A 57,248-nucleotide genomic window follows, 5' to 3' on the forward strand; every position below is an offset into this window, starting at 1 on the left:
CGCCAGCGCGCTGGACGACGTCCTGCACGGCGCCGGCAACCCCTCCCGCCGACCCGGGAACGGCACGGGTGGCGCATCGGACGGCGCCTCCGGCGAGGGGACCGGCGACGAGACCCCGGCGACGCCGGTCGCCGTCCCGATCGACGTGCCCCCGGGGTTGTGGGCGCTGCTCGCCGCCGGGGCGTCGCTGGGCACCACACCGGGCACCCAGCCGGAGACGGCCGCTGCCGCCGCCGCGCTCATCGGCGCGGTCACCGGCGCCACGGCGACCGGCGGGCAACCGGTCGCGGTCCCGCTGCCCGGCGCCGACCCGGCCGCCGGTGACCCGGACCTCCCGCTCCCCACCGCCGCCACTCCGGTGACCGGCCCGGCGTCCGCGTCCGTCCCCGGCACGCCGGCCGCGCTGCTGTCCGCCCTCGGGCTGGTCGCCCCGGCCGGCGCACAGGCCACGACCGCAGCTACCGGGACCACCGGGGCCGACCCCGCCGTACTCCCCGCCGACGTGTCCGTGGTCGTCGTCCCGGCGACCGCGGGCGACACCCCCGACGCCGGCACCGAGACCGGTCCGGGCAGCGGTGGCGCAGCCCCCGAGCCGGACGTGGTGGGTCTCGTCGGCGGCGCGACCGCCGCGCCGGTCGCGGCCCGCACCGACCCGCTCGGCGCCTCCGGCCCCACGGCGCCCGCGGCGGAGCCGCCGGTGGCCCAGCAGCTGGGCCGCCAGCTCGGGGTGCTCAGCAACGCGCCCGACGGCAGCTCGACGATGACCCTGGTGATCACCCCCGAGGAGCTCGGCCCGGTCTCCATCCAGGTCACGGTCGCCGACGGCACCCTCGACCTGACCCTGCAAGGCGGGTCGGACGCCGGCCGGCACGCACTCACCGACGCCCTGCCCGAACTGCGGCGGGAGCTGGAGGCGGCCGGCCTGACCCTGGGCCGCCTCGCCGTCGACGCCACCACCGCCGACCTCAGCAGCACACTGCGCTCGGCGCAGCAGCAGCTGCTCGACGCCCGCGCCGGCCAGCAGGGCCAGCTCTCCGGGCAGCAGACCTCCGGGCAGCAGGGCCAGCCGGGGCAGCCCGACGCCCGGCCCCGCGGCTGGGACTCCCCCGCCGACCAGCACGGGGGGGCAGCCGCCACCCCGACCACCGACCAGTCCACGTCCACCGGCGTGGACGTCCTCGCCTGAGACGGAGGAACGATGAGCAGCCCGGTCACCGGACCCACTGGTTCCGCCGGCGCCGTCACCACGGACGCCAGCCCCTCGGTCAACCGCGGCGACCAGATGGGGAAGGACGTCTTCCTCAAGCTCCTGGTCGCGCAGATGCGCTATCAGGACCCCAGCAACCCGACCAGCAGCAGCGAGTTCATGGCCCAGACGGCGACCTTCACCCAGGTGGAGAAGCTCGAGGAGATCGCCTCGCAGAACAAGGCCCTGGTCGGGCTGCAGCGCTCGCTCAGCGCCGGTGCACTGGTCGGCCACCAGGTGACCTACACCGACACCACCGGCGAGACGAAGACCGGGACGGTGAGCGCCGTCCGGATCGCCGGCAGCGGCACGGAGACCGAACCGCAGGCGGTCGTCGACGGCGTCACCGTCGCCCTCGGCCGGGTCACCGCGGTCACCCTGCCGACCACCTCCGCTCCGGCCACCGGCACCACCCAGCCGACCGCCTGACCACCCCCGACCCCAGGAGCTCTCCCGATGCTGCGTTCCATGTTCTCGGCCATCTCCGGCCTCAAGGCGCACCAGACCAAGCTGGACGTCGCCGGCAACAACATCGCCAACGTCAACACCGTCGGCTTCAAGGGCAGCCAGACCGTCTTCGAGGACACGCTGTCCCAGGTCCTGCGCAACGGCTCCGCCCCGCAGGGCGAGACCGCCGGCTCGAACCCGGCCGCGGTCGGCCTCGGCGTCAAGGTCGCCGGGATCACCACCAACTGGACGCAGGGCTCGGCGCAGAGCACCGGTCGCTCCAGCGACTTCATGATCACCGGCGACGGCTTCTTCATCACCCAGTCCGGGAACGAGAACCTCTACACCCGGGCCGGCTCCTTCGACACCGACGGCGTCGGCAACCTGGTCACCCCCGACGGCCTGGTGCTGCAGGGCTGGATGGCCCAGAACGGCGTCGTCGACCCCGACGGCCCGCTGGAGCCGCTGCGGATCCCGCAGGGGCAGGTGCTCCCCCCGGTGGCCACCACCGGGGCGAAGATCCAGGGCAACCTCTCCGCCACCGCCACGGTCGGCACCGAGGTGACCTCGCAGATCCGGATGTTCGACGACCTGGGCAACGCCCACGAGATGTCGGTGGTCCTGACCAACACCGGGACCAACACCTGGTCGGCGACCTTCAGCGAGGGCGGCCGGACGGTGACCCGCAACCTCACCTTCGGCGACGGCACCACTGGGCCCGTCGGCCAGCTCATCGCCGGGGGCCCGATCACCTTCGACCCGGACTCCGCCGACTTCGCCCCGCCGTACACCAGCTGGGCCCAGCCGGTGACGATCGACCTGACCGGGCTGACCCAGTTCGGCGGCGCCAGCACGGCGGCGGCCAAGACCAACGAGAACACCGGCTCCGCGCTGGGCGTGCTGGAGAGCTACTCGCTGAGCAACGACGGCACGATCGTGGGCCTGTACTCCAACGGGCTCCGGCAGAACATCGGCCAGCTCGCCCTGGCCTCCTTCGTCAACCCCGGTGGGCTGGAGAAGGCCGGCAACAGCTCGTTCCGCGCCGGGGACAACTCCGGCAATCCCGTCGTCGGCCGGGCCGGCACCGGCGGCCTCGGCCAGCTCTCGGCCGGCTCGCTGGAGATGTCCAACGTCGACCTCGCCGAGGAGTTCACCGGCCTGATCGTGGCGCAGCGTGGCTTCCAGGCCAACAGCCGGGTCATCACCACCTCCGACGAGATCCTCCAGGACCTGGTCCAGCTCAAGCGCTGATGAAGGCCCCCCTCCAGGGGCCGAGGGTCCCGGTCATCCCGACGGGTGACCGGGCCCTCTCAGCTCAAGCAGCCCCCCCGTCTCGCCGATGACTGCAGTGCGCCGCGACGACGCGCGCCCCGGCGGACCGCCACCCACGACCACTGGAGCACCACCGTGATCCGACTGACGCGCCTGAACGGTCAGCACTTCGTGCTCAGTGCCGATCTCATCCAGCGCGCCGAGGGCCACCCGGACACCGTGATCACCCTGGCCGACGACACGAAGTACGTCGTCACCGAGAGCGTCGACGAGGTGGTCCGGCAGATCCGCGACTGGCGGGCGAGCATCCAGGCGGTCGCCTTCCGCATGGACCGGGGCGAGTACCGCCTGACCACCACCGACCACCAGCAGGGCCCCGACGACTCCTCGGTCGTGCCCTTCCCGACCCGAGAAGAGCGCTGACCCATGGACCCCGCCACCCTGATCGGGTTCGTCATCTCCCTGATCGCCCTGGTCGTCTTCATGATCCTGGAGGGCGCGGACCCGACGTCGCTGATCTTCCTGCCGGCGATCGTCCTGGTCGTCATCGCCACCTTCGGCGCGGCGCTGGCCAGCCAGACGATGGACGACCTGAAGAAGATCCCCACCTGGTTCAAGATGGCCGTGCTGCCGGCCAAGGTGCCGCCGGCCACCGAGCAGATCCAGACCCTGGTCAGCCTCGCCGAGAAGGCCCGCAAGGAGGGCCTGCTCGCGCTGGAGGCCCAGGTCAAGGACATCGACGACCCGTTCCTCAAGCGCGGCCTGCAGATGAGCATCGACGGCACCGACCCCGAGGACCTGCGCGCCATCCTCGAAGGCGAGATCTCGGCCAAGAAGACCGAGGACAAGGTCGCCGCCAAGTTCATGAACAACATGGGCGGCTACGCACCGACCATCGGCATCCTGGGCTGCATCGTCGGCCTGATGAACGTGATGGGCAACCTCAGCAACCCCGAGCTGCTGGGCCCGATGGTCTCCGCGGCGTTCATCGCCACGCTCTGGGGCGTCATGGCCGCCAACTTCTGGTTCCTGCCGATGGGCGCCAAGATCCTGCGGGTCAGCGCACTGCAGGCCGCCCAGATGGAGCTGCTCGTCGAGGGGATCGCCGAGATCCAGGCGGGCACCAGCCCGCGCACCGTGCGCGCCAAGCTGACCTCCCTCGTGCCGCCCAGTGAGCAGGAGCGCGAGGCGGCATGAGCAAGAGCGGCGGGCACGGCGGCCACGGTGGTGGCCGCCGCAAGAAGCACGAGGAGCACGAGGAGCACGAGAACCACGAACGGTGGCTGGTGTCCGGCTTCGACATGATGACGCTGCTGTTCGTGCTGTTCGTGGTGCTCTACGCGATGAGCTCGATCGACCTGGCCAAGTTCACCGCCTTCGCCAACGGCGCCCGCGAGGGGGCCGGCGCGCCGGTCACCATCCTCAACGACGGGGCGGCCATCGACGCGCCGGTCGAGAACGACAGCCCGCTGAAGCCCGTCCAGGTGGCCGCGGAAGCAGCCATCGACGGCACCGAGCAGACCGAGGCGGAGAAGGCGGCCGCCGAGGCGGTGGCGAAGCAGCAGGCCCAGCAGACCGCCGCAGAGGCGCAGGCCGCCTACGACCAGCTCGCCGCCGCCCGCGCAGCGCTGCAGCAGGCGCTGGCCGCCGCCGGGATGTCCGGCGCCGCCGAGTTCGTCATCGACGAGCGGGGGCTGGTGGTGCACGTCGTCTCCGACCCGGTGCTGTTCGCCCCCGAGTCCGCGGTGCTCCAGCCGCAGGGGGTCGTCGTGCTCGACGCGATGGCCCCGACCCTCACTGCGCTGCCCAACGAGATCCGGGTGGAGGGGCACGCCAACTCGCTGCCCGTCACCCAGGGCGGGCCCTGGCCGTCGAACTGGGAGCTGTCCGCCATCCGGGCCACCACCGTGCTGCGGCACCTGATCGGCCAGGGCATGCCGGAGGACCGCATGGAGTCCGCCGGCCTGAGCGACACCCAGCCGCTGGTGCCCGACAGCGACCCGAGCTACGTCACGGTCAACCGGCGGGTGGACGTGATCCTGCTGTCCACCGGCTCCGCCAAGGCCAACGCCCTGCTGCCCGGGATCGAGGCGGCCGCCCAGGCCGCCGCCCGGACGCTCGGCAACTGAGCGGCACCCGCACCACCGGTTCCAGCCACACCGACCACAGCACCACCGAGAGGAGTCACCCATGGCCAAGAAGAAGAAGGCCGACGTCGAGGACGAGGAGTCCTCGGGCGGCGGCACGATGAAGCTGATGATCGTCGCGCTGGTCGCGGTGCTCGCGATCGGCGGTGGCGCGTACTTCTTCCTGTTCAGCGGCTCCGGCGAGGCCGAGGCAGAACCCGCTCCCGAGGCCGGCAGCGTGGTCCTCGCCATCGACCCGGTGGCGATCAACCTGGCCGGGGGCAGCTACCTCAAGCTCGGCTTCGCCCTGCAGTTCACCCTCGCCTACGACGAGAGCGCCGGCGGCGGGCACGGCGCCGGCGCGACGCCGGACGGGTCCAAGGCGATGGACATCGCCATCGCGCACTTCTCCGGCGCGGCCCTCAGCGACGTGCAGGTCAACCGCGAGGCGATGAAGGCCGCGCTGCAGGAGAAGATCGTCGAGGCGTACCACGGTGACGTCTACGAGATCAACTACACGGAGTACGTCACCCAGTAGCAGGACCCCCTTGTGCCTCCCAGCACGCACGAGCTCGCCGGGACCGGCACGGGGCCGTTCCAGCACCTCACGAGGGCGCTCCTCCCCCTCTGACCCCCTGGGGTCACACCCGTGCCAGCCGGTGCCGGAGCTTCCGGCGCCGGCTGGTCAGGGTCCGGCGGTCCCCCGCCGATGAGGACATGCGTGAGCCTGTCCGACACCGTGGCCGACGCGACGAGCGCGGCCCCCCGGAGCCCCGAGGGGCAGGGCCGCACGCGTCGTCGCGAGCCCCGCACCTACGACTTCCGGCGGCCGACGAAGCTCTCGCGCGAGCACGTCCGCATCCTGCAGATCACCCAGGAGTCCTTCGCCCGCCAGGCGACCACCACGCTGACCTCGCTGCTGCGCACCGGCGTCCGGGTCGAGCTGGTCGGGATCGAGCAGTTCTCCTACGACGACTACATCGCCACGCTGCCCACCTCGTACTTCGTGGCGACCTTCACCCTCGAGCCGCTGGCCGGCAAGGGCGTGCTCGCCTGGCCCCTCGACACCGCCATGGCGATGGTCGACCACATGCTCGGCGGCTCGGGCGGCGGCGAGCAGCCCGCCCGGCCGATGACCGGCATGGAGAGCGCGATCACCGGCCACCTGCTGGACCGGCTGCTCGACGAGCTCGGCGAGGCGTTCGCCCCGGTGGCCGCGCTGACCCCGGCGCTGGACGGCGTCGAGTACAACCCCCAGCTGGCCCAGGCCGCCTCCGGCTCGGAGACGGTCATGGTCGCCACCTACAGCATGCGCGTGGGCAGCCGGGAGCCCGACGTCACGCTGGTGCTGCCCTTCTCCTCCTTCGTCGGCCCGCTGAACAACGCCGCCTCCCCGCAGCTGTCGGAGTCCGCTCGGCACAAGCGGCAGCGGGCGTTCGAGGCGCTGACCGAGCGGCTCTTCGACGTCCCGGTCGACGTGAGCGTCCGGTTCAACCCGATCGAGGTGCCCTCCGGCGACCTGCTGTCCCTGGCGGTGGGCGACGTCCTGCTGCTGCGGCACGCGCAGGACAGCCCGCTGCAGGTCACCACCAACGACGTCACGTTCGCGCACGCCCTGCCCAGCAACCACCGGCGCCGCCTGGCCGCCGAGATCGTCCCCGACACCGCGACCGGCGGAAAGGACCCAGCATGACCACCGCCTTCGGCACCGACCGCTCGTCGGACTCCGAGACCATCGCTGCCGCGGTCGCGGCAGCGGCCCAGGCCGCTGCCGCCGCCCTCCCCGCCGAGCTGGACCTGCGCGCCGGGGCCCCGGTCAGCGACCCGGAGTCCGTCCCGCTGCCGGCCGAGCCCGGCATCGCGGTCACCGCCGCCCTGGGCGGTGAGGTCAGCGGCGACATCGTCCTGGTGCTCTCCGCCGAGATCGTCGCCGCGCTGACCAACTCCCCGGTCGGGCCGATGGACGTGCCCACGGCGCTCCGTCCGGCCCTGGAGGCCGCCGCCGCCGCGCTCGGCCGGGTGCGGGTCGCCGCCGAGCGCACGGAGGACGTCGTCGCGGCGCTGGACGGGCTGCGGGACAAGGGCGTCTTCCTCGCCGTCCCGCTGGCCGCCGGTGGCGAGGTCTCGGCCACCCTGGCGCTGCAGGTCACCCTGCCCCAGCCGCGCGAGCGGCGCGGCAGCCTGGACCTGCTGCGCAACGTGGCCATGGAGGTCACCGTCGAGATCGGCCGCACCCGGATGACCGTCTCTGAGCTGCTGTCGCTGCACCCGGGCGAGGTCATCGAGCTCGACCGCGCTGCCGGTGCCCCGGCCGACCTGCTGGTCAACGGCACCCTGATCGCCCGCGGCGAGATCGTCGTGGTCGACGAGGACTTCGGCCTGCGGATCAGCGAGATCGTGACCGAGGCCGGCGAGTACGGGCGGCCTCAATGACGTGGATGGTCATCCGGCTGGTGCTGTCGCTGGCCTTCGTCGCCGGGGTGCTGCTGTTCGCGGCCCGGATCGCCAAGAAGAAGGGCCTGGGCCAGGGCACCGGCGTCATCGAGGTGGTGAGCCGGCAGCGGATGGGCCGCGCCAGCAGCGTCTCGGTGCTGCGCGTCGCCGGCCGGGTGCTGGTGATCGGGTCGACCGAGGAGCAGGTGACCCTGCTCGCCGAGCTGGAGGACGAGGAGCTGCAGACCGCCCTCGCGGCCCAGCCCCGGTCCCAGGCGGTCACCGCCGACGGCGAGACCCGTGAGCTGCCCGCCGGGGTGCCCGCGCTGGCGCGCAGCAGCTCCGGCCCGCTGGCCGGCTCGGTGCTCGACCGCGGGACGTGGACGACGGTGGTGCAGGAGCTGCGCGACCGAACGGTGCGCCGGTCGTGAGCGCGCTCGCCGCGCCGGCCACCCGTGCCTGGGGCCGGCGGGCCGGCTGGGTCGCGCTGCTGAGCGTGCTGGCGGTGGTCGCGCTGGTGCTGCTGGCCGGCCCCGCGCTGGCGGCGCCGACCCCGCCCACCGAGCCGGTCGCCCCGGTCGCCCCGGTGGTCGACAACGGCGGGCTGGACATCAACATCGGGGGCAACAGCCCCAGCACCGCGGTCACCCTGCTGCTGGCGATCACCGCGCTGTCGATCGCGCCGTCGGCGCTGCTGCTGGTCACCTCGTTCACCAAGATCCTGGTGGTGCTGGCGCTGACCCGCAACGCCCTCGGGTTGCCCACCTCCCCGCCGAACCAGGTGCTCACCGGGATCGCGCTGTTCCTGACGATCTTCGTGATGGGCCCGGTGTTCAGCGACATCAACGACGTCGCGGTCCAGCCCTACCTGGACGGCGCGATCACCGCCTCGGCGGCCTACGACTCCGGCGTCGAGCCCTTGAAGGCCTTCCTGCTGGACAACACCCGCGACGACGAGCTCAAGCTGATGGTCGGGCTCTCCGGCGAGGAGCGGCCGGCCGACGCCGCATCGGTCAGCATGATGACCCTGGTCCCGGCGTTCGTGCTCTCCGAGCTCAAGAGCGCCTTCATCATCGGGCTGGTCGTGTTCATCCCGTTCCTGGTGCTCGACATGCTGGTCAGCGCCTCGCTGATGGCGATGGGCATGATGATGGTCCCGCCGACGGTGGTCTCCCTGCCGTTCAAGCTGCTGCTGTTCGTCATCGTCGACGGCTGGGCGCTGATCACCACGGCGCTCGTGGGGTCCTACACGTGAGCGCCCGCATGACCGGGGGCGAGCCGTGAGCGACGCCGACGTCACCGAGATCGCCACGCAGACCATGCTGATCGCGGCTAAGGTCGCCGCCCCGATCCTGCTGACCGCACTGCTGGTCGGCTTCATGATCTCGCTGTTCCAGGCGGCGACCCAGATCCAGGAACCGACGCTGTCGTTCGTGCCGAAGATGATCGCGGTGGCCATCGCGCTGCTGGTGACCGGCAACTGGGTGCTCGCGGAGCTGGTCTCCTTCACCGAGCACCTGTTCGAGTCGCTGCCGCGGTTGCTCGGCAGGAGCTGAGGCCGCGGTGGACCTCCAGGTCCCCTCGGCGACGCTGGCCGCGCTCCTGCTGGCCACCGTGCGCGCCGGTGGGTTCATCGTGCTGGCCCCGCCGTTCAACTCCAACGGCATCCCGCTGGCGGTCAAGGGCGCGCTCGCCGTGGCGCTGTCGCTGGTCGTGTTCCCGCAGCTCTCGGGCACCCTGCCGGAGATCACCGCCGGCTTCCTCGTCGTCTCGACGATCACCGAGGCGGTCATCGGGGCCGCGCTGGGCTTCGTCGTCCAGGTGCTGTTCACCGCCGTCCAGCTGGCCGGCGACCTCATCGACGTCACCGGGGGCTTCTCCCTGCAGCCGGCGTACGACCCGCTGTCGCTGACCACCAACGCGGCCATCGGCAAGCTGCACTACCTGCTGGCGATCACCCTGCTGTTCACCAGTGGTGGCCACCTGCTGCTGGTCCGCGGCTTCGTCACGTCGTACCAGGGGCTCCCGGTCGGCGGCTCCCTGCCCACCGACCAGCTGGGAGAGGCGCTGGTCACCGCGTTCTCGATGATGTTCCTGGCCGCGCTGCAGATCGCCGGGCCGATGGTGGCGGTGCTGCTGCTGGCCGACGTCGCGCTGGCGCTGCTGTCCCGCGCGGCCCCGGCGCTGAACATCTTCGCCATCGGTTTCCCGGTGAAGATCATGACCACCCTGGCCCTGCTGGGGCTCACCTTCCCGCTGCTCCCGCCCGCGCTCGACTCCCTGATGGAGACCGCGGTCCGGGCGATGACCTCGCTGCGGAGCGGCTAGTGGACGTCCGGGGAGGTGAGGACTGATGGCCAAGGACGGGCCCGGCGGTGAGAAGACAGAGAAGCCGACACCGCAGAAGCTCAAGCAGGCCCGCAAGGACGGCCAGATCCCGCGGACGCAGGAACTGGGCACGTGGCTGGGCGCCGCCGCGGCCAGCGTGCTGCTGCCGATGCTGGTGGGCCGTGCGTTCGACTCCGTGCAGGAGCTGTTCGTGCAGGTCGGCGCGGTGGCCAACAACCCGGAGCCGGCCGCGCTGTCGGAGCTGATGGGGCGCGCGCTGAGCGCGTTCCTCACCACCCTGCTGCCGATGGCGCTGGCCATGATGCTGATCGGCGCGCTGGCCTCCGCGTCCCAGGGCGGGGTCACCCTCGCCACCAAGGGGATGAAGCCGACGCTGAAGAAGCTCAACCCGTTCCCCGGGATGAAGCGGATGTTCGGCACGCACGGTCTGTGGGAGGCGGTCAAGGCCATCATCAAGACGGTCGCGCTCGCCACGGTCATCGTGGTCACCTCCGACGACGCCCAGCACCTGGTCTCCGCCTCCGGCGCCCTGCCGCTGTCGGAGATCACCCGGGTGTTCACCGACTCGGCCGTGCTGATGTTCCGCGTCGTCGGGTTCACCGGTCTGGCGATCGCGCTCGCGGACTACCTCGTCGTCCGCAAGCAGACGATGACCAAGCTCAAGATGAGCAAGTACGAGATCAAGCAGGAGCACAAGCAGTCCGAGGGCGACCCGCACATGAAGGCCCAGCGCCGGGCCACCCAGCTGTCGATGTCGCGCAACCGGATGATGTCGGAGATGGCCGACGCCGACGTGCTGCTGGTCAACCCCACGCACGTGGCGGTCGCGCTGAAGTACGACCCGATGAAGGGCGCCCCCCGGGTGGTCGCCAAGGGCGCCGGTGAGGTCGCCGCGCGGCTGCGTGCCCGGGCCGAGGAGTGCCGGGTGCCGATGGTGCAGGACGTGCCGCTGGCCCGCGCGCTGCACGGGTCGTGCGAGATCGGCCAGGAGGTGCCGCCCCAGCTGTTCACCGCCGTCGCCCGGGTGCTGGCCTTCGTCATGCACCTGTCCGCCCGCGGGGTGCGCGGCGGCGTGCACCGGCCGGGTTTCGAGGCGCCCTCGATCGAGGGGCTGCCCAAGGCCGGACGGCGCCGCTGATGAAGGACCCCGGCCAGGGGCCGTGCCTGGGGCCGGCGGCGCTGGTGTGACTGCCGGTGTGGCGCTCCACCGTGCGGTACCGGGCGTCCCCGGGACTGCCGAGAACGGCGGTGGAGGGGCGCTGCGGCGTCCCCGGTCACCGCCGGCACCGCACAGCACAGGAGAAGAGGTCTCGTGGGCAAGCTGACGAAGGCAGCCGTCCCCATCGGGGTCGTCTCCATCGTCCTGATGCTCGTGGTGCCGCTGCCGGCACCCGTGCTGGACCTGCTGCTCGCCCTGAACATCGTCGGGTCGCTGCTGATCCTGCTCGTCGCGATGAACATCAAGCGGCCGCTGGACTTCGCGATCTTCCCGTCCCTGGTGCTGATCGCGACGCTGATGCGCCTGGCGCTGAACGTCTCCTCGACCCGCCTGGTCCTCACCGACGGTTACGCCGGCAAGGTCATCGAGGCCTTCGGGCACTTCGTGATCGGCGGCTCGCTGATCGTCGGCCTGGTGATCTTCGTGATCCTGACGATCATCCAGTTCGTCGTCATCACCAACGGTGCCGGCCGCGTCGCCGAGGTCGGCGCCCGCTTCACCCTCGACGCGATGCCCGGCAAGCAGATGGCGATCGACGCCGACCTCAACGCCGGCCTGATCAACGAGAAGCAGGCCCGCAAGCGGCGCACCGAGGTCACCGCCGAGGCCGACTTCTACGGCTCGATGGACGGCGCCAGCAAGTTCGTCAAGGGCGACGCCATCGCGGCCATCATCGTCACGCTGATCAACCTCATCGGCGGCTTCGCGATCGGCGTGATGCAGCGCGGGATGGCGCCGGGCGAGGCGGTCACCACCTACTCGCTGCTGTCGGTCGGCGACGGCCTGGTCTCGCAGATCCCGGCGCTGCTGATCTCCACCGCCACCGGCCTGATCGTCACCCGCTCGGCCTCCCAGGGCGACATGGGCTCGGACCTGATCAGCCAGCTGAGCCGCAACAAGCAGCCGGTGCGGATCGCCGGCCTCGCCGCGCTGGCGCTGTGCCTGATCCCCGGCCTGCCCAAGCTGCCGTTCCTGCTGATCGGTGGCCTGGTCCTGTTCATCTCCACCCGGCTCACCGACCAGGTCGAGGAGGACGACGACGAGAGCACGCCCGGCGACGCCGCCGCGGCCGAGCCGCAGCCGGACTCCCCCGAGGCGATCGCCGACCGGATGCGGGTCGACCCGCTGGAGCTGGAGGTCGCCTTCGACCTGGTCGAGCTGGTCGACACCGCCCGCGGCGGGGACCTGCTGGACCGGGTGAAGGCCCTGCGGCGCAAGGTCGCCATGGAGACCGGGCTGGTCATCCCGCTGGTCCGCACCCGCGACAACCTGGACCTGCCGGCGTCGCAGTACGTCATCTGGCTCAACGGCGTCCCCGCGGCCAAGGGCAGCTCCCCCGCCGGCACGGTGCTCGCGATCGGCGACCACCTCGACGGGCTGCCCGGCAAGGCCACCCGCGAGCCGGTGTTCGGGCTGCCCGCCAAGTGGGTGCCCGCCGAGCTGCAGCGCCAGGCCGAGATGGCCGGGGCCACCGTCGTCGACCGCTCCTCGGTGATCACCACCCACCTGGCGGAGGTCGTCCGGCAGAACGCGTCGTCGCTGCTGGGCCGGGAGGACGTCAAGGTGCTGGTGGAGATGGTCCGCCGCACCCACCCGGCGGTCGTGGAGGAGCTCACCCCGACGCTGCTCAGCCTGGGCGAGGTGCAGCGCGTGCTGCAGGCCCTGCTGGACGAGGGCGTCTCCATCCGCGACCTGGTCCGCATCTTCGAAGCGCTCTCGTTGCGGGCCAAGATCTCCACCGACCTGGACGGCCTGGTCGAGGCGGTGCGCTCGGCGCTCGGGGCGGCGATCAGCCACCCCTACGTCACCCCCGACGAGCGGCTGCACGTGATCACCCTGGACCCGACCTTCGAGCAGCGACTGCTCGAGGCGGTCCGGCCGACCGAGGGCGGCCAGGTCCTGGCGCTGGACGGGCACACCGTCGACGCGCTGGTCCGCGGCTGCACCGACCTCCTCGAGGAGGCCGACCGGATGAACCTCTCCCCCGTCCTCGTGTGCTCGCCGCAGGTGCGCGCCGCGCTGTCCCGCCTGGTCCGCCAGGTCCTGCCCCGGCTGTCGGTCATCTCCTACAACGAGGTGTCCCGCACGGCCCAGATCGAGTCACTGGGAGTGGTGAGCGGTGCCGTCGCGATCCGTTGAGGCCGCCACGCGGGACGAGGCGATCGCCGCGGCACGCGAGGAGTTCGGGCCGGCCGCCCGCGTCGTCGGGGTCCGCCGGATCCGGTCCGGCGGGATGTTCGGCTTCTTCGCCTCCGAGCGCTACGTCGCCGAGGTCGAGCTGCCGCGCACCCCCGAGCCCGCCACGGCCACCCCGAAGGCCCCGCGCCGGGCCACCGCGGCCGCCGCCGCCCGCGCCGCCCAGCCGTCGCTGGCCGACCGGATGGACGAGCTCTCCGACCTGCTCGGCGACGGGCCCGCCGAGGAGCCGGCCGCCGGCCTGTACTCGCGCGTCGGTGCGGCCCGGGTCGAGGAGTCGCCCGCCGCCCCGTCCGCCGCCGCTGCCCCCGCCGCCCGGCCCGCCGCCGGGCTGTTCGGCACCAGCCTGCGCGAGCAGCCGGCCGAGCCGGCCCGCACCCCGGCATCGCCGTCTCGCGGCTCGTCGGCGGGCCAGCGCCGGCCGACCGAGGCCGCGCGCCCCGCGCAGCCGGCGGCCTCGGCCTCGACCGCCAAGCCCTTCACCCCCGCCCGGCACACCCTGATGCTGTCGCCCGACGAGCTCACCGCGCCCCCGGCGCAGGAGGCGGAGCCGGCGACCGGCGACGCCGCCCCGTCGCCGTTCGCCGCCGCCCTCACCCGGATGGTGTCCAGCGACGCACAGGTGCAGTCGGCGGTCGCCGACGTCGCCGAGGCCGAGGCCGCCGCCGCCGAAGCCGCGCGGCTGGAGTCCGCGGCGGCCGACGCCGCCCGCCGCGAGGCCGCTGACGCCGAGGCCGCCCGCATCGAGGCCGCCGCGGCCCAGGCCGTGGCCGCCGAGGCCGCCCGGCTGCAGGCCGCCCGGCTCGAGGCCGCCGCCGCCGAGGCCGCCCGCCTGGAGGCAGCCCGGATCACCGCCGAGGCCGAGGCCGCCGCCGCAGCCGAAGCCGCCCGGATCAAGGCCGAGGCGGAGGCCGAGGCAGCCGCCGAAGCGGCCCGCATCCGCGCCGAGGCCGAGGCCGAGGCCGCCGCCGAAGCCACCCGCATCCGCGCCGAGGCCGAGGCCGCAGCTGCCGAGGCAGCCGCCGAGGCAGCCCGGGTCCGCGAGGAGGCCGAGGCCGCCGCCGCAGCCGAGGCAGCCCGGCTGGAGGCCGCGCGCGTCGAGGCCGCCCAGCTGGAGGCGGCGCGGCTCGAGGCCGCCCGGGTGCAGGCCGAGGCGGAGGCCGCCGAGGCGAACGCCCGGGCCGCGGCCGAGGAGGCCCGCCAGGCCGCGGAGGCGGAGGCCGCCGCGGAAGCCGGGCGCCGGGCAGCTCCGCAGTCGATGGTCGACTCGGTGCGCAGCGCCGACGACGAGCTCGCCGACCTGCTCGAGCAGGTCCTCGCCGCCAACGGCTCCGGCCGCGGCCGGCACCGCTTCCCCGAGCCGGTCGCCGAGGTCCCCGCCGCCCCCGAGGCGCCGGCGACCACGGAGTTCGCGCTCCCCGGGCTGGCCGGTGCACGCCCCGCGGTGCCCCCGGTCCGCGACGTCCCGCAGCCGTGGGCCTACGCCCCCGCCGGGCTCGACGAGGACGTCGACGGCCCGGGTGCCGGGAACCTCGATGCCGACGAGTCCGCCACCGGCGCCTACGACACCGGCGCCTACCGGACCGACGACCGCGGCCAGTGGACCACCGCCACCACCGGCCCGCAGCGCGTCGTCGACGCCGTCCTCGTCGAGGAGGCGCCGCGGCGCCCCGTCGCGCGGGAGGCCGAGCCCCTCGCGGACCACCGCGTCGCCGCGCCCCTGGCGTCGGCCGCGCTGGCCCGCACCGCGAGCGACCCGGCTCCGCTGCCGCTGGACGCCACCACCGTCCTCCCCCCGCTGTCGCTGCTGCCCCCGCAGCACCACGGCGGTCCCGCCGGCGCGCCGCCGCTGCTGCGGTCCCGGCCCGCGGTGCCGCCGGCGCGCGGTGGCCGCCCGCCGGTGCCCCCGGTCCGCCCCGCCGGCAGCCGGCTGCCGCTGGTCACCCGGCCGGTGCGCATCGAGCTGCCCGCCGCGCCGACCCCGGCGGCCGACCCCGCGCCCGTCGCGGAGCCCGAGGGCCAGCTGGCCACCGTGACCCGGCTGGTGCCGGTGCGGTCGGCCGAGGTCGAGCCCTACGCGGTGAGCCTCGCCGAGGAGTTCGTCATCCGGCTGCTCACCCTCGGCGTGCCGCACACCCTGCTCGGCGCCGACTTCCTGGCCGACGTCGCCGCCCGCGGGGTCTACGCGGCCCTCACCCGGACCCTCGTGGAGAACCTGCCCCCGGCCCCCCGTTTCCCCGTCCAGCCGGGCGAGGTGCTGCTGGTCGTCGGCCCGGGCGCGGAGACCTTCGCGACGGCGCGCGCCCTGGCGCTCACGCTGCGGCTGGACCCCGAAACCGTGCAGTGGGCCAGCTCCGGTGCGCTCGCGCAGCTGGCCCCGGAGGCGAGCCGGATCAGCTCCCTGGAGACCGCGCTCGAGCGGCGCCGGGCCAGCGCCTCGGCCGGGACGGTCACGATCGTCGCCGTCGACGCACCGCTGCGCACCGCCGGCGGGCCGTGGCTGGAGCACATGCTGGCCGTCTGGTCGCCGACCGCGGTGTGGGCCGTGCTCGACTCGACCCGCAAGCCCGAGGACCTGGTGCCGTGGCTCGACGGGCTGCCCCGGGTCGACGCGGTGGTCGTGCAGGACACCGACTCCACCGCTGACCCGGCCGCCGTCCTCGGCCACCTGCAGGTGCCGGTGGCGCTGATCGACGGGGCCCGGGCCACCGCACACCGCTGGGCCTCGCTGCTGTGCGAGCGACTGGAGGAGCTGGAGGCGTGATCGGCCCGTTCCGCAAGGACGTGCTGGTGACCGGCTTCGTGCTGGCCATCCCCGTCCTCGCGCTCGGTCTCCGGGGCGACCTCAGCACCGACGAGGTGCTCACCCGCGTGCTGTGGTGCCTGGGCGCCGGGTGGGTGGCCGTCGGGCTGGTGCTCTGGGCCACCACCCCGGCCCGCCGTCCCCCGCGAACGCCGGCCGCGGCGCCGGTGCCCGAGCCCGAGCAGCCGACCACCTCCTGACCGGCCCGCCCGCGCGCGTCCCACGCTCTTCACCCGCGTTCCATGCGCCGCAGCACGGGGGTCGCGGGCGAAGAGCGTGGAACCCGGCGCCGAGGGGCCCCGCCGTCCACCCCTCGCGGCGTTGTCCACAACTGTCCCGGCGCTGCGGACCGGCGCCCCGAGGGGCGGCACCGTGGGCGTGTGGATCCCACGGCCGGCCCCCCGGGTCTCGTCCTGCGGCGGCAAGCGCTCGCCCGCGGCCTGGTCGACGACGAGATCCGCCGGCTCCGCCGGCGCGGCGAGTGGACGACGCTGCAGCGCGGCGCCTACCTGCCGGAACCGGGAGACCTCGATCGCCGGCAGCGGCATCTCCTGCGGGTGCGAGCCACCGTGGCCGGCCTGCGCACCCCAGCGGTGGTGAGTCACGCCTCGGCCGCGGTCGTGCACGGCCTCCCGCTGTGGGCCGTCCCGCTCGGTCACGTGCACGTCACCCGGCAGCCGCCCGCACGCGCCGTCCGGGAGAGCCGGCTGCACTCCCACGCCGCGCGCCTCGCGGCGGACGACGCAGTGGTGGTGGACGGACTTGCGGTCACCAGCGTGCCCCGCACGGTGGTCGACCTCGCGCGCTCCCTGCCCTTCGGGCCCGCGCTCGCCGTGGCCGACGCCGCACTGCACCGCGGCCTGACGACGCCCGCCGAGCTCGCCGACGTCGTGACGGCGGCGAGCGGCAACCGGGGCAGCCGAGGGGCCCGGCGGGTGGTGGCCGCCGCGGATCGGCGCAGCGAGAGCATCGGGGAGAGCCGCAGCCGGGCGGTGATGATCGAGGCCGGGCTGCCGGTGCCCGACCTCCAGGTGGAGGTTCGCCGTTCGGACGGCGGGTTCGTCGGCCGCAGCGACTTCGGCTGGCGGCAGCAGCGGCTGCTCGGGGAGTTCGACGGCCGCGTCAAGTACGGCCGACTGCTCCGTCCCGGGCAGTCACCCGGGGATGCCGTGTTCGAGGAGAAGCGGCGGGAGGACGCCCTCCGGGACGAGCGGTGGGGCGTCGTCCGCTGGGTGTGGGCCGAGCTGGACACCCGGCAGGTCGTCGTCGACCGGATCGACCGGGCACTCACCCGCCAGCTCCGATGACCTGCTTCCCACGCTCTTCGCGCTCTTCCCACGCGCCGGAGCACGTGGAGAGCGACCGAAGAGCGTGGGAAGTGCGGCGCCCGGCCCGGTACCGCAGGACCCGGGTCAGAGCGGGAGGTCCTCCAGCATCTCGGTGACCAGGGCGGCGATCGGCGAGCGCTCCGACCGGGTCAGGGTCACGTGCGCGAACAGCGGGTGCCCCTTGAGCGCCTCGATCACCGCGGTCACGCCGTCGTGCCGGCCGACCCGCAGGTTGTCCCGCTGCGCCACGTCATGGGTCAGCACGACGCGGGAGTTGGTGCCCAGCCGGGACAGCACGGTCAGCAGCACCCCGCGCTCCAGGGACTGCGCCTCGTCGACGATCACGAACGAGTCGTGCAGCGAGCGGCCGCGGATGTGCGTGAGCGGCAGCACCTCGATCAGGCCCCGGGCGAGGATCTCCTCGACGACGTCGCCGGAGACCAGGGCACCCAGGGTGTCGAAGACCGCCTGCGCCCAGGGCGCCATCTTCTCGCCCTCGCTGCCCGGCAGGTAGCCCAGCTCCTGCCCGCCCACGGCGTACAGCGGCCGGAAGATGACCACCTTCTTGTGCGCCCGCCGCTCCATGACCGAATCCAGGCCGGCGCACAGCGCCAGCGCCGACTTGCCGGTGCCGGCGCGCCCGCCCATGGACACGATCCCGATCTCGGGGTCGAGCAGCAGGTCGAGGGCGATCCGCTGCTCCGCCGAGCGACCGTGCAGGCCGAACGCCTCCCGGTCCCCGCGCACCAGACGCACGTGCTTGTCCGGGGTCACCCGGCCCAGCGCCGATCCGCGGGAGGACAGCAGCACCAGGCCGGTGTGCGTGGGCAGCTCGGCCGCGGCCGGCAGGAACACCGACCCGGCGTCGTAGAGCTCGGTGATCTCCGCGTCGTCCAGCGACAGCTCGGTCATCCCGGTCCACCCGGCGTCCACGATGCCCAGCCCGCGGTACTCCTCGGTGGGCAGCCCGACCGCAGCCGCCTTCACCCGCAGCGGCACGTCCTTGGTCACCAGGCAGACGTCGCGGCCCTCGGCCGCGAGGTTCAGCGCGACCACCATGATCCGGCTGTCGTTGCTGTCGTTGCGGAAGCCGGCCGGCAGCGCGGACGGATCGCTGTGGTTGAGCTCGACGTGCAGCGTGCCACCGGCCTCACCCACCGGGACGGGGGCGTCCAGCCGGCCGTGCTGGACGCGCAGGTCGTCCAGGCGGCGCAGCGTCTGCCGGGCGAACCAGCCCAGCTCCGGGTGGTCCCGCTTGTCCTCCAGCTCCCCGATGACCACCAGCGGGAGCACCACCTCGTGCTCCTCGAAGCGCAGCAGAGCGCCTGGGTCGGAGAGCAGGACGGAGGTGTCGAGGACGTACGTGCGACGGCGAGTGCTCACGAATCGACTCCCGTGGGGCGCCACCCTGCTGGCAGAGCGCACCCCGGCTCGAAGGTGACCGGGTCCCGGCGCAGGGGCCGGGATCCGGCCCCTCTGGTCGACGTTCGCTGTCGCACCAACCGGGCCTCCCGTGGACGGCGAGGCGGGCTCCCCGTCCACTGCGGACGCTAGGCCCTCGCACCGACGAACGCGCCGCCGTGACACGCGATGGGGTGAGTCGGAAGACGTTCGCCACCGGCTGTTCGCCTGCCCGAAACACCGCCCGGGTCAGCCCTCGCGGCGCGGGCGGACGGCGAGGGCGGCCCACAGCACCGGCACGAGCAGCACCGGCCACTGCAGCGAGAGGTCACCCAGCCACAGCAGCCCGGCCACCAGCAGCACGAACAGCCAGCCCGCCGTCCACAGCCCCAGCGTGCGCCGTTCCCGGGCGGCGTCCTCCCCCGCCGGCACGGTCAGGCGGCCGCGAGCTCGGTGGTGACCACCGCCGGCGTCAGGGGCTCGTCGAGCAGCCGGACGAAGCGGTCGGCCACCGGCTGGTCCACCGGCCGCGCCGCCAGCCACCGCGCCAGCAGGTCGTAGCCCTCGACGTAGGTGGTGATGTAGGCCCGCCACAGCGGATCGGTGAGGAAGCGCAGCTGCTGGACCGCCCGGTCGTGGCTGACCAGCGCCCACTGCTGCAGGTGGCGGATCACCTCGTCGGCGTCGGCGTTCCGGTCGTGCAGCAGGATCGCGGCGTCCTGCCGCACCCGGTTGAGCGGAGCCGCGGCGGCCGCGACCCGCTCCGCCAGCCCGCCGTCGAACCGCAGCCCCAGGTCGCCGAGCACCTCGGCGGACCAGGCCCCCCAGCCCTCGCCCACGGCGGCCTCCAGGCCCAGGTCGGCGAGCCCCTCGGCCATCAGGCACTCGGGGGTGTTCACCAGGAAGACGGTGTGCTCCGCGTGCTCGTCGCGCTCGACCAGGCCGCGTTCCTTGCGGCAGTGCTCGGTGTGGTGCCCGGGGTAGGACTCGTGGGCGACCAGGTGCGGCAGCTGGGCCATCCGGTGCGGCAGGTCGGCGTTGATCGCCACCCGCGACCGGTAGTCGCCCTCGTAGTAGTTGAAGCCCGACCACGGCTTGTCGGTGACCACCTCGTACCGGACCGTCTCCGCCTCGGGCAGGCCGTACCGGCCCCGCACCCGGTCCCGCAGGGCGGAGGAGAGCGCGTGGACGGCGGCCTCCAGCCGCTGCGGTGGGCACTCCTCCCGGCGGCGGTGTGCGGCGTAGCGCTCGGCGAGCGTGCCGCTGCCGGGCAGCAGCTCGCCCAGCGCCTCGTGCGCCGCGGCGTACTCGGCCGGGTCGCCGAGGGCGACGTCCACCTGGAAGTAGGCGCGCACCTCGACGAGGTAGCCGACCGGCTCCCCGCCCATCTTCCGGGCCGAGCACTCCAGCCCGGTGAGCTGGCCGCGGAGGAACTCGGCGCGGGCGGCGGGCAGCGCGGCGGAGTCCAGCTCGGCCAGCAGCGCCCGGGCCTGGTCGCGCAGGCCGGCCGGGGTGGGCGCCGGCTCGTCGGCGACCTGGGCGCGCAGCCGGGGGTCGCCGGTGTAGGCGTCGACGAAGCCGGGCTCCAGCCGGTCGAAGCGCAGCCCGAGTCGCACGTACTCCAGCGGGAGGTCGAGAGCGCCGGCGGTCATGCCCGGCAGTGTCTCAGCCGCTCCGGTCAGCTACCGAAGCGGCGGTGCCGGGCGGCGTAGGCGCGCAGCGCCCGCAGCAGGTCGACGCGGCGGAACTCCGGCCAGTAGACGTCGGTGAAGTGGAACTCCGAGTGGGCGGTCTGCCACAGCAGGAAGCCCGACAGCCGCTGCTCGCCGCTGGTCCGGATGACCAGGTCCGGGTCGGGCTGGCCGCGGGTGTACAGGTGCTCGGCGATGTGGTCGACGTCGAGGACCTCGACCAGCTCGTCCAGCGTCGTCCCGCGCGTGGCGTGCTCGGCCAGCAGCGACCGGACGGCGTCGGCGATCTCCCGCCGTCCGCCGTAGCCGACCGCCAGGTTGACCGACGCACCCGGCCGGTCGCGGGTGTCCTCCTCGGCCTGCTTCAGCACCGCCACGGTCTCCGCCGGCAGCAGCTCCAGCGCGCCGACCGCCCGCAGGTGCCAGCGGCGGTCCGGGCCGGCCAGGTCGCAGGCGACCCCCTCGATGATCCGCAGCAGCGGGGTCAGCTCCGGCTCGGGGCGCTGCAGGTTGTCGGTCGAGAGCAGGAAGAGGGTGACCACCTCGACGCCGGCCTCGTCGCACCAGCGCAGCAGGTCGGCGATCTTGTCCGCGCCGCGGCGATGGCCCTCGCTGACGTCCTCCAGCCCGATCGCCCGGGCCCACCGGCGGTTGCCGTCGATGATCACCCCGACGTGGCGGGGGGTGTCGGCACCGACCAGACCGCGCGCCAGCCGGCGCTCGTACAGGGCGGTGAGCACGTTCCGGACCCTCGCTCGCACCCCCACGGCGCTCACCCTAGGACCCGTCGGCCCCGACGGCTGGACGCGCGGCCGGACACCGGCAGGGAGGTTCCCGCCACCTGGAGGTGCCAGCGGACCTACGGCTTCGTAACCTCGCCTCATGAGCGCACCGCTGAACCGTCGTGAACCCGCCCGGGTGCAGACCGACGGCGCTGAGGTGGAAGGCCCGCTCGACCAGGCCCTGGACACCGTCGGCCGCGAGGGCGCGGAGGTCCAGGCGGTCGAGCAGGACGGCCGCTGGAGCGTCGCCGACTACGGCGACAAGGACTTCGACCACCCCGACACCCGGCCCCGGATGCGCGGCTGGCTGCACCTGTTCGCCTTCTTCGGGTCGATCGTCGCCGGCGCCGTGCTCATCCCGCTGGCGGCCGCCCAGGGCGCTCGCGCCGGCTGGTCGGTCGCGCTCTACTGCGTCACCATCCTCGGGCTGTTCGGGGTGAGCGCCACCTACCACCGCCGCCGCTGGTCCCCCCGCGGCTGGAAGCTGATGAAGCGCGCCGACCACTCGATGATCTTCGTGTTCATCGCCGGCACCTACACGCCCTTCGCGCTGCTGGCCGTCCCCGAGCCCACCGGCTGGTGGTTGCTGGCGACCGTGTGGTCCGGGGCCGCGCTCGGCGTGGCGCTGAAGGTGATCTGGCCGACCGCGCCCCGCTGGCTGGGGGTGCCGATCTACCTGGCGCTGGGCTGGGCCGCGGTGTTCGTGCTGGCCGACATCCTGCGGCTGGCCGGCGTCGCCGCACTGGTGCTGCTGGCCGCCGGGGGCCTGCTCTACAGCGCCGGCGCGATCGCCTACGCGAGCAAGCGCCCCAACCCCTGGCCGGGCACCTTCGGCTACCACGAGGTCTTCCACGCCATGACGATCGTGGCCGCCCTCTGCCACTACATCGCCATCTACTTCGTGATCTACAACAGCCCGTACACCTGAGCCGCTCAGGCTGAGCCACTCAGACGAACGGCGGTCGGGAGTCCAGCTTCAGGGAGAGCCTCCCGGCGGTGCGCCAGGCCCGGGCGACGACGTCGCGGTCGGCCTCGGTGACCAGGTTGCCCATCACCCGCAGCGCCACGGTCATCAGCACCCGCGAGCGCATCCCCACCGGCCCGGCCGCCGGGAGCAGCCGAGGCACGGTGAGCAGCCCCGCCAGCCGCCGGGCGATGGAGAACGCCTCGCCGTAGTGCCGGCGCAGCGTCGCCGGCCAGGCCTGCGACCAGTCGGCCTCGTCGAACAGCTCGACCACGCTGCGCCCGGTCTCCAGGCCGTAGTCGATGCCCTCGCCGTTGAGCGGGTTGACGCAGCCGGCGGCGTCGCCGACCAGCGCCCAGTTGCGCCCGGCCACCCCGGAGACGGCGCCCCCCATCGGCAGCAGCGCGCTCGCCGGCGCCCGGACGGCGCCCTCGATCTGCCACTCCTCGCGCCGCTGGTCGGTGTAGAGCTCCAGCAGGCTGCGCAGCCGGACGTCGGCCGGGCGCTTCCCGGTGGCCAGCGTGCCCACGCCGACGTTGACCTCACCGGCCGCCGCCCCCAGCGGGAACACCCAGCCGTAGCCGGACAGCAGCTCGCCCTCGGCGCCGCGCAGCTCCAGGTGGGAGGAGATCCACTCGTCGTCGCTGCGGCCCGAGCGCACGTAGCCCCGGGCGGCGACCCCGTAGGCGGTCTCCCGGTGCCACTCCCGGCCCAGCACCTTGCCCAGCGGGGAGCGCACCCCGTCGGCGACCACCAGCCGGCGGCAGGCCACCGTCGTCGTCGAGTCGTCGGGGCGGCGGAACACCACCGCGGCCACCCGGTCGCCGTCCCGCTCGACGTCCACCGCGCGGGCGCCCTCCAGCGGGGCCGCACCGGCGTCGACCGCCACCTCCCGGATCCGGGCGTCGAGCTCGGTGCGGGGCACCGCGCCGCCGTGGTCGGGCAGCGCCCCGCCGGGCCAGGGCAGCAGCAGCTCCTGGCCGAAGCCGGCGGCGCGCAACCCGCGGTTGCGGCCGCGGGCCCGCACCCAGTCGCCGAGCCCCAGGACGTCCAGCTCGGCCATCGCGCGCGGGGTCAGCCCGTCGCCGCAGGTCTTGTCGCGTGGGAAGACGGCGGCGTCGGCGAGGACGACCTCGGCGCCCGACCGCGCGGCCCAAGCGGCCGCCGCCGAGCCCGCCGGGCCGGCTCCGACCACGAGGACGTCGGTCTCGGTGGGCTCCGCGGTCGTCGGCACCCGCCCAGTGTCCCTGGTCGCCGCGGGCGCCCGGGGTCAGCCCGGGATCAGTCGCCGTCCCGCGGGGGCTCGATCGCCCGGGGGGCACGCCGCAGCGTGTCCAGCAGCTCCTCACCGGGGGCCCGCTCCGGCTGCTCGTCGACGAGCACGGCCGGGGTGTCGGGCACCTGGTCGGCCGGGTCGAAGCTGTTCGGCAACCGCTTCAGGTGGCGGGTCATCGACCGACCGATGAAGAGGATGGCGATCAGCAGGACGACGATCAGCAGCAGACCGAGCGGGCCGGACTTGCCGACGTCCTCCGGCAGCTGCTGCTGCTGGACGGCGAGGACGGTCAGCGCCCCGGTCACGCGGCACGCTCCGCGGTGCGCACGCCGGCGAAGAGGTCGTCCTCGGGCAGCGGGGAGTCGACCAGCGACCGGGCCAGCTCGTAGTCCTCGGTGGGCCAGGTCTCGGTCTGCACGTCGATCGGCACGGAGAACCAGCGCCCGGTCGGGTCGATCTGGGTGGCGTGCGCGATCAGTGCGGCGTCCCGGACCGGGAAGTACTCCGCGCAGGGCACCCGGGTGGTGACCCGGTGGGACATGTCCCGGCTCTCGTCCCAGGTCTCCAGCCACTCCGTGTACGGCGACTCCGCACCGGTGGCGAGCATCGCCTCGTGCAACGCCTTGTACCGGGGCAGCGTGAAGCTCATGTGGTAGTAGAGCTTGCTCGGCTGCCACGGCTCGCCCAGGTCCGGGTACCGGTCCGGGTCACCGGCCGCCTCGAAGGCGTGCACCGAGATCTCGTGGGTCTTGATGTGGTCGGGGTGGGGGTACCCGCCGCGCTCGTCGTAGGTGGTGATCACCTGCGGCTTGAACCGGCGGATCAGCGCCACCAGCGGGGCGGCGGCCTCCTCGATCGGCACCAGCGCGAAGCACCCCTCGGGCAGCGGCGGCAGCGGGTCACCCTCGGGCAGCCCCGAGTCGACGAAGCCGAGGAACTCCTGCTCGACGCCGAGGATCTCCCGCGCCCGGGCCATCTCCTCCATCCGGAGCTCGCTCATCCGCTCCCAGACCTCGGGACGGTCCATGGCGGGGTTGAGCACCGAGCCGCGCTCTCCCCCGGTGCAGGTGGCCACCATGACGCGGACACCCTCGGCGACGTACTTGGCCATGGTCGCGGCGCCCTTGCTCGACTCGTCGTCGGGATGGGCGTGCACCGCGAGCAGGCGCAGCTGATCCGGTTCGCTCACGCCGACCATCATCCCCCGAGGACGCCCGTCGTCACGCGCCCCCTCGACGTCTGGGACCGTGCGTGCGGTCACGTTCCGGTGTTACGTTGCTCGGATTGACCGCACGGTGACCCCCTGACCGGGGGTCGCATCATGAGCACCGGGAGTCATCCTTGTCCACCCCGACCGACGAGCAGGACCAGGGCGTCTGGCTGACGCAGGAGGCCCACGACCGGCTGCGCGCCGAGCTCGATGAGCTGGTGGCGAACCGTCCGGCCATGGCCAAGGAGATCAACGACCGCCGCGAAGAGGGCGACCTCAAGGAGAACGGCGGCTACCACGCGGCCCGCGAGGAGCAGGGCAAGCAGGAGGGCCGGATCCGCCAGCTCACCGACCTGCTGCGCAAGGCCCGGGTCGGCGAGCCGCCCCGGAAGGCGACCACGGCCGCCATCGGCACCGTGATCACCATCGCCTTCGACGGCGACGAGGACGACACCGAGAAGTTCCTGCTGGGCTCGCGCGAGATCGCCGGCACCACGGAGCTGACCGTCTACTCCCCCGAGTCGGCGCTCGGCGCGGCCATCGTGGGCGCCAAGCCGGGGGCCACGGTCACCTACACGGCACCCAACGGCAAGGACATCTCCGTGAAGGTCCTGGCCGTCGAGCCGTTCGTCCCCTGACCCAGCGGTGACCAGCACGGTGGACGGCGGGCGCGCACGGTCGCGGCGGGCGGAGAACACCTCGTTCGCCTGCGTGCACTGCTCGACCCCGGTGCCGGCCAACTCCGACGGGCACTACCGCAACCACTGCCCGTGGTGCCTGTGGTCGCTGCACGTCGACGACAAGCCCGGCGACCGGGCCAGCGAGTGCCGTGCGCCGATGCAGCCCGTCGGGCTGGTCGAGAAGTCCGGGAAGGGCTGGCAGGTGGTGCACCGCTGCACGCGGTGCGGCCACCGCCAGCCCAACCGGCTGGTGCGGGACGGCGCGGCCCCCGACGACCTGGACCTGGTGCTCGGGCTGCCCTGGCTCTGACATCGCGATCCTGCCGGGTCGCACCGCGGCCAGGTGCCGGTGCCGGCCCGGCTTTCCACGCTCTCCGCCTGCATCCCTCGCGCTGCGGCGCGAGGGATGCACCTGACGAGCGTGGGAAGGGCCCGGCCACGGCCCGGCCAGAGGAGCCGGGCGGGCGTCGCCCGCGCGGCTCCTCGAGTCCGCTCAGGCCGTGACCAGCCCGCGGCGGCGGAGCAGCGGGCCGGTGTCGGCGTCCCGGCCCCGGACGGCGCGGAAGGCGCCCAGCGGGTCGACGGAACCGCCGCGGGAGAGCAGCCGAGCCCGGAAGACGTCGCCGTTCTCCCGGCGCAGGCCGCCGTTCTCCTTGAACCACTCCACGGTGTCGGCGTCGAGCACCTCCGACCAGATGTAGGAGTAGTACCCGGCCGAGTAGCCGCCGGCGAAGACGTGCTGGAAGTACGTCGTCCGGTAGCGCGGTGGCACCAGCTCGTAGGCCACCCCGGCCTCGGCCAGGGCCCGGGCCTCGAACGCCTGCGGGTCGCTGACGTCGGTGTCCGGGGTGATCCGGTGCCAGGCCTGGTCGAGCAGGGTGGCGGCCAGGTACTCCAGCGTCGCGAACCCCTCGCCCCACAGCGCCGCGGCCTCCAGCGCGTCGACGACCTCCTGGCCCAGCGGCTCCCCGGTGTCGACGTGCCTGGCGTAGGAGGCCAGCACCTCGGGCCACAGCGCCCACATCTCGTTGACCTGGCTGGGGTACTCGACGAAGTCGCGCGGCACGCTGGTGCCGGAGAACCGCGGGTAGGTGACGTCGGAGAACAGGCCGTGCAGAGCGTGGCCGAACTCGTGGAAGAGGGTGTTCACCTCGTCCAGCGTGAGCAGGGTGGGCTCGCCGGCCGCGGGCTTGGTGACGTTGAGGTTGTTGAACACCACCGGGCTCGTGCCCAGCAGCCGCGCCTGGGTGACGAAGGCGCTCATCCAGGCGCCGCCGCGCTTGCCCTCCCGGGCGTAGAAGTCGCCCAGGTACAGGCCCACCGGCTGACCGTCGGCGCCGAAGACCTCCCACACCCGGGTGTCGGGGTGGTAGCCGACCAGGTCCGGCCGGGGGGAGAAGGTGTAGCCGTAGACCAGCTCGGCAGCCCGGAAGACCCCGTCGACGAGCACCCGGTCCAGCTCGAACCACGGCCGCAGCGCGGCGCTGTCGACGGCGTAGCGCTCGGCGCGGACCCGCTCGGCGTAGAACGCCCAGTCCCAGGCGGCGAGCTCGACGCCGTCGGTGGCAGCGAGCTCGGTGAGCACCGCGGCCTCGGCGTGCGCGTTGGCCACGGCGGGGGTGACGAGCTCACCGAGCAGGGCGTCGACCGCCGCGGAGGTGCGCGCGGTCTGGTCGGCGGCGACCAGGTCGGCGTGGGTGTCGAAGCCGAGCAGCCGGGCGCGCACCGCGCGGACGGTGGCGATCTCCGCGGCCACCGGGCCGTTGTCGTGCTCCCCGGACGACGCCCGGGTGACCGAGGCCTCGAACAGGCGGCGCCGCAGCTCGCGGTTGCGCAGCCGGGCGAGCGCGGGCTGCCCACTGGGCAGCACCAGGGTGAGCAGGTACGCCCCCTCGTGGCCGCGTTCGGCGGCGGCGCCGGCCGCCGCGGCGACCTGCGCCGGGGACAGCCCGTCGAGCTCGGCGGCGTCGGTGACCAGGACGGCGGCGGCCTCGGTGGCCAGCTGCAGGTTCTGATCGAAGCGGGTGTTCAGCTCGGCGAGCCGCTGGTTCAGCTCCCGCAGCTGGTCCCGGCCGGCGTCGTCCAGGGCAGCGCCGGAGAGGACGAAGTCGAGATGGTACCGCTCGACCAGCCGCAGCGCCTCCGGGTCGAGGCCCGCCTGGTGCCGCCCGGCGTGCACGGCGTCGACCCGGGCGAACAGCGCCGGGTCCAGCCGGAGGGCGTCGGCGTGCGCCGCGGCGAGCGGGGCGATCTCCCGCTCGACCTCGCGGACCCGCTCGGAGGAGACGGCCGAGGTCAGGTTGTGGAACACCCGTTCGGCGCGGGCGAGCAGCTGACCGGAGCGCTCCAGCGCCACGACCGTGTTGTCGAAGGTGGGCTCGGCCGGGTCGGCGACGATCGCCGCGACCTCCGCCCGCTGCTCGGCCATCCCGGCCAGCAGCGCCTCCCGCACCTGGTCGACGGTCAGGTCGGCGAACGGCGGCAACTGGTACGGCAGCGTGGACGGCGCCGCCAGCGGGTTCGACTCGGGCAGGGGTGCGGGGGCCGGCGAGGTGGCCGGGTCAACGGTGCTCATCGCCGACCATCCTCGTCCCCTCCCCCGGCCTCTCTGCAGGGGCCCGCCGCGAGCTTGCGCGCGGTGGGGCCCAGCCCCGTCCGGAGACTCCCCCTGAGCGTGCGACGGGTGAGTCTCCGGACGGGGTCCTCCTCCCCTCCTCAGCGGGTCGAGGTGCGCAGGTACTGGCGGACCGCCAGCGGGGCGAAGACCGCCAGCAGCACGACCATCCAGATCACGGTGTAGAGCACCGGGTTCTGCAGCGACCAGGCGTCGGTGGCCGGGAAGCCCGGGACGGAGTTGCCGAAGAGCTCCCGGGAGGCCTGCACCACCGCCGACACCGGGTTCCACTCGGCGATCGGGCGGAGCACCGAGGGGAACGCCACCAGCGGCACGAAGGTGATCGCCACGAACGTCAGCGGGAAGATCACGATGAAGCTGGCGTTGTTGACCACCTCCGGCGTCCGCACCGCCAACCCGACCACCGCCATCACCCAGCTGACCGCGAAGGCGAACAGCAGGAGCACCAGGAAGCCGGCGATCGCCTCCCCCACCGAGGTGTTGATCCGCCAGCCGACCACGAGCCCGGTCAGCGCCATCACCGCGATCGAGATGGCGTTCAGGCCCAGGTCGGCGACGGTGCGGCCGATGAGCACCGCCGAGCGGGACATCGGCAGCGAGCGGAACCGGTCGATCAGCCCCTTCTGCAGGTCCTCGGCGATGCTCGCGCCGGTGACCGTGGCACCGAACACCACCGTCTGGGCGAAGATCCCGGGCAGCAGGAACTCCGCGTAGCTGATCCCCGAGGGCAGGCTGCCCCCGATCGCGCCGCCGAAGACGTAGCGGAACAGCAGCACGAACATGATCGGCGAGAGCGTCGCGAAGACGATCAGGTCGGGCACCCGCTTGACCTTGATCAGGTTGCGCTTGGTGATCGTCCAGCTGTCGGACGCGGTCGCGGCCAGGGCGCTCATCGGGTTGCTCCTCCGCTGCGGGCCAGCGGGCGTTCGCCCTCGGCCTCGGTCGGGTCGTCGGGCTGGGGGCCGTCCTCGGTGGCGCGCCCGGTCAGGGTCAGGAAGACGTCGTCGAGGTCGGGGCGGCGCAACCCGATGTCGAGGACCTGGACGGCGCCGGCGTCGAGCCGGCGCAGCGCCTCGGCGAGGGTGCCGGTGCCGCCGGTGACCGGCACGGTCAGCCGGCGGGTCTGCTCGTCGCGGCGCAGCTCGCCGGCCGCCAGCGGGGCGAGGCAGTCGGCGGCGGTGCCGAGCTGCTCGGCCGAGGCGACGGTGAGCTCCAGCCGCTTCCCGCCCACCTGGGCCTTCAGCTCGTCGGCCGTGCCACGGGCGATGACCTGCCCGCGGTCGATGACCACCATCCGGTCGGCGAGCCGGTCGGCCTCCTCGAGGTACTGCGTGGTGAGCAGGATGGTCGTGCCCTCCCCGACCAGGTCGGCGATGAACTCCCACATGCCCAGCCGGCTGCGCGGGTCGAGCCCGGTGGTCGGCTCGTCGAGGAAGAGCACCCGCGGCCGGGCGATCAGCGACGCCGCGATGTCCAGCCGGCGGCGCATGCCCCCCGAGTAGGTCTTCGCCGGCCGGTTCGCCGCGTCGGTCAGGTCGAACCGCTCCAGCAGCTGACCGGCGCGGGACCGGGCCTCCCGCCCGCCGAGCCGGTAGAGCCGGCCCACCATCTCCAGGTTCTCCCGACCGGTGAGGTACTCGTCGACCGCGGCGTACTGACCGGTCAAGCCGATCGTGGCGCGGACCTGGTCGGCCTGGGTCACGACGTCGAGCCCGGCCACCTCCGCGCGGCCGCCGTCGGGGCGCAGCAGCGTGCTGAGCACCCGGACGACGGTGGTCTTGCCCGCTCCGTTGGGCCCGAGCAGCCCGAGGACGGTGCCCTCGGACACGGTGAGGTCGACCCCACCGAGCGCAGTGTGCTCGCCGAACCGCTTGACGAGCCCCTCGACCACGATGGCGTTGCTCATGCCCGGGACCGTAGGGCGCGGGTACGACAGATCCGAGCGGTTTTCGCGCCGGGCTCGGCAGCGTGCACGGTGGTCCCTCCAGACGACGACGGTCCGTGACGGACCGCCTCGGCGGTCCACCGGTCAGACCGGCGCGCTGCGCAGAACTCATCGGTGCCCGGCGGGCCCCGGTGCGGTCAGTCGGTGCGCGGGGCGTACCCGGCCGCGGTGAGCGCCGCGAGCACCTCCGTGGCGTGGTCGGGGCCCCGGGTCTCCAGGTGCACCGCGACCTCCACCTCGCCCAGGTCCAGCCGCGCCGTCGTCCGCTCGTGCTCGACCGCCAGCACGTTGGCCGCCAGCCCGGCCAGCTCGTGCAGCAGGGCGGCCAGCGAACCCGGCCGGTCGGGCACCTGCACCCGCAGCGAGAGGTAGCGGCCGGCGGCGGCCATGCCGTGCTGGACCACCTTCATCATCAGCACCGGGTCGATGTTGCCGCCGGAGACGACGGCGACCACCGGCGCCGGGAACGCCTGCGGGTCGGCCAGCACCGCGGCGACCGCGGCCACGCCCGCCGGCTCGACGACGAGCTTGGCCCGCTCCAGGCAGAACAGCAGCGCCCGGGACAGGTCACCCTCGGTGACCGTGCGCACCTCGTCGACCAGGCCGGCGACGTGCGCGAGGGTGAGGTCGCCGGGCGCGCCGACGGCGATCCCGTCGGCCATGGTGCTCATCGCGGTCAGCGGCACCGGCCGCCCGGCGGCGAGCGACGCGGGGAAGGCCGCGGCGCCGGCGGCCTGGACGGCGACGACGCGGACGTCGGGGCGCCGGGCCTTCACCGCGGCGGCGATGCCGGAGACCAGGCCGCCCCCGCCGGTGCACACCACGACGGTGGCCACCTCGGGGCACTGGTCGAGCAGCTCCAGCCCGACGGTGCCCTGCCCGGCGATCACGTCCGGGTGGTCGAAGGGGTGGATGAAGACCTTGCCGGTCTCCTCGGCGTGCACGAGCGCCGCGGCGATCGCCTCGGTGAGGGTGGCGCCGCCGAGGCGGGCGTCGGCCCCGTAGCCGCGGGTGGCGGCGACCTTGGGCAGCGGTGCGGACACCGGCATGAACACCGTGGCCGTCGTCCCGAGCTCGCGGGCGGCCAGCGCGACGCCCTGGGCGTGGTTGCCGGCGCTGGCGGCGACCACCCCGCGGGCCCGCTCGGCCTCGCTGAGCCGGGAGATCCGGGTGTAGGCGCCGCGCATCTTGAACGAGCCGGTGCGCTGCAGGTTCTCGCACTTGAGCCAGACCGGGCCGCCGACCCGCTCGGCCAGCGCACGGGAGTGCTCCAGCGGCGTGCGCCGGACGACGCCGTCGAGCAGCTGCGCGGCCGCCTCGACGTCGGCTCCGCTGACCAGGGGGACTGCACCGGGGACCGCCACGGCCACGATCTTCGCAGCCGAGGCCCTCCGGAACCGGCGAACACCCGGCTGTCACATCCCCGTCGTACCGTGGTCGAGGTGACGGACGCCGCACCGCTGGGGACCGCTCAGGTCCCGACTCCCCCCGCTCCCACGACGCTCGGCGAGCTCCGCGCTCGCGGGGCCACCGCCAAGCCGGTCAAGGCCGAGCTCCGCGACAACCTGCTGGCCCGGCTGAGCGCCGGGCAGCCCTCCCTCCCCGGCATCGTCGGGTTCGAGGACACCGTCGTCCCCGAGGTCGAGCGGGCGCTGATCGCCGGCCACGACCTGGTCCTGCTCGGCGAGCGCGGCCAGGGCAAGACCCGGTTGATCCGCACCCTGGTGGGCCTGCTCGACGAGTGGACGCCGGTGCTGGTCGGCAGCGAGCTCAACGAGCACCCGCTGGCCCCGATCAGCGTCTGGGCGCACCGGCAGATCGCCGAGCACGGCGACGCCACCCCGGTCGGCTGGCTGCACCGCAGCGAGCGGTTCGGCGAGAAGCTGGCCACCCCCGACACCAGCGTCGGCGACCTGATCGGTGACGTCGACCCGATCAAGGTGGCCGAGGGCCGCACCCTGGGCGACCCGGAGACGGTGCACTACGGGCTGGTGCCGCGCACCAACCGCGGCATCTTCAGCGTGAACGAGCTGCCCGACCTGGCCGAGCGCATCCAGGTGGCGCTGCTCAACGTGCTGGAGGAGCGCGACATCCAGATCCGCGGCTACCGGGTGCGGCTGCCGCTGGACCTGCTGCTGGTGGCCAGCGCCAACCCGGAGGACTACACCAACCGCGGCCGGATCATCACCCCGCTCAAGGACCGGTTCGGCGCGGAGGTCCGCACCCACTACCCGATCGAGCTGGCCGACGAGGTGCGGCTGCTGCACCAGGAGGCGCAGACCGGCTGGCTGACCGGCAACGGGCTGGACGCCCCGCTGGTGCCCGAGCACCTGGTGGAGATCGTCGCCCGGTTCACCCGGCTGGTCCGGGAGTCCAGCCACGTCGACCAGCGCTCCGGGGTGAGTGCGCGGTTCGCCATCGCCGGGCTGGAGACCGTGGCCGCCTCCGCCGTCCGCCGGGCCGCGGTGGCCGGGGAGACCCGGCCGGTGGCCCGGGTGGTCGACCTGCCCAGCATCGTCCCGGCCAGCCGGGGCAAGGTCGAGTTCGCCGACGCCGGCAGCGACCCCGACGACGAGCGCGACCTGGAGGTGCTCGAGCACCTGCTGCGGCAGGCCACCGCGCAGACGTTCCGCGCCCGCTGCGGCGGCCTGGACCTCACCGGGCTGCAGGAGCACTTCACCGGCGGGGACACCGTCGAGTCCGGTGACCTGGTGCCGGCGGCCGCCCTGCTGGGCCAGCTGGGCACCGTGCCGAACCTGGCGCAGCTGCTGGGCCGGCTCGGGGTGCCCGAGGGCGAGGAGTCGGCCGAACAGGCGGCGGCCGCGGTCGAGTTCGCCCTCGAGGGGCTCTACCTGACCCGCCGGCTGGCCAAGGACACCGACGGCGGCCGCACCGTCTACGGGGCCTGACCGTGACCGGGCGTCGGCCGAGGGGCTACCGGTACGGCCAGTGGCGGGGCGGGCCCGACCCGCTCGCGCCGCCCTACGACGTCGCCGCCGCCGTCGACGAGATCGGCGACCAGGTGCTCGCGGGCAGCGGCGTCCGGGAGGCGCTGCGCGACCTGCTGCGCCGGGGCGCCGACGGACGCCGGGGCCTGGACGCGCTGCGCCGTGACGTCCGCGACCGGCTGCGCCAGGCGCGGCAGGCCGGGCGGATGGACGGGACGCTGGAGCAGGTCCGCGAGCTGCTGGACCAGGCGGTCGAGGCCGAGCGGACGGCGCTGTTCCCCGACCCGGACGACGCCGCCCGGCTGGCCGAGGCCGAGCTGGACGCCCTCCCGCCGGACACCGCCGGTGCCGTCCGCGCGCTCAAGGACCACCAGTGGCGCTCCCCGGAGGCCGCCCAGGCCTACCGGCAGATCGAGGACCTGCTGCGCCAGGAGGTGCTGGACAGCTCGTTCCAGGGGATGAAGCAGGCGCTGCAGGCCATGCAGGAAGGCGACGGCGCCGCGATGCAGGCGGTCAAGGACATGGTCGCCGACCTGTCCGCGCTGGTCGACGCGCACAACCGGGGCGAGGACACCGACCAGCGGTTCACCGAGTTCATGGACCGGCACGGGCAGTTCTTCCCCGACGATCCCCAGTCGGTCGAGGAGCTGATCGACTCCCTCGCCCGCCGCGCCGCCGCCCAGGAGCGGATGATGGCCGGCCTCTCCCCCGAGCAGCGCGCCGAGCTGCAGGACCTGATGGGCCAGGCGATGGGCGACCTCGGGCTGCAGAGCGAGATGGCCCACCTCAACGACGCGCTGCGCCAGGCCCGCCCGGACCTGCCCTGGGGGCAGCGCGGCCCGGTGCCCGACGGCGAGCAGGGGCTGGGCATGGGCGACGCGACCACGGCGGTCGCCGAGCTGGCCGACCTGGAGTCGCTCTCCCAGCAGCTGTCCCAGGGGTACGCGGGCGCCTCGCTGGCCGACGTCGACGAGGAGCTGCTGGAGCAGGCGCTGGGCCGCTCGGCCGTCGACGACCTGCAGGCGCTGCGCCGGCTGGAGCGCGAGCTCGAGCGGCAGGGCTACCTCGACCGCAGCGAGGGGCGGCTGGAGCTCTCCCCCAAGGCGGTGCGCCGGCTCGGTGCCACCGCACTGCGCCGGGTGTTCGCGCAGCTCTCGGCGACCGGCCGCGGCGAGCACGACGTCGCCGACGCCGGGGCCGCCGGGGAGCTGACCGGGGCGTCGCGGGAGTGGCGGTTCGGTGACGAGCAGCCGCTGGACGTGGTCCGCACCGTGCGCAACGCGGTGCTGCGCAGCGCCGGCACGCCCCGGGGCGAGGGCGAGCGGCGGGTGCAGATCGCCGTGGAGGACTTCGAGGTGGTGGAGACCGAGCGGCGCACCGGCGCCGCGGTCGCGCTGCTGGTCGACCTCTCCTACTCGATGGCGCTGCGCGGCACCTGGGGCGCGGCGAAGTCGACCGCGATGGCGCTGCACTCGCTGGTGACCACGCAGTTCCCGCAGGACGCCATCGAGATCATCGGCTTCTCCTCCACCGCCCAGGTGCTCCGGCCGGAGACCCTCGCGGAGCTCAGCGTGGACACCCTGCAGGGCACGAACCTGCAGCACGGGCTGATGCTGGCCCGCCGCTTCCTGGCCCGGCACCGGGACGCCGAGCCGGTGGTCCTGGTGGTCACCGACGGCGAGCCGACCGCGCACCTGGAGGACGACGGGACGCCGTACTTCTGCTGGCCGCCGATGCCCGAGACGATCGCCCGCACCGTCGCCGAGGTGGAGCGGGTGGCCCGGTCGGGGGCGATGCTGAACGTGTTCGCCCTGGACCCCGAGCCGGGACTGGTGGAGTTCGTGCACGACATCACCGCCCGGGCCGGCGGCCGGGTGTTCTCCCCCGACACCGAGCGCCTCGGGGAGTACGTCGTCGCCGATTACCTGCGCGCCCGAAAGGGCCGCCGCGGCCGCTGAGGGTGTCCACCCCGGGGCGTGGGCTGGGTCACCCCGCGCCCGGACCGGCGTGCGGGTCGGGGAGACTGGTGGGGTGAGCACCGAGGCGGGCCGGGCGCCGGGGACCATCGGCACGATCACCATCGAGCAGGTCGACGCGGCGGCCACCTACCCGCTGCGCGCCCAGGAGCTCCGCCAGGGGCGCCCGGTGGAGATCGACGAGGACGACGCCCCGTACACGATCCACCTCGCCGCCCGGGTCGACGGCGGCGAGATCGTCGGCGTCGTCCGCTTCCACCCGCGTGACTGCCCGTGGCGCGAGGGCGAGGGCTCCTGGCAGCTGCGCGGCATGGCCACCGACCCGCGGGTGCGCGGGCTCGGCGCGGGCCGGGCGCTGGTCGCCGAGGGGCTGGTGCGGGTCGCCGCCCGCGGTGGCGACCTGGTCTGGTGCGACGCCCGCGCGGCCGCCGTCGGCTTCTACGAGCGGATCGGCTTCACCCCGGTCACCGAGGAGTACGACCTGCGGCCGGTGGGCCCGCACCGCGGCATGGTCATCGAGCTGCCGATCCGCTGACCCGCGGGGTCAGCGCACCGGGTGCGCCCCGCTGGAGCTGATCCCCGGGATCAGCCCGGCGCGGAAGGCGTCGACGAACAGCCGGTGGTCCTCCTGGGTCCGCCGTGCGTACCCGTGGGCGAACTCGACCAGGTCGGCGACGAACTCCTCCTGCCGCCTGCCGATCAGCGCGGTGATCGCCTCCTCGGTCTGGAACGGCACCAGGGTGTGGTCGCTGTCGGCGTCGCCGACGCAGTGCAGCTTCGCCGTCGCCCGGCCCAGCTGGTCGAGCACCGGGGCGATCTCCTCGGGCTCGGTCAGCTCCTCCCACTCGAGGTCGGTCTCGTACGGCGACAGCTCCGCGACGACGAAACCGACCCCGCCGATCTCGGTGTGCCCCAGGAACTGCGAGGCATTGGCCTGCAGCGCCCGCTGGCTGACCGCCGTGCGGTGGCCGTGGTGCTCGAAGTAGCTGCTCACCTCCGGGTCGCGGACCACCCGGCTGGGCGCGGCCACGTTGCCCTGCTTGACCGAGAGCACGACGTCGTTCTCCAGCGCCTCGTCGTAGCCCTCGAGCAGCACGTTGTAGGCGGGCAGCCCGGCGCTGCCGATCCCGAACCCGCCGGTGCCCACGAGGTCCTTCACCTCGTAGGCGACGTCCCGCCGGCGGCGCGGCGGGTGCACCGTCTGCCGCCAGCGCGCCAGGGCGGCCAGCACCTCGGCGCGCTCGTCGTCGCCGAGCCGGCGGTTGCGCGGCAGGTCGGCGAAGCGCCGCTCGTACCCGTCGACCACGGTCAGCCGGTCCAGCAGCCCGATCCGGGTGCGCGCCGTGGTCCGCAGGATGACCTCCCGCACGGCTCCCCGGGTGTTGTGCCGGGTCAGGGCGAACAGCCGGTCGGAGTCCGAGCGCGTGAAGGCCCCCACCTGGTCCAGCCAGCTGCCGAGGTAGCCGGCCAGCAGCTCCCCGATGACGTCGTCGGCCAGGGCCTTCCGCCAGGACAGCAGGGCGAAGCTGGCCGCGAACCGGCGCAGGTCCCAGGTGACGTGCCCGAGGTAGGCCTCGTCGAAGTCGTTCACGTCGAAGACGATTCGACCGGATCCGTCCATGTAGGTGCCGAAGTTCTCTGCGTGCAGGTCACCCTGGATCCACACGCGCGACGTCCGCTCGTCACACCAGCGGTCCTCCAGCGTCGCCATGTCCGCGTAGAACAGGCAGGCCGAACCGCGGTAGAAGGCGAAGGGATCGGCCGCCATCTTCCGGAACTTGGTCCGGAAGGCGTCGGCGTCGGCCGCCATGAGCGGGGCGAAGGCGTCGACCAGGACGTCGACGATCTGCTGCTGTCTGGTCTGGTCAGCTCGGGTGAGATCAGCGCGGGCGGCCACGGACCCACCGTAGGGGGTGGTTAGCCTGCTGATCAGTGCTCTGCTGCAGGACGCGACCGCGGGGCGGGACGAGAGGACGGGCCAGGTGACGCGAGCCAACCGCGCGCGACGACTGGCGACCGGTGCGGCGTACGGCGGCGGCGGCCTCGGGCTGGCCGGCGCCGGCCTGGTCACCCTGCTGCGCCAGGAGGCCCGCGCCGCCCGGCGCCGGGTCGTCGCCCGCACGGCGAAGGCCGACCCGCCCACCGGCGACGGCGTCTACGGCCGCGGCCGCAGCAAGCCGCTGGTCTTCACCGTGCTCGGCGACTCCAGCGCCGTCGGCCTCGGGGTGCACCGGGCCGCGGAGACCCCCGGCGTCCTGATCGCCGCGGCGCTGGCGGAGCTGGCCGAGCGGCCGGTCCGGCTGGTCCGGGTCGCCGTCTCCGGCGCCGTCTCCCGGGACCTCGCCGCCCAGGTGGAGCAGGCCCTCGCCGAGCGGCCCGACGTCGCCCTGATCATGATCGGCGCCAACGACGTCACCAGCCGGGCGAAGCCGGCCACCTCCGTCCGGCACCTGGCGGAGGCGGTGCGGGCACTGGTCGGCGCCGGCTGCCAGGTCGTCGTCGCCACCTGCCCGGACCTGGGCACCATCCGGCCGATCAGTCAGCCGCTGCGGCTGCTCGCCCGGCGCTGGAGCCGGCAGCTGGCGGCGGCCCAGACGATCGCCGTCGTCGCCGAGGGCGGACGCACCGTCTCCCTCGGCTCGGTGCTCGGCCCGTCCTTCGCCAGCGACCGGACGCTGTTCAGCATCGACGAGTTCCACCCGTCGGCCGCCGGCTACGCCGCCGCAGCGTCGGTGCTGCTGCCCTCGATCGCCGACGCTGTCGGCGTCTGGCCGGCAGCCGCCGACCGTGGTCTCCGGCTGCGCCGCGACAGCGTCCGCCCGATCGCCCAGGCCGCCGCCCGGGCCGCCGGCCGTCCCGGCACGGAGGTCCAACCGACCGAGGTGCGCGGTGAGGAGGCCGGGCCCCGCGGGCCGTGGGCCCGGCTGCGTCGCCGGCGGCCGCCGGAGATGCTCACCTCGGCGCAGGCCGACGAGGCCCGGGAGACGGTCGCCCGCTGAGCTCCGGCGGGGGCGGTCGCCGCTGCCTACCCGGGAGTAGGTTCGGGGGCGACCCGACGTCCGTCGCCGCCCGTGGTGGCGATCCTCAACGTGGAGGACCCATGCCCGAAGCCGTCATCGTCGCCGCCACCCGATCCCCGATCGGCCGCGCGTTCAAGGGGTCGCTCAAAGACCTGCGCCCGGACGACCTGACCGCCACCATCGTCCGCGCGGCCCTGGACCAGGTGCCGCAGCTGGACCCGACCGACATCGACGACCTGATGCTCGGCTGCGGACTGCCCGGCGGTGAGCAGGGCTTCAACATGGGCCGCATCGTCGCCGTCCTGATGGGCATGGACCACCTGCCCGGCACGACGGTCACCCGCTACTGCTCCTCGTCCCTGCAGACCACCCGGATGGCGCTGCACGCGATCCGGGCCGGCGAGGGCGACGTGTTCATCTCCGCGGGCGTGGAGATGGTCTCCCGGTTCGTCAAGGGCAGCTCCGACGCCATCCCGGACACCGAGAACCCCGCGTTCGCCGACGCCAAGGCCCGGGTGGCCAAGGCCGCCGAGAGCGGCGCGGACGCCTGGAGGGACCCCCGGGAGGACGGCGAGCTGCCCGACGCCTACATCGCGATGGGGCAGACCGCGGAGAACCTGGCGCTGCTCAAGGACGTCTCCCGGGCCGAGATGGACGAGTTCGCCGTCCGCAGCCAGAACCTCGCCGAGCAGGCGATCGCCGACGGCTTCTGGTCCCGGGAGATCACCCCGGTGACGCTGCCCGACGGCACGGTGGTCTCCACCGACGACGGCCCCCGCGCCGGCACCACCCTGGAGGGCATCAGCTCGCTCAAGCCGGTGTTCCGCCCCGACGGCCGGGTGACCGCCGGCAACGCCTGCCCGCTCAACGACGGGGCCGCTGCCCTGGTGATCATGAGCGACCGCAAGGCGCAGGACCTGGGTGTCACCCCGCTGGCCCGGGTGGTCTCGACCGGGGTCACCGGGCTCTCGCCGGAGATCATGGGCTACGGCCCGGTGGAGGCGTCGCAGCAGGCCCTGGCGCGGGCGGGCATGTCGATCTCGGACATGGACCTGGTGGAGATCAACGAGGCGTTCGCCGCCCAGGTCATCCCCAGCTACCGCGACCTGGGCATCGACATCGACAGGCTGAACGTGCACGGCGGCGCGATCGCCGTCGGCCATCCGTTCGGCATGACCGGCGCCCGGATCACCACGACGCTGCTCAACGGGCTGCGCGCCCGCGACGGCCAGTTCGGCCTGGAGACGATGTGCGTCGGCGGCGGCCAGGGCATGGCCATGGTGGTCGAGCGGCTCAGCTGAGCACGGCCCCGTCTGGGTCCTGCGCCGGGGGGCGAGCAGCCCTCCGACACGACCGTGGCCCGGCCCCCTGACGGGGACCGGGCCACGGTGCGTTCGAGCGGGGGTCACCCCACCCGCGGGAGCGTCACTCCCGGAAGTAGCTGAGCAGACGCAGGATCTCCAGGTACAGCCAGACGACCGTGATGAGCAGGCCGAAGGCGATGTACCAGGCGAACTTGGGCTCGACGCCGCGGCGGATCGCCTCGTCGGCCATGTCGAAGTCGAGCAGCAGCGTGAACGCCGCCACGCCGATCACGACCAGGCTGAAGATGATGGCGACCGGGCCACCGTCACGCAGCCCGAGACCGCCAGGGATGAAGAAGCCGGCGACCAGGTTGACGATGACGAGCGCGAGCACGCCGAACAGCGCGCCGACGATCCAGCGGGTCAGCTTGGGGGTGACCCGGATGGCACCGGTCTTGTAGGCGAACAGCATCCCGGCGAAGACACCGAAGGTACCGACGAGCGCCTGGACCACGATGCCCTGGAACTGGTCGTTGTAGGCCTCGCTGATGGCACCGAGCGCGACACCGTAGAGGGCGCCGTAGGACAGCGTCGCGACCGGGCTGGCGATCTGCTTGAACGAGATCACCAGGCCGAGCACGAGGGCGACGAGCACCGCCGGCAGGGCCAGGCCCATGGCCAGCCCGTCGGGGACGACCGCCCACGTGACGGCAGCGGAGATCACCGTCACCAGGAAGCTGAGGCCGGTCTTGGTGACGACGTCGTCCATCGTCATGTAGGCGCGGCCGGTGGCCGCGTACGGCGACGGCGCGGAGTACGGGTCGTGCTGGGTGGGTGCCCCGCCGTAGGTCTGCTGCGGGCCTGCACCCCACCCGGCAGACTGGCCGGTGCCGGCTGCCGGGAATCCCCGGAAGGCCGGGTTGCTGCTGGGCATCGTCATCTCCTCGAGGTGACTGGTCGGGCCGTGAGGTGCAGTTTCGCACCCCACGCTGCTGGTTCCAACGCCATCGGGGACCGGGTAGTTCCCGTCGGCCGCCGGTGCCCCCGGTCGGGTTCGAACCGACACTGGGACCCTTTTAAGGGGCCTGCCTCTGCCGATTGGGCTACGGGGGCGCACGCGCCGCGGCGCTGCCGGACCCTAGCCCGTGGACCGGCCCGTGGACCGCCCCGTCACCCCTCGGCCAGTTCCGTGGCGCGGGTGAGGACGGCGTCGAGCATCGGCTCGGTGAGCTTGCCGGTGAACGTGTTCTGCTGGCTGACGTGGTAGCTGCCCAGCAGGGTCAGCGGACCGCGCGGGCCGGCGAGGGTGACCTCGACGCCGTGGCCGAACGCCGGCCGCGGACGCGGGATCGCGTAGCCGGCCCCGGCGAGCACCGGCCACAGCGCCGTCCACCCGAACCCGCCGAGCACCACGACCACCCGCAGGCGAGGCAGCAGCGCGAGCTCCCGGGCCAGCCACGGCGAGCAGGTGTCCCGCTCCTCCGGCGTCGGGGCGTTGGCCGGCGGTGCGCATCGGACAGCGGCGGCCACCCGCACGTCGGTGAGCTCCAGTCCGTCGTCCCTGGCCACCGACGTCGGCTGGTTGGCCAGCCCGGCCCGCCAGAGCGCGGCGAAGATCCAGTCGCCGCTGCGGTCGCCGGTGAAGACCCGGCCGGTCCGGTTGCCCCCGTGCGCGGCGGGGGCCAGCCCGACCACGGCGATCCGGGCGTCGTCCGGGCCCAGTCCGGGGACCGGCCGGCCCCAGTACTCCTCGTGCCGGAACGAGGCCCGCTTGGTCACCGCGACCTCCTCGCGCCAGGCGACCAGCCGGGGGCAGGCGCGGCAGCCGGAGATCCGCTCGTCCAGCACGGCGAGCTCGCGGGTCGCTGCCGCGCCGCGGCGCACCCCCGCCGGGGTGCGGGTGACCGGATAGCCGTCGGGGTCGCGTGCCACCCGGACAGTCCACCACCGGTGCCCGGAGCGGCGGATCACCGGGCCCGGCGGGATGATCCACCCATGGCGAAGAAGCAGAGAGCCCCCCAGCCGCCCAAGCCGCCGCTGCTGTACAAGCTGCTCGGCGCGAGCCTGGCCATCCCCGCGGGGATCGTGTCCCGGAAGCTGATCACCGCGGCCTGGAGCAAGACCCGGGGCGGCCCCCCGCCGAAGAACCCGGCCGCACCGGGCGTCAGCTGGGCTGACGCACTGGGCTGGGCAGCGCTCTCCGGGGTGACGGTGGCCCTCGGCCGGCTGCTGGGCAACCGCGGCGCCACGGCCGTCTACCAGAAGCTGACCGGCGAGCTGCCGCCGGGCATCAACGCGGGCAGCGCCTGAGGAAGGCCCCCTCTGCCCCCACGCCTCGCAAGCTCGGCGCAGGCCCCTGCAGAGGGGCCTCACCGCTCCTGACGCCGCAGACGGCGTCAGGAGCGGGCGAGGCGCAGGGCGATGCCGTCGAGGATGTCGTGCTCGCTGACGACGACCTCGTCGAAGTCGAGCGCGTCCATGATCACCCGCAGCACCAGCGAGCCGGCGCCGATCACGTCGACCCGGCCGGGGTGCATCACCGGGGAGGCGGCCCGGCGTGCCCGGGTGGCCGACAGCAGCCCGGCGGTGACCGAGCGGACGGCGCCGACCGGGATCCGCGAGCCGTGGATGGCGTCCGGGTCGTAGCCGGGCAGCTCCAGGGCCAGCGCCGCAACGGTCGTCACCGACCCGGCGAGCCCCACCAGGGTGGCCGCCTCGCCGACCGGCACGGCCGCCCGCACCAGCTCCAGCGCCGCCCGGACGTCGGCCTCGGCGCCCTGCACCTCGTCCGGCGGGGGCGGGTCGCTGTGCAGGTGCCGCTCGGTGAGCCGGACGCAGCCCACGTCCACCGACCGGGCCGCCCGCACGCCGGTGGCGTCGCCGAGCACGAACTCGGTCGACCCGCCGCCGATGTCGACGACCAGGAACGGCGGGCGCGGCGCAGCGACCCCGTGTGCGGTCGCGGCGGCGGCCAGCGACGCGGTGGCGCCCAGGTAGGAGAGCTCCGCCTCCTCGACCCCCGGGACGACGTCGGGCAGCTGCCCGAGCGTCGCCAGCACCATCTGCTCGAAGTCCGCCCGGTTGGCGGCGTCCCGGGTGGCGCTGGTGGCGACCATCCGCACCCGTTCGGCGCCCAGCTCGCGGGCCTGCACGGCGTACTCGGCCAGCACCCGGCGGGTGCGCTCGATCGCCTCCGGCGCCAGCCGGCCGGTCGCGTCCACGCCCTGGCCGAGGCGGACCACCTCCATCCGCCGCAGCAGGTCGGTGTGCGCGCCCTCCGGCGGCACGTCGGCGACCAGCAGCCGGATCGAGTTGGTGCCGCAGTCGATCGCGGCCACCCGCGTCATCGCACGTCCTCCGGGTCGTCCGGGCTGGGCTGGGCGCAGGGCCCGGCGGACCACCACTCCCCCATCTGGGCCACGGCGCGGTCGCCGATCGGGTTCACCCCCGGCCCCACGGCCAGCGCGTGGCCGGCCAGGGCGTGCAGGCACTTGACCCGGTCGGGCATCCCGCCGGCGGTGGCCCGGGTGGGCAGCACGTCACGGGCGTCCCGGGTGGCCAGGTAGGACTCGTGCGCGGCCTGGTAGCCGGCGGCCAGCTCCGGGTCGGTGCCGAGCTCGGCCTGCCACTCCTTCATCCGGCCGGCCGACTCCAGCCGGCTCGCGGCGGCGCTGGCCCGTGGGCAGGTCAGGTAGTACAGCGTCGGGAACGGCGTGCCGTCCTCCAGCCGCGGCGAGGTCTCCACCACGTCCGGCTGCCCGCAGGGGCAGCGGTGGGCCACCCCCACCAGGGCGCGCGGCGGGCGGCCGAGCTGGCGGGCGACGACGGCGCGGTCCTCGGCCGTGACGGGCGGGGAGACCGGCGCCGGCTCAGGTGTGGACACCCCAAGAGTCTGCGGCAGCGCCTCGACCGTTCCGTCACGGCCCCCTCCCGGGCACCACCCTGAGCTCGCGAAGGGTGGTGAAGAGGGGCCTTCTGCTGCGGGAGGGGTCACTCCCCCGCTGCCGCGGGGTCGGCGTCGGCGGCTGCCACCGAGCCGAGCAGGCCCTCGTACCAGGGCACCGGGTCGTCGGAGCGGGGCGCCTGGGCGGGGGCGTCGGCGGTGTCCCCCGGGTCGCCGGCGTCCCCGACGACGACCAGCCGGTCACCGGGGAGCACGTAGGTGAGCCGCTCGCGGGCCCGCTGGGCGATGTAGGCGGGGTCGGTCTGCCGGTCGAGCTGGGCCTGCAGCTGCTCGGCCCGGGTGGCGAGCGCGTCGTGCTCGGCGGCGAGCTCGGCCAGCTGCTGACGGCCGGCGACGTACTGGCGCAGCGGGCCGGCCAGGGTGAGCGCGAGGAGCAGCACCAGGGCGCCGAGCAGGACGGCCCGGCCGGTGACACGGGGACCGCGGCGGGCGGTGGCGGCGCGGCCCGGGCTGCGCGTGCTGCGCCGTCCGGGCCGGCTGCCCCCGCTGCTGCGGGCAGCCGCCCGCACCGGCCGCGAGGAGGCCCGGCGGCGAGCGCCACCGGGCCGACCGCGGCGGGTGCGGGCGGTGCTCACGGCGTCGTCAGCTACGGGCCAGCCGCGGGAACGCGGCGGCGCCGGCGTAGCGCGCGGCGTCGTCCAGCTCCTCCTCGATCCGGAGCAGCTGGTTGTACTTGGCCACGCGCTCGCTGCGGGCCGGGGCGCCGGTCTTGATCTGCCCGCAGTCGGTGGCGACGGCGAGGTCGGCGATCGTGGTGTCCTCGGTCTCGCCGGAACGGTGGCTCATCATCGAGCGGTAGCCGCTGCGGTGGGCGAGGTTGACCGCGTCGAGGGTCTCGGTGAGCGTGCCGATCTGGTTGACCTTGACCAGCAGCGCGTTCGCCGCGCCCTTCTCGATGCCGTCGGCCAGCCGCGCGGGGTTGGTGACGAACAGGTCGTCGCCGACGATCTGCACGCGGTCGCCGAGCGCCTCGGTCATCGCGACCCAGCCGGCCCAGTCCTCCTCGGACAGCGGGTCCTCGATCGAGACGACCGGGTAGGCGTCGACCAGGCCGCGGTAGTACTCGACGAGCTGGTCGGCCGAGAGGGTCTTGCCCTCGAAGGCGTACCCGGCGTCGCTGTGGAACTCGGTCGCGGCGACGTCGAGGGCGAAGGCGATGTCGGTGCCGACGGTGTAGCCGGCCTTCTCCACCGCCTCGGCGATCAGGTCCAGGGCGTCCCGGTTGCTCGGCAGGTCGGGGGCGAATCCGCCCTCGTCGCCCAGCCCGGTGGCCAGGCCGCGCTTCTTCAGCACGGACTTCAGCGCGTGGTAGGTCTCCGCGCCGACCGACAGCGCCTCGGCGAAGGTGGCCGCCCCGATGGGGGCGATCATGAACTCCTGGACGTCGACGTTGCTGTCGGCGTGGGCGCCACCGTTGAGGATGTTCATCATCGGCACGGGGAGCAGGTGTGCCGAGGGCCCGCCGACGTAGCGGAACAGCGGCAGGCCGGCGGACTCGGCCGCGGCCTTGGCGACGGCGAGGCTGACGCCGAGGATCGCGTTGGCGCCCAGCCGCTCCTTGTTCGGGGTGCCGTCGAGGTCGAGCAGGCGCTGGTCGACCAGCCGCTGCTCGGACGCCTCGTAGCCGACGAGCTCCGGCCCGATGACGTCGAGGACGTTGTCGACGGCCTTGGTCACGCCCTTGCCGTTGTAGCGGTCGCCTCCGTCGCGGAGCTCGACCGCCTCGAATGCGCCGGTGGAGGCGCCGCTCGGGACCGCCGCACGGGTGATCGTGCCGTCGTCGAGGGCGACCTCGACCTCCACGGTCGGGTTACCGCGCGAGTCGAGGATCTCCCGCGCGCCTACTGCATCGATGCTGGCCACGGCTCGCAGCCTAGTCAGCCGCCGCCCGGGTGTGGCACTCCCTCGCCGGAGCCGCCGGCGCCCGGGCCGGGGACGCGCGCCCGACCTGCGGCGCCACCTGGGAACATGGCGCCGGTGAGCGCTCCCCCGACGCCGCGCCCGCACCGGCGGGCCGGCCGCCAGCTGCTGCTGGGCCTGGTGCCGCTGCTCGTCGTCGGGCTGGTGGCCCTGGCGCTGCTGGCGGCGCGCGTCCCCGAGCTGCGGGCGCCGCTGGCCGCCGCCGACACCACGACCGTCGCCACGGTCACCGGCGTCGGCGCCCCGCCCGGGGACCGCGGCCTGGTCCTGCGGTTCCCGGGTCCCGGAGGCACGGAGCTGACCGGCCGGCTGGAGCTGGCCGAGCCGCAGGACGTGCCGGTGGGCGCCCAGGTCACCGTCCGGTACGCCGCGAACGCGCTGGCGGACGGCGGCCCGGTGCCGCTGCACGCCGACGGGGACGCCGCCTCCGCCGCGCTGGCCGACGTCGTCTTCGGCCTGGTCGTGGTCGCCGTCGTCGTCCTGGCCGCCACCGCGCTGACCGTCGCCCGGCTGGTCGGCCGCCCCCGGCTGCGTCGGCGCCCGGCGACCCGGCTGCCGGCCGCGCACCTGGTCCTGCGGCAGGGCCTGCTGGTGCGCAGCTGGCTGGAGCTGTCCACCTCCGCCGGCCTGCGCTGGCTGCCGGTGCACTGGTCGCCGGAGCTGGCCCGGCTGGTCCCGGACACCACGGTCGAGGTCCACGGCGACCCGGCCCACGCCCGGCTGGTGCTGCCGGTGGTCGACGGCGCCGAGCTGTGGCCCTCCGGGCGGCTGCGCCGCCGTCCGCCGCGCGGTGAGCTGCGCCCGGCCCCGGTCGACCCGGCTGCCGGTGACGTCGGCCTGCTCCGGCAGGCGCGGGCCGACGCCGTGCTGCCCTTCGGCGCACCCGGTGTGGGCCTGCTGTGGGCCTACGTGATGGACAGCGGCACCGGCGGCTTCCTGCTGGCGACGGCGGTGTCGGCGGCCGTGCTGTTCTGGCTGCCCCAGCTGCTCGGCTCCGACCCGCAGGCCACCCGGGCGGGCTGAGCCCGGCCCCCGGTCACTCCCCCGTCGGCCGCCGCTCGGCCCGCTCGTCGTCCTCGCGGCTGCGCTCGGCCAGCTCCTCCTCGCTGGGACCGGTGAACGCCCGGGACCGCTCGAGGGCCTCGATGCTGCCGGTGAACAGGCCGGTCTGCGGCCCCGGGGCGGGCGCGGGCCGCTGCCCGTCGTCCACCGGGAGCGGGGTGGGCCGGGTGGGCGACGGGGCCGGTCGGGCCGGCTGGTCCGGCGCGGGCGGACCGGCGGCCGGCGACGGCGTCAGCGGGCCGGCGACGCCCTCGTAGCGCACCCGCGGGAGCCCGTCGGGGTGCTCCCGCTGCAGCCACCCGACCAGGCCCTCACGCACGTGGCAGCGCAGGTCGAACAGGGTGGGCCCGTCCTTGGCGCTGACCAGCACCCGGACCCGCACCACCGAGCCGACGGCGTCGGTCACCTGCAGCACCTGCACCCGCCCGTCCCACAGCTCGTTGCCCTCGACCAGCCGGACCAGCTCGGTGCGCATCTCGTCGAACGGGACGCGCCAGTCGACGTCGAGCTCCACCGACCCGAGGACGGCGGACTCCTTGCGGGTCCAGTTCTGGAACGGCGTGGTGGTGAAGTAGGTCGAGGGCAGCACCAGGCGCCGGTCGTCCCAGATGTGCACGACGACGTAGGTCAGCGTGATCTCCTCGATCCGCCCCCACTCGTCCTCGATGACCACCACGTCGTCGACCCGGATGGCGTCGGTGAAGGCCAGTTGCATCCCGGCGAAGACGTTGGCCAGTGAGGTCTGCGCGGCCAGCCCGGCGACGACGGAGAGCAGCCCGGCGCTGGCCAGGATGCTGGTGCCGGCGGCCCGGGCGGAGGGGAAGGTCAGCAGCATCCCGGCGACCGCGAGGACGGCGATCACCGCCACGGTGAGCCGGCGGACCAGGGTCACCTGGGTGCGCACCCGGCGGGCGTGCCGGTTGTCCACGACGTCGACGTCGTAGCGGGCCAGCGCCAGGTCCTCGACCACGAAGGCACCCGCGGCGACGAGCCAGGCGGCCACGCCGATCAGCGCCAGCCCGAGCACCCGCACGACGACGTCCCGCCAGGCGCCCACCCCGGGCGCCGCGTCGAGCACGACGGTGACCGCGAGCAGCACGCAGAACAGCCGGAACGGCCGGCGGCCGCGACGGGACAGGTCGGCCAGCGCCGGCGAGCGGCGGGCGAACCGGGCGATCACCACCCCGACGGCCAGGGCGATCAGCCAGGCGACCAGGGCGGCACCGGCGACGACCACCAGCAGCAGCCAGGTGCTGGTGGGCAGCGCCTCGGTCACGGTGCCGTCATCGGCGGCGAGCAGTGTCGTGGGCACGCGGGGCGACTCCTTCCGCACGGGGGAACTCGGCCAGCCCTCCACGCTAGGGGGGCCGCCACCGGCCCGCCGCGTCACCTCACCCGGCGGGGTGCTCCCCTGCCCGGGCGGCCGCTGCTGCGTCCAGCTCGTCGGCGTACCGGCGGACGGCGGCGCGCAGCGCGTCCTCGGCGTCCCAGCCGCGCCGGCGGGCGGCGACCACCAGCCCCAGCAGCAGCGTGCCGAGCTCGTCGGTGTCCCGGGCGGCCAGCTCCCCGGCCGGTGGCGTCGGCAGCCCGGCGCGCTCGGCCCGGCCGGCCAGGGCCGCGCCCCAGGAGGTCGCCGGCTGCGAGCGGGAGACGCCCTCGGTGGGCGAGCGCCGCTGCTTCTCGGCCTTCTTGATCTCGTCCCAGCCGGCCTCGACCTGCGCCACGTCCCGCGGTCCCGCGTCGGCGAAGACGTGCGGGTGGCGGCGCACCAGCTTGTCGACCAGCTCGGCGGCGACGTCGTCGACGTCGAAGCGCCGGCCCGGGGCGGCCTCCGCGGCGACCCGGGCGTGGAAGGCCACCTGCAGCAGCACGTCGCCGAGCTCCTCGCGCATCGCGACCGGGTCCTCGTCGACGATCGCGTCGTAGGCCTCGTGCGCCTCCTCGAGCAGGTAGCCGCGGAGGGAGGCGTGGGTCTGCTCGGCGTCCCACGGGCAGCCGCCGGGCGAGCGCAGCCGGTCCATCACGGCGACGACGTCCAGCAGCCGGGCGCCGGGCGGCTCGGGTGCACCGGCGACCCGTGGCACCACCGTCCAGCCGGCGGCCTCCTCCGGGGTGGCCAGCAGCACGGTGTCCGCGACCGGCGCCGCCGCGCTCGCCGCCTCGGCCGGGTCGGCCACGTCGGTGACCGGCTCGCCCTCGGCGCGCAGCGCGGCGGCCGTGGCCGCGGCTCCGGGCAGGGCCAGCACCAGCGGCGCGGTGGTGACCGCGCGCCAGCCGGCGGGGGCGAGCAGTCCGGGCAGACGGGGGCTGACGGTGACCAGCAGGGCGATCGGCACCCGCTCAGTCTCCGGCAGCCACCGCGTCGCCGTCGGCCGGGAGCTGGACCACGCCGTCGGGAAGGGTGACGACCCGGGCCTCGTCGAGGACCCCGTAGCGGGGGTTCACCACCGGGTCCAGGTCGTCGCGGACCTCGGCGACCACCGCGGCGCCCAGCTCCCCGGCCTCCTGCCGCGCCTGCTCGGCCAGCTGGTCGCGGACGTCGGCGAAGGACGGCTCGGTGCGGTCCGCGACGAACCCGACGACCACCCCGCCGGCCTGCTGCCGCGGCAGGGTGAAGCCCTGGCCGGCGGGGGTGGCGGCGAAGGCCTCGGCCAGCGGCCCGGTCACCGCCTGGGGCGTCGTGGTCTGCACCTGGGGCAGCGTGCCCTGGCCGGGGAACTCCGCGGCCACCGCCGGGTAGCCGGCCGGGTCGGCCACCAGCCGGGCGAGCACCGCGTCGGCGGTGGCCTGGTCGGGCACGGTGACGAAGCCGACGGCCAGCTGCTGCAGCTGCGGGCGGAGCTCCTCGTACCGGGCGCGCAGCCCGGCCTCGGAGAGGTCGGCCCGCCCGGCGGCCTCCGCCAGCCGGGGGCGCAGCAGCTCCTGGCGGACGCTGGAGAACACGTCCTCGGGGGTCGCACCCTGCTGCTCGGCGACCTGCGCGTACACGGCCTCGGGCGGGACGGGGCCGAGCAGCTCGGCGATCCGGTCGCGCACCTCGGCGTCGGTGACCTCGACGTCGAGCCGGCGGGCCGCCTCGTCGTGGACCTGCTCGTCGATGCGCAGGGACAGCACCTGCCGCGCGTAGTCGGCCCGCTCCCCCGCCGCGTACTCGGCGATCGCCGGGTCGGCCAGCCGCGAATCGACGGCGTCGTCCAGCTCCGTGACGCCGATCTGCTCCTCACCCACGTAGGCGGCGACCGTGGGTGAGGAGCGGCAGCCGGCCAGCGGGGCGACCGCGACCAGCCCGGCGGCGAGCACGGCGAGGGCTCTGCGGGGGGTCACGCGCCGCAGCGTCCCACAGGAGTGTGACCTGCGTCGCCCTCCGCTCGGGGCGTGGGTCAGGAGGCGACGGCCACCGGTGGCTCGAGCACGGCGGACAGCAGCGCGTGCAGCTTCTCCAGCAGGGCGACGTCGCGCAGCGGGGTGCGCCGGTCCGGCCCCACCGGCACCTTGAGCGACACGGTCCGGACGGCGGGCTTGTAGCTGGCGCCGTCGGCGAGCCGGGCCAGCTTCATCTGCTGGCTCTCCCGCAGGTCGACCGGGCCGACCCGGACGTTGCGCCCCTGCATCGACACCTCGGTGACGCCGAGCCGGCGCATCGCGGCGCGGAACCGGGCGACCGCGAGCAGGTTGAGCACCGGCGCCGGCGGGGCACCGTAGCGGTCGGTGAGCTCGTCGAGCACCGCCTGCGCCTGGTCGTCGTCCTGCACGCTCGCGACCTTGCGGTAGGCCTCCATCCGCAGCCGCTCGCCGGGGACGTAGTCGTGCGGCAGGTGCGCGTCGACCGGCAGGTCGACCCGGACCTCCAGCGGCTCGGCGGGCGCCTCCTCGCCGGAGATCTGCGCCCGGTAGTCGGTGACCGCCTCACCGACCAGCCGGACGTACAGGTCGAAGCCGACGCCGGCGATGTGGCCGGACTGCTCCCCGCCCAGCAGGTTGCCCGAGCCGCGGATCTCCAGGTCCTTCATCGCCACCGCCATGCCCGCGCCCAGGTCGGTGTTGTGCGCGATGGTGGTCAGCCGGTCGACCGAGGTCTCGGTCAGCGGCCGCGACGGGTCGTAGGTGAAGTAGGCGTAGGCCCGCTCCCGGCCACGGCCGACCCGGCCGCGGATCTGGTGCAGCTGGGAGAGGCCGAAGGTGTCGGCCCGGTCGACGATCAGGGTGTTGGCGTTGGGGATGTCCAGCCCCGACTCGACGATCGTGGTGGCGACCAGGACGTCGTACTCCTTCTCCCAGAAGCCGACCATGATCCTCTCGAGCTCGTGCTCCTTCATCTGCCCGTGGCCGACCGCCACCCGGGCCTCGGGCACCAGGGTGCGGATCTTCGCCGCGGCCTTGTCGATCGACTGCACCCGGTTGTGGATCACGAAGACCTGGCCGTCGCGCAGCAGCTCCCGGCGGATCGCCGCCGCCATCTGCTTGTCGTCCCAGGCCCCCACGTAGGTGAGCACCGGGTGCCGCTCCTCCGGCGGGGTGAGGATCGTCGACATCTCCCGGATGCCGGTGAGGCTCATCTCCAGGGTGCGCGGGATCGGCGTCGCGGACATCGACAGCACGTCCACCGCCGTCCGCATCGTCTTCAGGTACTCCTTGTGCTCGACGCCGAAGCGCTGCTCCTCGTCGACGATCACCAGCCCCAGCTCCTTGAACCGGGTGGTGGGCTGCAGCAGCCGGTGGGTGCCGACCAGGACGTCGATCTCACCGTCGGCCAGCTTGCGCAGCGTCTCGTTGGACTCCGCGGTCGACTGGAAGCGCGACAGGACGGCGACGGTCACCGGGAACTGGGCGAACCGCTCGGCGAAGGTCTTGTAGTGCTGGTTGGCCAGCAGCGTCGTCGGCACCAGGACGGCGACCTGCTTGCCGTCCTGCACGGCCTTGAACGCCGCCCGGACGGCGATCTCGGTCTTCCCGTAGCCGACGTCGCCGCAGATGATCCGGTCCATCGGGACCGGGTTCATCATGTCCGCCTTGACCTCGTCGATCGCGGCGAGCTGGTCGGGGGTCTCCTGGAAGGGGAAGGCGTCCTCCAGCTCGCGCTGCCAGACGGTGTCCGGGCCGAAGGCGTGCCCCTTCGTGGCCATCCGGGCCGAGTACAGCCGGATCAGCTCCGCGGCGATCTGCTTGACCGCCTTGCGCGCCTGGTTCTTCGTCTTGGTCCAGTCGGCGCCGCCGAGCTTGGACAGCGCCGGGGCCTCCCCGCCGACGTAGCGGGTGAGCTGGTCCAGGGAGTCGGTCGGCACGAACAGCCGGTCCGGCGGCTGGTTCCGCTTGCCCGGCGCGTACTCGACGATCAGGTAGTCGCGCTGCCCGCCGTGCACGGTGCGGCTGACCATCTCCACGTACCGGCCGATGCCGTGCTGCTCGTGCACCACCAGGTCGCCGGGCTGCAGCTGCACCAGGTCGACGGCGTTGCGCCGCCGGGCCGGCATCTTGGTGGCGTCCTTCATCGACGTGCCCCGCTGGCCGGTGAGGTCGCCCTCGGTGACCAGCGCGATCCCGACGCCGGGGAACGCGAAGCCGGTCTCCAGGTTGCCCTGGGTGACGAACGGCGCCCCGGCCTCGGGGGCGGTCTCGATGCCCGGCACCAGCCGGGCGCCCAGGTCGGCCTCGGTGAGCTGGTCGGCGGCGCGCTGGGCGGGGCCCGGGCCGGCGAAGGTGAGCACGGTGCGCCAGCCGTCGCGGCCCCACCGGCGGAACTGGTCGAAGGCGCGCTCCTGGTCGCCGTGGAACCGCTCGACGCCGGTGGCGTCCAGGGTCACCTGCGCATCGTCGTCGTCCGGGGCCAGGGTGAACACGCCCGTCGTCCACCAGGGCAGCCCGCGGCCGCGCGCGGCGTCGGCGACGTCGGCCAGGTCCCGGAAGGACGACGCGCCCAGGTCGATCGGCGCCTGCCCGGCCTCCGCGGCGGTCTGCCAGGAGGCGGCGAGGAACTCCTCGGCGGTGCGCACCAGGTCCGCGGCGCGGCTGCGCACCCGCTCGGGGTCGCAGACCAGCACGTGCGTGCCGCGGGCGACGAGGTCGGTGAGCAGCTCCATCCGGGAGTCGCCGATCAGCGCGGGGGTGAGCGACTCCATGCCCTCCACCGCGATGCCCTCGGCGAGCTTGCCGGCGACCTCGGCGAGCTCCGGGTGGTCGACCGCCAGCTGGGCGGCGCGGGCCCGGACGTCGGCGGTGAGCAGCAGCTCCCGGCACGGCGGTGCCCACAGCCGGTCGGGCCGCTCGTCCAGGGAGCGCTGGTCGGCGGCGGAGAAGTACCGCAGCTCGTCGACCTCGTCGCCCCAGAACTCCACGCGCACCGGGTGCGGCTCGGTGGGCGGGAAGACGTCGACCAGGCCACCGCGGACGGCGAACTCGCCGCGCTTCTCCACCAGCTCGACGCGGGTGTAGGCGGCGTCGGCCAGCGCCCGGGCGACGTCGTCGAGGTCGGCGGTCTGCCCGGGTGCCAGCTCCACCGGCACCAGGTCGCCCAGGCCGGGGGCCAGCGGCTGCAGCACGCTGCGCACCGGGGCGACCAGCACGTCGATCGTGCCGTTCTCCCCGGGGTGCGTCAGGTCGCGCAGCACGGCCAGGCGCCGGCCGACGGTGTCCGCGCGGGGGCTGAGCCGCTCGTGCGGCAGCGTCTCCCAGGCGGGGAACACCTCGACCCGGCGGTCGGGGACGAAGCAGCGCAGCTGGGCGGCGACCGCGTCGGCGTCGCGCTCCCCCGCGGTGACCACCAGCACGGGCACCCCGGCACCCGGCCGGTCGGCGGCCAGGGCGGCGGCGACCAGCGGCTGCACCGCCGGCGGGGCGGTGACGGCCAGCTCGGCAGAGCCGGCCCGTCCCACCAGGGAGGCAACACCGGCGTCGGTCAGGACGACGTCGAGCACGCCGCGCAAGCTCACGGGGGCAACTCCTGGGTCGGCGGCCCGCCTCAGCCGTCACCGGGACTCCGACCGGTGGCGGGGCGCGCCTGATGCGCGCGCGGGGGCCGCATCCAGGTTAGACCGGCTGCCAGGGGCGCGCGGGGCCGCTCCGGCCTCGTCGGACGCGACCCGGCGGCGCCGGTGCGGGCCTCCCCCGAGGGAGTGCCCCCGGCGCCGGCATTCCTGCCCTCCACCCCGCTCCATCGGGTGAACGTGCAGGTGGAGAGGGGTCCGGGCGACCTGAGCCGACCTAGCATCGACAGCAGGCTCCGGCGCCGGGCGTGCACGCTGCCCGGGCACCGGCCGGACATTCGAGGAACGGGGCGAACGTGGACCACGGGATCGTGCGATGAGCGGCGGCCATCGCATCGGCTACACGACCGGCGTCTACGACCTGTTCCACATCGGTCACCTGAACCTGCTGGAGCGGGCCAGGGCCGAGTGCACCCAGCTCGTCGTCGGCGTCACCACCGACGAGCTGTCCCTCGCGGTGAAGGGCAAGACCCCGGTGGTCCCCTTCGCCGAGCGCCGGCGCATCGTGGAGAGCGTCCGCCACGTGGACCGGGTCGTGGCGCAGACCTCCATGGACAAGTTCGCCGCCTGGCAGGAGATCGGCTTCGACGTCATGTTCGTGGGCGACGACTGGCGCGGGACCCCCAAGTGGAACGCCCTCGAGCAGCAGTTCGCCGAGGTGGGCGTGAGCATCCACTACTTCCCCTACACCGAGCACACGTCCAGCACGATCCTGCGCGACGCCCTCTCCCGGATCTGACCCCTGCGGCCCGGACGGGCTCGCGGCCCGGGCGGGCTCGCGGCCCGGGCGGGCAGCCGTCACGGCCACCTCGTCGGGCCGGGCGGCGCACGCCGGCCGGCGGCTCAGTCCGGCAGTGCCCCGTCGTCCCCGGCCGGGACGGACGCGGGTGCCCCGCGCATCGCGCGCACCAGGTCGTCGACCGCGCCACGCACCGCCCGCACGGCGAGTGCGTAGGCCTCGTCGCCGCGGCCGTAGGGGTCCTCGATGTCGCTGGGGCCCGGGGTGCGCAGCGGCCGGACCGCCGGCACCGCGGCCAGCAGTGCCCGCAGCCGCCGCGAGTCCGGGCCCTCCGCCGCGAACGCCCGGCCGGCGGACGCGAGGCGCGCGAGGTCGGCCAGGTCCCGCGCGGTGAAGGTCCGGCGCACGGCAGCGGGAACGGCCGAGACGACCGCCTGGCGCTGGTCCCTGGTCATGGTCAGCACGAGGTCGGCGGCGACCAGGGCGTCCCGGGTCACCTGCCGGGCGACGAACCCGTCGAACGGGACGTCGACGAGCCGGGCGATGCGCGGGTCGACCGCGTCCCCCACCCGGGCGTGGACCCCGGCGCTGGTCACCTGCACGTCGCTGCCGTCGCCCAGTCCGCGACGCAGCAGCGCCTCGTACAGCGGCGACCGGCAGACGTTGCCGGTGCAGACCACCAGCACCGAGAAGGGGCGCGTGGCCGCGGCGCCCTGGCCGTCGGCGGGGCTCACCGCCCGCTGCTCCGTCCCCGGGAACCGGCGCCGACGCGGGCGTCCGGGAGCGCGGCGCCGGGCCGGGCCGGGCCGGCCCCGGCCACCCGCTGGCCGGGGCCGGCCGGCTCCTCCGGCCGGGGGGACGACGGCGGTGCATCGGGGATGACGTCGACGACGCCGTCGTCCTGGCGGCGCTGGTAGGCGTACACCTGCTCGTCCCGCCGGACGCCGTTGAGGACCACGCCGAGCACCCGGGCGCCGACCTTCTCCAGGTTCTCGAGCGCTTCGGCGAGCTGGGGACGGCGGGCCTGCCGGACGTTGGCGACCAGCACGGTGCCGTCGGTGCGGTGGGCGAGCACCGCCGCGTCGGCGACCGCCAGCAAGGGGGCGGCGTCCAGGACCACGAACTCGTAGGCGCCGGCCATCTCGTCCAGCAGCCTGATCATCGCGGGCGACCCGAGCAGCTCGGTGGGGTTCGGCGGGGTCGTCCCCGAGGTGAGCACGTCCAGCCGCATCGGCCCCCAGGGCTGGACCACGTCGGCCAGGGCGGCCCGGCCGCTGAGCACCGTGGTGAGCCCCGCGGCGCCCTCCAGGCCGAGGAGGCCGGCCACCGTCGGCCGGCGGAGGTCGGCGTCGACGAGCAGGACTCGCGCCCCGGTCTCGGCCATCGCCACCGCCAGGTTGGCCGCCACGGTCGACTTGCCCTCGCCCGCCCGGGCCGAGGTGACCACCAGGGTCCGGGGACCGCCATCGGCACCGGAGACCGGGTCCGGCGACAGGCCGAGGAACTGCAGGTTCGTCCGGAGCTGGCGGAAGGACTCCGCCTGCGGGCTGTGCGGGTCGACCTGGACCACCACCGGGCGGGTGCCGTGGCCGGCCAGGTCGCCGATGCTGCCGATGAGCGGCAGCTGGGTCACCTTGGCCAGCCCGGCCTGGTCGCGCACCCGGGTGTCGAGGGTCTCGCGCAGCCAGGCGCACAGCAGGCCGAGCGCGAGGCCCAGCACCAGGCCGGCCGCGACGTTCACCCGGGTGTTCGGCGAGGACGCGAACTCCGGGACCGCCGCCGGCGCGACGGTGGTCACCCGGACCGTCGCCCTGCCCTCGGTGCCCGCCGGAGCGACCTCCTCGATGACCCGGGAGAGCTGGCCGGCCACCGCGTTGGCGATGCCGGCCGCCTCGGTCGCCGACCCGGAGGTCGCCTCGACCTGCAGGATGACCGTGTCGTTGGCCGGGGAGGCGCTGACCTGCCGCGCGAGTGCGCGGGCGTCGGTGTCCAGGCCGAGCTCGGCGATCACCGGCTCCAGCACCGCCGGCGTGGTGGCCAGGGTGCTGTAGGAGGCCATCTGGTCGCGGGTGAACGTGGAGCCCTGCGCGAGGTCGTTGGCCGAGCCGGCGGCCTCGAGGGAGACGAACAGCGAGGCCTGCGAGGTGTACGCCGGCGTGGCCAGCAGGCTCAGCGCCAGCGCCCCGCCCCCGCCCAGGGCGGTGCAGACCACCAGGACCAGGAGGTACCGCCTCACGATCGTCACCAGACCGTGCACCGTCACGATGACGTCCTCCCCCGTGTCGTGACCCGGTCGATCACTCCCTGCGACGAACGTAACCGGCGGTGGAGCCGGCGGAAGGTCCGTTCACCAGCACGGGTGAGGCCTGTTCACCGGCTCGCGCCGACGCTCCCGCCGGGTCATCGCCCGCCGCGCCCGCCACCGGCCGGCGGTCACCCGCGGTGAGGACCTGGCTGGCCACCGCGAGGCCCGCCACGAACCACAGCCAGCCGGAGTACTGGGTGATCAGGGCGACCGAGACCAGCGCGGGCACCTGGGCCACCAGGGCGATCGTCGGCGCGGTCGCCCGCCGGGACAGCACCGCCCCCACGGCGAGCAGCAGGGCCAGCAGCAGGCACACCAGCGGGATCCAGCCGTAGGTCAGCCCGAGCAGCAGCAGGCTGTTGTCGATCGACCGGAAGGCGCCGTAGGTGACCTCCCCCGTCGGCGAGCGCGCGTAGAGCGGGGACAGGCCCAGCGGCCGGATGCCGCCGACCAGCTCGAGCAGGTCCCGCCGGTAGCCGGCGCTCCCGGTGGCCTCGTCGCCGGCGGCGGCGAAGACCCGGCTCAGCAGCGGGCCGACCGCGGCGCCCACCACGACCAGACCGCCGGTCAGCACCACCCGCAGCCGGGTCGGCAGGGACGTGCGCGCAGCGATCAGCGACAGGGCGATCCCCAGGGCGGCGGTGCCCAGCCCGATCCGGCTGAAGGTGCCGGCGCAGGCCGCGGCCATGAGCAGCGCCATGGCGAGCCGGACGCCGGACCGGAACGGCGCCGCCAGCGTGATGGGCAGCGCGAGCGCCAGGCTCCCACCCAGCGCGATCGAGTGGCCGAAGGCCCCCTCGGCCCGGGGCAGCCCACCCCGGTCCTGGATGGGTGACCAGGCGTCGTGCAGCGCGCCACCGCCCGGCAGGGAGACGAACGGGTTCCAGTGCACGGCGAACTCGACCAGCGCGAGCACCGCCACCACCGAGAAGGCCACCGCGATCGCGCCCTGCACCCAGGCCAGGCTCAGCCGGTGGACCACCAGCCGGCCCAGTGCGTAGGCGCCCGCCCACTGCACCAGCAGCAC

At 74.5% G+C, this 57,248-nt stretch carries 54 protein-coding genes and 1 tRNA gene (2 of these 55 cut by a window edge); 29 read left to right on the plus strand and 26 right to left on the minus strand.

Annotation, left to right across the window (positions count from 1 at the left end; translation table 11 throughout):
• From ACI795_RS00615 to ACI795_RS00700, 18 genes are all read left to right on the plus strand, one after another.
• A protein-coding gene (locus ACI795_RS00615) for a flagellar hook-length control protein FliK (RefSeq protein ID WP_457073059.1) crosses the window boundary here: on the plus strand, positions 1-1,186 show its 3' portion. 104 nt of this gene lie to the left of the window's left edge; the window shows 1,186 of its 1,290 coding nt (coding positions 105-1,290); its start codon lies off the left edge, out of view; the stop codon is at positions 1,184-1,186.
• 12 nt (positions 1,187-1,198) lie between these two features.
• Positions 1,199-1,675: a flagellar hook capping FlgD N-terminal domain-containing protein gene (locus tag ACI795_RS00620; protein ID WP_457073060.1), complete on the plus strand. Its 477-nt coding sequence runs from the start codon at positions 1,199-1,201 to the stop codon at positions 1,673-1,675.
• Positions 1,676-1,702: 27 nt separating this feature from the next.
• Positions 1,703-2,944, plus strand: a complete 1,242-nt coding sequence (locus ACI795_RS00625) for a flagellar hook protein FlgE (RefSeq protein ID WP_457073062.1) — start codon at positions 1,703-1,705, stop codon at positions 2,942-2,944.
• A gap of 156 nt (positions 2,945-3,100) precedes the next feature.
• Positions 3,101-3,388, plus strand: a complete 288-nt coding sequence (locus ACI795_RS00630; RefSeq protein WP_457073063.1) for a flagellar FlbD family protein — start codon at positions 3,101-3,103, stop codon at positions 3,386-3,388.
• 3 nt (positions 3,389-3,391) lie between these two features.
• Positions 3,392-4,162, plus strand: a complete 771-nt coding sequence (locus ACI795_RS00635; protein WP_457073064.1) for a motility protein A — start codon at positions 3,392-3,394, stop codon at positions 4,160-4,162.
• A complete protein-coding gene (locus ACI795_RS00640; RefSeq protein ID WP_457073065.1) occupies positions 4,159-5,094 on the plus strand; it encodes a flagellar motor protein MotB in 936 nt (311 codons plus the stop codon). The genes ACI795_RS00635 and ACI795_RS00640 overlap by 4 nt, the downstream gene beginning before the upstream one ends.
• Positions 5,095-5,155: 61 nt before the next feature.
• Complete coding sequence (locus ACI795_RS00645) at positions 5,156-5,629, plus strand: flagellar basal body-associated FliL family protein (protein WP_457073066.1); 474 nt, start codon at positions 5,156-5,158, stop codon at positions 5,627-5,629.
• A 183-nt stretch (positions 5,630-5,812) separates the two neighbouring features.
• A complete protein-coding gene (locus ACI795_RS00650) occupies positions 5,813-6,784 on the plus strand; it encodes a flagellar motor switch protein FliM (protein ID WP_457073068.1) in 972 nt (323 codons plus the stop codon).
• Positions 6,781-7,524: a flagellar motor switch protein FliN gene (gene fliN / locus ACI795_RS00655; protein ID WP_457073070.1), complete on the plus strand. Its 744-nt coding sequence runs from the start codon at positions 6,781-6,783 to the stop codon at positions 7,522-7,524. The genes ACI795_RS00650 and fliN overlap by 4 nt, the downstream gene beginning before the upstream one ends.
• Positions 7,521-7,955 carry a FliO/MopB family protein gene (locus ACI795_RS00660; RefSeq protein ID WP_457073071.1) on the plus strand — a complete coding sequence of 145 codons (435 nt, stop codon included), beginning with the start codon at positions 7,521-7,523 and terminating at the stop codon, positions 7,953-7,955. Before fliN ends, ACI795_RS00660 begins: the two co-directional genes overlap by 4 nt.
• Complete coding sequence (gene fliP / locus ACI795_RS00665) at positions 7,952-8,779, plus strand: flagellar type III secretion system pore protein FliP (protein ID WP_457073072.1); 828 nt, start codon at positions 7,952-7,954, stop codon at positions 8,777-8,779. The genes ACI795_RS00660 and fliP overlap by 4 nt, the downstream gene beginning before the upstream one ends.
• Before the next feature lie 25 nt (positions 8,780-8,804).
• Entirely contained in the window at positions 8,805-9,080 is a 276-nt protein-coding gene (gene fliQ, locus ACI795_RS00670) for a flagellar biosynthesis protein FliQ (protein WP_457073073.1), read from the plus strand.
• A gap of 7 nt (positions 9,081-9,087) precedes the next feature.
• The gene (fliR, locus tag ACI795_RS00675) at positions 9,088-9,852 is read left to right on the plus strand and encodes a flagellar biosynthetic protein FliR (protein ID WP_457073075.1); all 765 of its coding nucleotides are present in this window, start codon (positions 9,088-9,090) and stop codon (positions 9,850-9,852) included.
• A 25-nt stretch (positions 9,853-9,877) separates the two neighbouring features.
• Positions 9,878-11,011, plus strand: coding sequence for an EscU/YscU/HrcU family type III secretion system export apparatus switch protein (locus tag ACI795_RS00680; protein WP_457073077.1), 1,134 nt, complete (start codon positions 9,878-9,880; stop codon positions 11,009-11,011).
• Between the two features lie 174 nt (positions 11,012-11,185).
• Complete coding sequence (gene flhA, locus ACI795_RS00685) at positions 11,186-13,231, plus strand: flagellar biosynthesis protein FlhA (protein WP_457073079.1); 2,046 nt, start codon at positions 11,186-11,188, stop codon at positions 13,229-13,231.
• Positions 13,212-16,052 (plus strand): hypothetical protein, encoded by a 2,841-nt coding sequence (locus tag ACI795_RS00690; RefSeq protein WP_457073080.1) that lies wholly within the window; start codon positions 13,212-13,214, stop codon positions 16,050-16,052. Before flhA ends, ACI795_RS00690 begins: the two co-directional genes overlap by 20 nt.
• A complete protein-coding gene (locus ACI795_RS00695; protein WP_457073082.1) occupies positions 16,049-16,291 on the plus strand; it encodes a hypothetical protein in 243 nt (80 codons plus the stop codon). The genes ACI795_RS00690 and ACI795_RS00695 overlap by 4 nt, the downstream gene beginning before the upstream one ends.
• 180 nt (positions 16,292-16,471) lie before the next feature.
• Positions 16,472-17,398 carry a type IV toxin-antitoxin system AbiEi family antitoxin domain-containing protein gene (locus ACI795_RS00700; protein WP_457073084.1) on the plus strand — a complete coding sequence of 309 codons (927 nt, stop codon included), beginning with the start codon at positions 16,472-16,474 and terminating at the stop codon, positions 17,396-17,398.
• A gap of 105 nt (positions 17,399-17,503) precedes the next feature.
• Here ACI795_RS00700 and ACI795_RS00705 read toward each other — a convergent pair whose 3' ends face one another.
• The 4 genes from ACI795_RS00705 to ACI795_RS00720 form a co-directional block, all read right to left on the minus strand.
• The gene (locus ACI795_RS00705) at positions 17,504-18,802 is read right to left on the minus strand and encodes a PhoH family protein (RefSeq protein ID WP_457073086.1); all 1,299 of its coding nucleotides are present in this window, start codon (positions 18,800-18,802) and stop codon (positions 17,504-17,506) included.
• 267 nt (positions 18,803-19,069) lie between these two features.
• Positions 19,070-19,252, minus strand: a complete 183-nt coding sequence (locus tag ACI795_RS00710) for a hypothetical protein (protein ID WP_457073087.1) — start codon at positions 19,250-19,252, stop codon at positions 19,070-19,072.
• A gap of 2 nt (positions 19,253-19,254) precedes the next feature.
• Positions 19,255-20,472 carry a DUF885 domain-containing protein gene (locus ACI795_RS00715; RefSeq protein WP_457073089.1) on the minus strand — a complete coding sequence of 406 codons (1,218 nt, stop codon included), beginning with the start codon at positions 20,470-20,472 and terminating at the stop codon, positions 19,255-19,257.
• A gap of 26 nt (positions 20,473-20,498) precedes the next feature.
• Positions 20,499-21,287: an isoprenyl transferase gene (locus ACI795_RS00720; protein WP_457073091.1), complete on the minus strand. Its 789-nt coding sequence runs from the start codon at positions 21,285-21,287 to the stop codon at positions 20,499-20,501.
• 106 nt (positions 21,288-21,393) lie between these two features.
• Between ACI795_RS00720 and trhA the strand changes: the two genes are divergently transcribed.
• Positions 21,394-22,221: a PAQR family membrane homeostasis protein TrhA gene (gene trhA, locus ACI795_RS00725; protein WP_457073093.1), complete on the plus strand. Its 828-nt coding sequence runs from the start codon at positions 21,394-21,396 to the stop codon at positions 22,219-22,221.
• 19 nt (positions 22,222-22,240) lie between these two features.
• On the opposite strand, the gene ACI795_RS00730 is transcribed toward trhA, so the two are convergent.
• The 3 genes from ACI795_RS00730 to mca are packed head-to-tail and all read right to left on the minus strand — an operon-like array spanning position 22,241 to position 24,722.
• Positions 22,241-23,491 (minus strand): geranylgeranyl reductase family protein, encoded by a 1,251-nt coding sequence (locus ACI795_RS00730; RefSeq protein ID WP_457073095.1) that lies wholly within the window; start codon positions 23,489-23,491, stop codon positions 22,241-22,243.
• 47 nt (positions 23,492-23,538) lie between these two features.
• Positions 23,539-23,838 carry a hypothetical protein gene (locus ACI795_RS00735; protein WP_457073096.1) on the minus strand — a complete coding sequence of 100 codons (300 nt, stop codon included), beginning with the start codon at positions 23,836-23,838 and terminating at the stop codon, positions 23,539-23,541.
• Positions 23,835-24,722: a mycothiol conjugate amidase Mca gene (gene mca / locus ACI795_RS00740; protein WP_457073098.1), complete on the minus strand. Its 888-nt coding sequence runs from the start codon at positions 24,720-24,722 to the stop codon at positions 23,835-23,837. The genes ACI795_RS00735 and mca overlap by 4 nt, the downstream gene beginning before the upstream one ends.
• 152 nt (positions 24,723-24,874) lie before the next feature.
• On the opposite strand from mca, the gene greA reads away from it, so the two are divergent.
• Positions 24,875-25,381 carry a transcription elongation factor GreA gene (gene greA / locus ACI795_RS00745; protein ID WP_457073100.1) on the plus strand — a complete coding sequence of 169 codons (507 nt, stop codon included), beginning with the start codon at positions 24,875-24,877 and terminating at the stop codon, positions 25,379-25,381.
• A 7-nt stretch (positions 25,382-25,388) separates the two neighbouring features.
• Complete coding sequence (locus tag ACI795_RS00750; RefSeq protein WP_457073101.1) at positions 25,389-25,733, plus strand: RNHCP domain-containing protein; 345 nt, start codon at positions 25,389-25,391, stop codon at positions 25,731-25,733.
• A gap of 183 nt (positions 25,734-25,916) precedes the next feature.
• On the opposite strand, the gene ACI795_RS00755 is transcribed toward ACI795_RS00750, so the two are convergent.
• The 4 genes from ACI795_RS00755 to ilvA form a co-directional block, all read right to left on the minus strand.
• Positions 25,917-27,998: a M3 family metallopeptidase gene (locus ACI795_RS00755; protein ID WP_457073102.1), complete on the minus strand. Its 2,082-nt coding sequence runs from the start codon at positions 27,996-27,998 to the stop codon at positions 25,917-25,919.
• A 140-nt stretch (positions 27,999-28,138) separates the two neighbouring features.
• Positions 28,139-28,951, minus strand: a complete 813-nt coding sequence (locus ACI795_RS00760; RefSeq protein WP_457073103.1) for an ABC transporter permease — start codon at positions 28,949-28,951, stop codon at positions 28,139-28,141.
• Positions 28,948-29,964: an ATP-binding cassette domain-containing protein gene (locus tag ACI795_RS00765; RefSeq protein ID WP_457073104.1), complete on the minus strand. Its 1,017-nt coding sequence runs from the start codon at positions 29,962-29,964 to the stop codon at positions 28,948-28,950. Before ACI795_RS00765 ends, ACI795_RS00760 begins: the two co-directional genes overlap by 4 nt.
• A 176-nt stretch (positions 29,965-30,140) precedes the next feature.
• Complete coding sequence (gene ilvA, locus ACI795_RS00770; RefSeq protein ID WP_457073106.1) at positions 30,141-31,367, minus strand: threonine ammonia-lyase; 1,227 nt, start codon at positions 31,365-31,367, stop codon at positions 30,141-30,143.
• A gap of 78 nt (positions 31,368-31,445) precedes the next feature.
• On the opposite strand from ilvA, the gene ACI795_RS00775 reads away from it, so the two are divergent.
• From ACI795_RS00775 to ACI795_RS00785, 3 genes are all read left to right on the plus strand, one after another.
• The gene (locus ACI795_RS00775; protein ID WP_457073107.1) at positions 31,446-32,912 is read left to right on the plus strand and encodes a sigma 54-interacting transcriptional regulator; all 1,467 of its coding nucleotides are present in this window, start codon (positions 31,446-31,448) and stop codon (positions 32,910-32,912) included.
• Between the two features lie 2 nt (positions 32,913-32,914).
• The gene (locus tag ACI795_RS00780; protein WP_457073108.1) at positions 32,915-34,909 is read left to right on the plus strand and encodes a VWA domain-containing protein; all 1,995 of its coding nucleotides are present in this window, start codon (positions 32,915-32,917) and stop codon (positions 34,907-34,909) included.
• A gap of 73 nt (positions 34,910-34,982) precedes the next feature.
• Complete coding sequence (locus ACI795_RS00785; protein ID WP_457073110.1) at positions 34,983-35,462, plus strand: GNAT family N-acetyltransferase; 480 nt, start codon at positions 34,983-34,985, stop codon at positions 35,460-35,462.
• 9 nt (positions 35,463-35,471) lie between these two features.
• Here ACI795_RS00785 and ACI795_RS00790 read toward each other — a convergent pair whose 3' ends face one another.
• Positions 35,472-36,824 (minus strand): DUF2252 domain-containing protein, encoded by a 1,353-nt coding sequence (locus tag ACI795_RS00790; protein WP_457073112.1) that lies wholly within the window; start codon positions 36,822-36,824, stop codon positions 35,472-35,474.
• Between the two features lie 85 nt (positions 36,825-36,909).
• Here ACI795_RS00790 and ACI795_RS00795 point away from each other — a divergent pair, with 85 nt between their 5' ends.
• Both ACI795_RS00795 and ACI795_RS00800 read left to right on the plus strand, forming a co-directional pair.
• Complete coding sequence (locus tag ACI795_RS00795) at positions 36,910-37,926, plus strand: SGNH/GDSL hydrolase family protein (RefSeq protein ID WP_457073113.1); 1,017 nt, start codon at positions 36,910-36,912, stop codon at positions 37,924-37,926.
• A gap of 101 nt (positions 37,927-38,027) precedes the next feature.
• On the plus strand, positions 38,028-39,248 hold the full coding sequence (locus ACI795_RS00800; RefSeq protein WP_457073114.1) for an acetyl-CoA C-acetyltransferase: 1,221 nt from the start codon (positions 38,028-38,030) through the stop codon (positions 39,246-39,248).
• A 124-nt stretch (positions 39,249-39,372) separates the two neighbouring features.
• Here ACI795_RS00800 and ACI795_RS00805 read toward each other — a convergent pair whose 3' ends face one another.
• From ACI795_RS00805 to ACI795_RS00815, 3 genes are all read right to left on the minus strand, one after another.
• Complete coding sequence (locus ACI795_RS00805; protein ID WP_457073116.1) at positions 39,373-40,185, minus strand: Bax inhibitor-1/YccA family protein; 813 nt, start codon at positions 40,183-40,185, stop codon at positions 39,373-39,375.
• Positions 40,186-40,290: 105 nt separating this feature from the next.
• Positions 40,291-40,364, minus strand: a tRNA-Leu gene (locus ACI795_RS00810).
• Between the two features lie 57 nt (positions 40,365-40,421).
• The gene (locus ACI795_RS00815; protein ID WP_457073117.1) at positions 40,422-41,183 is read right to left on the minus strand and encodes a uracil-DNA glycosylase; all 762 of its coding nucleotides are present in this window, start codon (positions 41,181-41,183) and stop codon (positions 40,422-40,424) included.
• Positions 41,184-41,246: 63 nt separating this feature from the next.
• Here ACI795_RS00815 and ACI795_RS00820 point away from each other — a divergent pair, with 63 nt between their 5' ends.
• Complete coding sequence (locus ACI795_RS00820) at positions 41,247-41,561, plus strand: DUF4235 domain-containing protein (protein ID WP_457073118.1); 315 nt, start codon at positions 41,247-41,249, stop codon at positions 41,559-41,561.
• A gap of 86 nt (positions 41,562-41,647) precedes the next feature.
• Here the strand turns inward: ACI795_RS00820 and ACI795_RS00825 are convergent, their stop codons facing one another.
• From ACI795_RS00825 to eno, 4 genes are all read right to left on the minus strand, one after another.
• Entirely contained in the window at positions 41,648-42,598 is a 951-nt protein-coding gene (locus ACI795_RS00825; protein ID WP_457073120.1) for a Ppx/GppA phosphatase family protein, read from the minus strand.
• Positions 42,595-43,134: a DUF501 domain-containing protein gene (locus ACI795_RS00830; RefSeq protein WP_457073121.1), complete on the minus strand. Its 540-nt coding sequence runs from the start codon at positions 43,132-43,134 to the stop codon at positions 42,595-42,597. The genes ACI795_RS00825 and ACI795_RS00830 overlap by 4 nt, the downstream gene beginning before the upstream one ends.
• Positions 43,135-43,241: 107 nt before the next feature.
• Entirely contained in the window at positions 43,242-43,790 is a 549-nt protein-coding gene (locus ACI795_RS00835; protein ID WP_457073123.1) for an FtsB family cell division protein, read from the minus strand.
• Positions 43,791-43,797: 7 nt separating this feature from the next.
• Positions 43,798-45,078 (minus strand): phosphopyruvate hydratase, encoded by a 1,281-nt coding sequence (gene eno / locus ACI795_RS00840; RefSeq protein ID WP_457073124.1) that lies wholly within the window; start codon positions 45,076-45,078, stop codon positions 43,798-43,800.
• Between the two features lie 114 nt (positions 45,079-45,192).
• On the opposite strand from eno, the gene ACI795_RS00845 reads away from it, so the two are divergent.
• Positions 45,193-46,158 carry a hypothetical protein gene (locus ACI795_RS00845; protein ID WP_457073125.1) on the plus strand — a complete coding sequence of 322 codons (966 nt, stop codon included), beginning with the start codon at positions 45,193-45,195 and terminating at the stop codon, positions 46,156-46,158.
• A 13-nt stretch (positions 46,159-46,171) separates the two neighbouring features.
• Here the strand turns inward: ACI795_RS00845 and ACI795_RS00850 are convergent, their stop codons facing one another.
• From ACI795_RS00850 to mfd, 4 genes are all read right to left on the minus strand, one after another.
• Complete coding sequence (locus ACI795_RS00850; RefSeq protein ID WP_457073127.1) at positions 46,172-47,509, minus strand: mechanosensitive ion channel family protein; 1,338 nt, start codon at positions 47,507-47,509, stop codon at positions 46,172-46,174.
• Positions 47,510-47,588: 79 nt separating this feature from the next.
• On the minus strand, positions 47,589-48,533 hold the full coding sequence (locus ACI795_RS00855) for a MazG family protein (RefSeq protein WP_457073129.1): 945 nt from the start codon (positions 48,531-48,533) through the stop codon (positions 47,589-47,591).
• Positions 48,534-48,537: 4 nt separating this feature from the next.
• Complete coding sequence (locus ACI795_RS00860; RefSeq protein ID WP_457073131.1) at positions 48,538-49,521, minus strand: SurA N-terminal domain-containing protein; 984 nt, start codon at positions 49,519-49,521, stop codon at positions 48,538-48,540.
• A 56-nt stretch (positions 49,522-49,577) separates the two neighbouring features.
• Positions 49,578-53,123, minus strand: coding sequence for a transcription-repair coupling factor (mfd, locus tag ACI795_RS00865; RefSeq protein WP_457073133.1), 3,546 nt, complete (start codon positions 53,121-53,123; stop codon positions 49,578-49,580).
• Positions 53,124-53,493: 370 nt separating this feature from the next.
• On the opposite strand from mfd, the gene ACI795_RS00870 reads away from it, so the two are divergent.
• On the plus strand, positions 53,494-53,916 hold the full coding sequence (locus ACI795_RS00870; protein WP_457073135.1) for an adenylyltransferase/cytidyltransferase family protein: 423 nt from the start codon (positions 53,494-53,496) through the stop codon (positions 53,914-53,916).
• A gap of 104 nt (positions 53,917-54,020) precedes the next feature.
• Here the strand turns inward: ACI795_RS00870 and ACI795_RS00875 are convergent, their stop codons facing one another.
• The 3 genes in view from ACI795_RS00875 to ACI795_RS00885 are tightly spaced (at most 52 nt apart) and all read right to left on the minus strand, a layout consistent with a single transcriptional unit that may run on beyond the window.
• Positions 54,021-54,650: an arsenate reductase/protein-tyrosine-phosphatase family protein gene (locus ACI795_RS00875; protein ID WP_457073137.1), complete on the minus strand. Its 630-nt coding sequence runs from the start codon at positions 54,648-54,650 to the stop codon at positions 54,021-54,023.
• Positions 54,647-56,161, minus strand: a complete 1,515-nt coding sequence (locus ACI795_RS00880; RefSeq protein ID WP_457073139.1) for a polysaccharide biosynthesis tyrosine autokinase — start codon at positions 56,159-56,161, stop codon at positions 54,647-54,649. Before ACI795_RS00880 ends, ACI795_RS00875 begins: the two co-directional genes overlap by 4 nt.
• Positions 56,162-56,213: 52 nt before the next feature.
• Positions 56,214-57,248, minus strand: partial view of a hypothetical protein gene (locus ACI795_RS00885; RefSeq protein ID WP_457073140.1) — the 3' portion only. It continues 348 nt past the right edge of the window; only the last 1,035 of its 1,383 coding nucleotides appear in the window; its start codon lies beyond the right edge, outside the window; its stop codon occupies positions 56,214-56,216.

It is taken from the genome of Modestobacter sp. SYSU DS0290 (genome assembly GCF_054050955.1).

Excerpts from the sequence above, each read along its gene's own strand:
- ACI795_RS00620 (WP_457073060.1), top strand. The coding sequence starts at position 1,199 with ATGAGCAGCCCGGTCACCGGACCCACTGGTTCCGCCGGCGCCGTCACC.
- ACI795_RS00625 (WP_457073062.1), top strand. The coding sequence starts at position 1,703 with ATGCTGCGTTCCATGTTCTCGGCCATCTCCGGCCTCAAGGCGCACCAG.
- ACI795_RS00635 (WP_457073064.1), top strand. The coding sequence starts at position 3,392 with ATGGACCCCGCCACCCTGATCGGGTTCGTCATCTCCCTGATCGCCCTG.
- ACI795_RS00640 (WP_457073065.1), top strand. The coding sequence starts at position 4,159 with ATGAGCAAGAGCGGCGGGCACGGCGGCCACGGTGGTGGCCGCCGCAAG.
- ACI795_RS00645 (WP_457073066.1), top strand. The coding sequence starts at position 5,156 with ATGGCCAAGAAGAAGAAGGCCGACGTCGAGGACGAGGAGTCCTCGGGC.
- fliN (WP_457073070.1), top strand. The coding sequence starts at position 6,781 with ATGACCACCGCCTTCGGCACCGACCGCTCGTCGGACTCCGAGACCATC.
- ACI795_RS00660 (WP_457073071.1), top strand. The coding sequence starts at position 7,521 with ATGACGTGGATGGTCATCCGGCTGGTGCTGTCGCTGGCCTTCGTCGCC.
- ACI795_RS00680 (WP_457073077.1), top strand. The coding sequence starts at position 9,878 with ATGGCCAAGGACGGGCCCGGCGGTGAGAAGACAGAGAAGCCGACACCG.
- ACI795_RS00715 (WP_457073089.1), bottom strand. The coding sequence starts at position 20,472 with ATGACCGCCGGCGCTCTCGACCTCCCGCTGGAGTACGTGCGACTCGGG.
- trhA (WP_457073093.1), top strand. The coding sequence starts at position 21,394 with ATGAGCGCACCGCTGAACCGTCGTGAACCCGCCCGGGTGCAGACCGAC.
- ACI795_RS00755 (WP_457073102.1), bottom strand. The coding sequence starts at position 27,998 with ATGAGCACCGTTGACCCGGCCACCTCGCCGGCCCCCGCACCCCTGCCC.
- ACI795_RS00760 (WP_457073103.1), bottom strand. The coding sequence starts at position 28,951 with ATGAGCGCCCTGGCCGCGACCGCGTCCGACAGCTGGACGATCACCAAG.
- ACI795_RS00765 (WP_457073104.1), bottom strand. The coding sequence starts at position 29,964 with ATGAGCAACGCCATCGTGGTCGAGGGGCTCGTCAAGCGGTTCGGCGAG.
- ACI795_RS00800 (WP_457073114.1), top strand. The coding sequence starts at position 38,028 with ATGCCCGAAGCCGTCATCGTCGCCGCCACCCGATCCCCGATCGGCCGC.
- ACI795_RS00805 (WP_457073116.1), bottom strand. The coding sequence starts at position 40,185 with ATGCCCAGCAGCAACCCGGCCTTCCGGGGATTCCCGGCAGCCGGCACC.
- ACI795_RS00820 (WP_457073118.1), top strand. The coding sequence starts at position 41,247 with ATGGCGAAGAAGCAGAGAGCCCCCCAGCCGCCCAAGCCGCCGCTGCTG.
- ACI795_RS00825 (WP_457073120.1), bottom strand. The coding sequence starts at position 42,598 with ATGACGCGGGTGGCCGCGATCGACTGCGGCACCAACTCGATCCGGCTG.
- ACI795_RS00870 (WP_457073135.1), top strand. The coding sequence starts at position 53,494 with ATGAGCGGCGGCCATCGCATCGGCTACACGACCGGCGTCTACGACCTG.